Genomic DNA, 57,671 nt, shown 5'->3' on the forward strand with positions numbered 1-57,671 from the left:
GGTGTGGGACTGCTTCGCTTTACGTCCCACACCCCTGCCCCTCCGGCCCGTCCCCTCCCGTGGGGGATGGTGAGGAGGCCGGTGGGGGTTCCCCTGAGTGGTCCAGGTCGGCGTCTGCGAAGTCGTACACGGCCCAGTCGGCGATCAGCCGGTACCCGAGGCGCTGGTAGAGGGCGTTGCTCGTGGCATTGGCCGCGTTCGTGAACAGCACGACCTCCTTGGCGCCCGCGGCCAGTGCGGCGCGGGTCACCTCGACCGTCACGGCGGCCGCGTAACCGCGACCGCGCAGGTGGGCGGGCGTGTAGACGGGGTCCACCTGGATCATGTCGGCGACCATCGGGTTCACACCCGCCATGGAGACGGGCACACCGTCCGGGGCCTCCCAGAACGTATAGCGCTTCTCGGCGAAGCGTGTGCCGCCCCAGGAGCCGGCGTCGATGGACACGGCTTCCCCGACATCGGCCGCGAACTCACGGCACCAGCCCATGAGTTGCTCACGATCTCGCTCGCCGACGACCCGCCCCCGGCCCGCGGGGAACGGTTCCGGTGGGGTGAGCGTGCCGAGGCGGTACAGGCAGAGCCGCGTATCGCGCAGCTTCGGCGTCGCGCCGGCGTGCCGCTGCCAGGCCTCGGCGAAAGCAGTGGCCGTGCTCTGGTCCGCACTGACGTAGGGAAGGCGGTGGCCGAGGCCGGCCAGGTGCCCGGCGAGCGCGTCGGCCTCCTCGGGAGCGAGGGGAGTGAGCCCCAGACCGAGACACGGAAGGCGGTGAAAGGTGGCCTGAACCCTGCCCTCCCGCGCCAGCCAACCGAAGAGCGGAGCCTGGGCACCGTATGCCTCCGCCCCACGCCTTCGCAGCCTCGCCACCCCCGTCAACGGCATGACGTGCAGGGCGGGACGCGAACGCAAGAATCCCCCGGCTCCGGCAAGAAAGTCATCGACGTCTTCGGTGAGAAGCCAGCCATCCGCACACATGAATTCATGATCCCCGCCGAACTCACCCGCAGAGAAGGCGAATACCAGGCACCAAAACACCTGCGCACGACGGCCGCGCCCACCCACCTGGACAACTCCCCCTACGGGTCCGGACACCCTGCCCCGGAGGTCCGTCACCGCACCCACAAACCACCCGCCCGCCGCAGGCGCAACGACGAGTCAGGCGAAAACACAGGGAGCCACAACGCCGCGCAGCGGAGCCCCGCCCGCCGCAGGCGACACGGCGAGGGCACCGCGAAGCGGGCCACAGACGGCGAGCAACCACCACGGCGGGAAAGCCGAAAACGTGGGCAGCTACCTAAGACGCCCCGCCGCCCCCGCTGCCGAGAGCGCGACAAGAGCCATCGTCGCGAAAACGGCGACAAACGCCGCGGGATGACTGGCCGCGCCCGACGCGGCGGGAACCGCGGAGGCGTGGGCCGCGATCGAGCCACCGCCGAACGCGACGAACAGCACACCACCGAGGCCCACAAACGTCACATTGCCGAGCGCATCGGACATCTGCAGGGACGCGGAGTTGCTGCCGGCCTCCTCGGGCCGGGACAGCTTCAGCAGCAGGACGCCGCAGCTGGAGATGTTCAGGCCCATGCCGAAGCCGACGAACGTCCAGGCCACCGCGACGATCCCGGCCGGGACGCCGTCGAGCAGGGCCAGCGGGACCAGTGCGATGGCCGCCGCCACGAGCACCAGGCCGAGGGCCATCAGCCGCTCGCGGTACGGCTCCAGGCGCGGGCGGCTCTGTACGTACGAACCGAACGCCCAGGTCAGGCCGCCGCCGGTGAGGGAGAGGCCGGCGAGGGTGGCGGAGAGTCCGCGCTGGGTGACCAGCATCAGCGGGATGAAGCTCTCGGCCGCGACCATCGAGCCGGCGGCGAGTCCGCGCAGCAGCACCACGGACGGCAGACCGCGCGCGGCGCGGAACGTACCGCGGGGCAGCAGCCGCACGAGGGCGGGCGCGAGGAGGGCCAGGCCGACGGCGGCGGGCAACAGCGCGGGCCAGGACGGGTGCTGGCCCGCGTACTGGAGCAGGCAGGCGCCGAGCGCGACGGCCAGCGCGAGCAGACAGCGGCGGCTGCCCAGCACCTGCCGCAGGCCGCCCCGGGGACCCGGCCCCTCCTGGGGCAGGGTGCGCAGCGCGGGCAGCATCACCAGGAGCGGCAGCAGTATCAGGACGGGGATGGCGAGGAAGACCCACCGCCAGCCGAGGTGTTCGGTGACGGTTCCGGCGACCAGCGGGCCGACGATCACCGGGAGGACCCAGGCCGCCGAGAACGACGCCATGACCGACGCGCGCAGCCGCTCGGGGTAGGCGCGCCCGACGACCACGTAGAGCGCGACGATCACCAGGCCGCCGCCGATGCCCTGCACACCGCGGCCCGCGATGAACATCCCCATGCTCCGGGCGGCGCCCGCGACCACCAGCCCGGCACCGAACGCCGCGATCCCGGTGAACAGCGGCCCGAGCGGCCCGCGCCGGTCGCTCCACTCCCCCGCGAGCGCCATCGCGAACAGACTCGCCGTGAAGAACGCGGAGAAGCCGAAGGCGTACAGCCCGATGCCGTCCAGGGCGCGGGCGGCGGCCGGCATCGCGGTGTTCACGGCGCTCGCCTCGAAGGCGATGAGGGAGACGACGGAGATGATGCCGAGGGTGAGCGCACGGTGGGACCGGCCGAGGATGCCGCCGTCCCGGCCGCCGCCATCGGCGAACCCGGCGGACCCGGTGGCGTCACCGGGGGTGGCGGTGGTCCCCGTACCGGCCACACTGGCTACACCGGCCGCATCTGCCGGGTCGTCGGTGCCGATGCCGGGATCATGGGGGCGGTCAGCGGTCATCGGGCCAGGGTAAGGGCCGTACCGCGGCGGTGCCCCTGGCGGAGGGCTGGATCCGGACGGCCGTGGTCCGGCGCCGTCATCTGCCGCCGCACGTCGGGCAAGCTGTGCGTATGCCGCACTTCCGTACGTACGACGATGCCGAGCTCCACTACCGCGTGCTCGGGCCGGCCGACTCCCCGCTGCCGCCGCTGGTGTGCCTGGCCGGCGGCCCCGGGCGGGACGCCGCGTACCTGGGCGACCTCGGCGGACTGGCCGCGGACCGGCAGCTGATCCTGCCCGACAGCCGCGGCACCGGCGGCTCGCCGGCCGCCGCCGACCCGTCCCGCTACGCCTTCCCGCAGCTCGCCGAGGACCTGGAGGCGCTGCGCGGGCATCTGGGCCTGGAGCGATTCGCACTGCTCGCGCACGACGCGGGCGCCGCGGTCGCGCAGGCGTACGCGGCCGGGTACCCGCAGCGGCTGACCCGGCTGGTGCTGGTCTGCCCCGGCTCCCGGCTGCAGGGCGAACTCCCCGACGACGCACAGGAGATCTTCGAGTCCCGCCGCCACGAGGAGTGGTGGCCGGCGGCCTCGGCGGCGCTGCGGCGGCTGACCGAGGCGACCGACCTGAGCGAGGTGCGGGAGCTGCTGTTCACCGCGGCGCCGCTCGCCTACGGGCGGTGGGACGAGCCGCAGCGGGCCCATGCGGCCACGGAGGGCGCGCAGTTGGGCCCGGTACCGCGGGCCGGCTTCTGGCAGGGCGTGGACGACCAGCTGCGGCTGGCGCTGCTGGCCGGCCTGCGCGAGGCGGCCTGCCAGGTCCTGGTGGTGACCGGCGACCGCGACGGGGTGACCGGAATGCGTGCGGGCGAGCTGGTGGCCACCTCTTTCCCGCATGCCCGGGTCCACCCGCTCCCCGGCGTCGGCCACTACCCGTGGGTGGACGCACCGGAGGTGTTCGCCGGGCTGGTGGAGGATTTCCTGCACGGGGTGTGAGGCCCCGCCACGTCCGCTGCCACGCGCTCTGCATGAACCCCGTATTGCCCCGCGTTTCCCGGTGTTTCCCCGCATTGCGGCCCCATGGCAGCCCGCCGCACACCCTTGCCGGGCACCCCGCCCCGCGGCCTAAAGTCGGGACAGCACCACCCCCCGGCCGTGTGCCCGAGTGGCTCAGGGGCTCGCCTGCAAAGCGAGTTACGCGGGTTCGAATCCCGCCACGGCCTCCCTGCACCGCATGGTCCCGTCCCCCCACACGAGGACCGCGCGCGTTGTCCGGAGGCGGCCCCCACCCTGTGGGGACCGCCTCCGGACATGCCGGCACCGACGGCCCCCGCTCGGCACGGCGGTCGGCTCGTTCCCCGTTCCAGGTGGCCTGCCCTGCCCCCTCCCGCTTCCACGCCTTCCGGCGTCCGCGCCGCCTGAGCCGCCACACGTCACCCCTGCCGGCCGGCGGACAGGGCGGCCACGAAGCGGTATATGTCCCCTGCTTCGCCGGTGTCCGTCGGGCGCCGCAGTTCCACCAGTGCCAGCGGGCGCTCCACCGGCTCGCCGGTGTCCGGGTCGAAGGCTATGTGGCCGCTGATGCCACGGACCCGGGATCTGCCGTTGGTCTGCTCCAGCATGGCCAGGACCATGCGGGCGGTGACCTGGCGGGTGCCGTAGACGCCGACGGCGTTCCGGGCCGCCTTGCCGACGGTGTACGTGGCGTCATGGCCGAGCATCGCCTGGCCGCTGGCGAGGTCGGTGGTGGGTCCGCCGACCTCTTCGCGGTAGGCCCGCTCGAAGGCGGCGAACGGGCCTTTCCCGTCGCCGCCGTAGACCTCCCTGGATATCGCGGGGTGGGTGAAGGCGGTGTAGTAGACGGTCAGTTGGCTGTCCTTCCAGCGCTCGGCGAGGGTGGCGAGCTCGGCGCGGTGCCGGTCGCCTCCGGTGTCGAAGTAGACGCCCAGCGCACTGGAGCCGGAGAGCACCGTCGTGCGGCAGTGCCGGCCGCCCTCGCCGGCCGCCTCGATGAAGCGTCGCAGTTCCCGTCCCCGGCCCGCGAAATACACCAGGTCCGGCGGCTTCGGGTCGCCGCAGACCTTGTCGGCGACCAGGGACAGCGCATTGCCGGCCGTCGCCTGCTCGTCCTCCCCGGAGCGGAACGGGATGACCTCGTCGTCCACGTCGAGGCCCGCGCGCCTCGCCGCCGTCGAGAAGTCCTCGTAGAGCGAGGTGTTGTAGTCGTCCTTCTCGTTGCCGTCCCGGATCACCTGGACGCGGTAGCCGGGGTGCTTGCGCTGCTGCTCCTTGAGGTAGCCGGCCGCGGCCGCGGTCTGGTCGCGGTTGGGGAAGGAGACCCGGTAGAACCCGGCCACCGGGGAACTCAGCCCGTCCGCCGCCACGGTCGCACCGACCATCGGCAGCCCGGCCGCACGCAGCCGCTTCACGGCGCGCATCGTCCGGTCGTTGCTCTGGCCGAAGCCCGCCACCGCGACCAGGTGTTCCTTGTCCTTCATCGCGATGAGCTGGTCGACGACCTGGCGCCAATGGCGGTCGCCGCGGCCGGTGTTGGCGAGCAGCAGCCGGATCTTGGGGAGGGTCGAGCGCTCGGCGTTCAGCGCGCGCTGGGCGAGGTAGGCGCCGCTGACGGCCTGCCGGGTGGCCTCCGGCCCGCGGTCCGCGGAACCGCCCGCCATGGCCTCGAGATAGGCGATGGCGACCGACCGCTCCCCGGACTTGGCGACCTCGGCGTTCTCGTCACGGATCTTCGCGCTCAGCGCCTTCATGTTCCCGAAGGCGTACGAGCCGTCCGTGACGCCGACGCACTCGCCGTCGGCCACCTCGCGGACGCCCTCCCCGCACCGTCCGTTCGTCTCGACGATCTGCACCACGGCGGCGACCACGACCGCCGCCGCCACCAGCACCGAGAGGAGCCACAACCCCCAGCGCCGCGGGGGCCGGGGCGGTTCGAAGACACGGGTGCTCACAGCCACGGCTCCTTTCCGTACTGCTTCGCCTTCCGCAGCAGCGCCGAGGTCCAGGGCACGCTGTCGGCATGCACCGCGAGGGTGTGGAAGCGGGCCTGGATCTCGCCGTACAGCTCGGCCCCGGGGTCACCGAGCGGATCGCGATACGGATCGCCGACCCGGTCCGTACGGGGGTCGTCCGGCGGCTCGGGGCCGATCCAGACCGCCGCGAGCAGCCGGGTGATGGTCCGCAGCCGCTGTTCCACGGCGCCCTCGCCGAGGTGCTCCACCAGCCGCTCGTAGCGCTCCCACAGTGGCTGGTCGAGGGCCGGGCCGGACTCGGTGAGCGGGGCGCGCCGGAGCCGGCACAGCTCCGCGCACCACTCCTCCGGGGCGACCCGGTCGAACGCGGCGTCCAGATAGGCGGCCGCCGCGGCGAGATCGCCGCCCGCCAGCGCGTGATAGGCGGCGGTGGCCTCCTCCCCCGCGGCGAACGCCCGGTCCCGCAGCACGGCATGCACCGCCCGCCGCCCCCGGGCACCGGCCGTCCCCTCGATCTCCCCGGCCGCTCCGCCTGCCCCGTCGGGCTCGGGGACCGCGGCGAGCCGGCGCAGCAACAGCAGACGCAGCAACGGGTGGGGGGTCTCCGCCCGGCCGTCGGACTCCTCGTCGCCGCTGTCGAGATGCATGGTGCGCAGCACGTCCGTACAGAAGTCGTTGAACTCCTCCTGGACACGGGCGCTCGACTCGTCCCACAGCACCCGGCCCGCCTGCGCCTGGGCCAGGTCGACGGCGGCCGCACCACGGGCCAGCGCCTGCATCAGCTCGCCACTGGCGTCGAGGGGCAACAGCCGCTCCAGCAGGGCGTCCACAAGCTCCCCGGAGGGCCGCAGGACCTGCCGCAGCCGCGCGTCCCACCCCTCGTCCGCCGGACGCTCCAGCAGAGCCGCCAGCAGTTGTGCGGTGCCCGCCGGGTGACCACGGGTGAGCTCATGCACCACCCAGCCCAGCCACTGCACACCGTTGTCGGCCGCCGGCACCGGCACCCGGCGGCCGGCCGACCGCAGCGCCTCCTTGGCCTGTTGCTCGACCTCGTGCCGGACCAGATCGCGTAACCGGCCCACCACCAGCCCCTTCACCACCTGCTCCGGAACGAACCTCTCCTCCTGCGCGGGCCACCGGCCGGGCAGCACACCGGGCCGCCGCGGCCCGCCGAACGCAAAGCCCTCCAGCGCCGCCGGATAGCTCCCCGCGGTGGTGAGCACCAGCAGCGGATCGGCCGCCCCGGCCTTGCGCCGGGCATCCAGCAGCGCCTTGAGGAAGTCGTTGCCCAGCGGACTGTCGACGTTGTCCAGCAGCACCAGACACTGCGTCGTACGCCGCTTGTCGCCGCCACGCGAGCCGTACGCCCGCCGCAGATCGTCCAGGAAGGCGTCGAAGAGCACCGCCTCGGCCCGCTGCCGCTCGGCCGCCTCGCGGTCGCCGTAGCGCTGGTTGAGATCGACCAGAAAGCCGTCGACGGAACCGCCGCCACGGCTGCGGCGCTGGATACGCGCCAGCTGCCAGCGCACCCGCAGGCGCACCCAGTGGCGCCGCCACTCCGGCAGCAGCGGCAGCGCGGCAGTCACCGCGGTCGGGGCGCCGAGGACCGTCGCGGCGTAGGTGGCGAGCTGATTGATCACCTCCGAGCGGCTGCCCGGCGGTCCGACCAGCGCCTCTTCCATCTGCCGTACGGCGGCGTCCCGGTCGGCCGCGTCCATCCGCGCCGCGACCGCGATCGTCAGCAGCCCGAACGCCGGGAAGCGCAGCCGGGCGAAGTCCCGCTTCTTCTCGTTGAGCTGGAAGACCAACGCGGCCAGCACATCGATCGGTTTACGGCCCTCCTGGCCCAGCGCCGCCAGATCGAGACGGGCCACCGGCGCCCGCCGGGCCCAGTCCGCCAGATGGCGCAGCACCGTCGTCTTACCGCTGCCACGCGGCCCCAGCAGCAATGTGGCCGGTAACTCGGCCCGACTGCCCGGCCTGCGCACCAGCAACTCCTGGACGTACCGCTCCACGGCCCGGTCCCGCCCGGACTCCCCCGCCCATTCCTGCGGCATCCCGCTCCCCCTCGACCTCGCGAACCCCTGCGATCCCCGCGATCCCCACAGCAGGCCGGCTCTCACTCCGGCCGCCCCAGGATCCTCCAATTCCCACCCCCCGCAAGCACTTTGACCCCACCGGGTCGCTTTCCTCCCCTCGCGCGATGCCATCCCACCCACCGGAAATCACTCTAAGTGACCCCACTGACAATCGCCGTGACGCAGCGTGAAAGTCCAGGTCACCGCCCCACCACAGGAAGAACACGCACGAGGCGCACCCCCAGCGCCCCCGACCCGGCCCGGCCCGGCCCGCAGCCACTCTCACACGCACATCGGCCCGGCCCGCAGCCACTCCCACACGCACATCGGCTCAGCCCCCGCCCGCGCGCGCCACCTGAAACCGACCCACATACACCCGCCCACCCCCCGAAGGGGGGTGGGCGGCGGGGAAAAAACCAAACAGCGGAACAGCAGGCAGACCGCAGGGCAACCAACCAGCAGGCACACGGCCTGCCTACTGCTGCACCACCTGCGCCACCGCCGCCTGCGGGCGGATCGGGAGGCGGCCGATGGGGCGGCCGGTGGCGGCGCGGACCGCGGAGGCGACGGCGGCCGGTGAAGTGACGACCGGGACCGCGCTGGCGGGCTTGGCGCCGAAGGGGGCGACCACGTCGCGCTCCTCGACCAGCTTGACGATGCGGATCTCCGGCGCGTCCAGGGCGGTCGGCAGCGCGTAGCCGGTCAGATCGGGGTGGCGGACCTGGCCGCGGGTGGTGCGCAGGTTCTCCATCAGGGCGGCGCCCATGCCCTGGGTGACGCCGGCCTCGATACGGGCCCGCAGCTGGCGGGGGTTGAGCACCCGGCCCACGTCCTGGGCGACGGTCATCTCCACCACCCGGATGGTGCCGAGTTCGATGTCGACGTCGGCGACACAGCGGATCGCGCAGAAGGCGAGGCCGACGAACGCGTCGCCCTGGCCGCTCTCGTCCAGCGGCTCGGTCGGATGCGGCCGGCACTGGGCGGTGGCCCACAGCTCCTTGCCGTCCAGCGCCTCGGCGACGGTGGTGCTGAGCACCCCGTCGTACGAGGTGATCTTGCCGTCGTTGATCTGGAGGAGTTCGGTGGACATGCCGAACTTGTGGGCCAGCGGCTGGAGAAGCTGGGTCCGGACCATCTTGGCGGCGCGTTCTACGGCGCCGCCGGAGACCCAGGTGTGCCGCCCGTGGCAGGCCGCGCCGGCCGGCGGCTGGTCGGTGTCCACGCCCGCGACGTGCACCTCCTCGACGCCCAGGGTCTCCTGAACGATCTGCCGCGCCAGGGTGGAGAAGCCCGAACCGGTCTCGACGGCGGCGCAGATGACGGTGGCGACCGAGCCGCTGACCTTGACGGTCGCGGTGGAGACCTCGTCGGTCCCCTCCGCGCCGAGCATGTGCACCATGCCCAGCCCGTAGCCGACACCGCGGCGCACCGCGCCCGGCTCGCCGGCCCCCTCGGGACCGCCCGGCAGCAGCCATTCCGTTTCGGGTGCGTCCTTGGGCAGCTCCGGAAGCGGCGCCTCCTTGACGGCGTGCAGCAGTTCGGCGACCGGGGCGGGGCAGGTCACGGTCTGCCCCGTGGGGAGCAGATCGCCGGTGGCCATGACGTTGCGCAGCCGGATCTCGTCGGGCTCCAGGCCCAGCCGGGCCGCCAGCTTGTCCATCTGGCCCTCGTAGGCGGCGCAGACCTGCATCGCGCCCTCGCCGCGCACATGGCCGGACGGCGGGTTGTTGGTGCGGACCGCCCAGCCGTCGACGACGGCGTGCGGGACGACGTACGGGCCGCAGGAGAACGAGACGGCGGCGGCCAGCGCATCGGCCGAGGTGTCGGCGTAGGCCCCGGCGTCCATCAGGATCTGCGCCTCCACCTTGACCAACTTGCCGTCGGCGTCCGCGTGATGGCGGTAGCGCAGCAGCGTGGGGTGGCGGTGGGCGTGCGAGAGGAAGGACTCCTCGCGGGTGGCGGCGAGCTTGACGGGGCAGCCCGTACGCAGCGCCAGCAGGCCCAGCGGGAGCTGGATGCCGGGGTCCTCGCGGTCGGCGGTGGCGCCGGGGATGCCGGTCACCACGACCTTGACCTGCTCCGGCGCCAGCCCGAAGGAGGCGGCGGCCAGATCGCGGTCGGTGTGCGGGTCCGTTGAGGCGGTGTAGATCTCCACGCCGCCATCGGGGCGCGGCACCGCGAGCCCGGCCTCGGCCCCGATGGGCGCCGGGTCCTGCCGGCCGATCCGGTAGAGCCCCTCGACCATCACCTCACCGACGGCCTCGGCGTCGCCGAAGCGGAGCGGGATGTGCCGGATGAGGTTGCCGTCCGGGTGCAGCGGTTCGGCCTCGAAGGCCAGTTGGGGGTCGGTGACCGCGTCGAGGACCTCGTATTCCACGGCGATGGCGGCCGCGGCCAGCCGGGCCGTGTCGGGGTGCTCGGCGGCCACCGCGGCGATCGGCTCACCGTGGTGGCGGACCTCGTCCTTGGCGAACACCGGGCGGTCGGCGGTGCCCCGGCCGTGCCCCGCGTCACCGGGCACGTCCGCGTGCGTGACGACGACACGGACGCCCGGCATCTCCGCCGCGGGGGTGGTGTCGATGGACAGGATGCGCGCGCGGGGGTGCGGCGAACGCAGCACCGCGGCCCACAACAGCCCCTCGGCCCACAGGTCGGCGGCGTACGGGAAGGTGCCCTCCGTCTTCGCCGGTGCGTCGGCGGGCGGCAGCGAGACGCCCAGGCCGTGCGGCGGCTCGGCGGGGATCGGGACGCCCGCCGCGGGGGTCGCGGTGGCGGCGCCTGCGCCCTCGGACGTGCCGGTCATGCGGAGCCTCCCGGGTGCCGGTCCTGGTCGTGCGGGGCGTGGCCCGTTTCGTCGGCGGGGCCCGCCTGGTGGGGAATACGGGCGGTGTCCGAAGACGCCGTCCCGTCGGGTTCGTCCGCGGGCCCGTAGGCCGCCTCGGCGGCGTCCGCGCGGGCCTTGACGACCTGGTCGACGGCGTCCAGCACGCCCCGGTAGCCGGAGCAGCGGCACAGGTTGCCGCACAGCGCCTTGCGGGTCTCCAGCTCGCTGGGGGCGTGGTTGCCCTCCAGGAGGTCATGGACGGTCATCGCCATTCCCGGTACGCAGAAGCCGCACTGCACCGCGCCGGACGCGGCGAGCGCGCGCTGTACGTCGGAGGGCACACCGTTCTCCGCGAGCCCCTCGACGGTACGGACCTCACTGCCCGCGGTGGTGGCCGCGGGCACCAGGCAGGACGCCACCAGCCGGCCGTCCACCTGGACCGAGCAGGCCCCGCACTCACCCTGCGAGCAGCCGTCCTTGGCGCCGGCCAGGCCGAGCCGTTCGCGCAGCACGTAAAGAAGCGACTCCCCGATCCAGGCGTCGGTGACCGGCCGGTCGATGCCGTTGACGCGCAGGACGTAGGAGGAGGCGGGGTGTTCGTCGTGGTCGCCGGCGCCGGGGTCGGCCCCGAGGTCGGACGAACGCGCGGCGGCGGCGAGCCCGTCAACGAGGTTGCTGTGGTCGGCGGGGTCGGCGTGACCGGTGTGGCCCTCGGCGCCTGCCGTGGAGCCGATGCCGGAACCGGTGCCGGTGTCGGTGCCGGTGTCGGTGCCGGTGTCGGTGCCTGCCGCGGCGCCCGTCTCGAAGTCCGCTTCGGCGCCCGCGAGTTCCCCGGTGGCGGCCGGGTCCCCGGCGGGGGCGTGCCCCGCGTCGCCGGGTGCGCCGGCGCCGTCGGCGGCGGTGTCGTGCGGCTCGGGGACCTCGTGCCCGGCCGGGGCGGTGGCCTCAGCCGGCTCGCCGGAACCGGCGTGCACGGAACCGGCGTGCACGGACTCGCCGGGCGCGGTGTGCGGGCCGGGCTCCGCCGTCTCCGTCCCGGGCGCGTCCACCGGCCCGTCGGCCTCCGGGGCGGCAGGTGCGGCGTGCTCGGCAGGTGCGGCGGGCGCGACGGGCTCGGCGGGCGCGGCCGACGCCGGGTGCCCGGCCACGTCGCCGAGCGCGAACTCGCCCGAGTGCTCGGGCCGTTCCCCCTCGGCCACCGGAACGGTCCAGCCGCCCGCGTCCGCCGCCCCGTCGGGCCGGCCGTCCGTCTCGGGCCGGTGCTCCGCATGGCGCTCCGGGTGGTGCTCCTGGTGATGCTCCGTCCGGTGCTCCGCGTGGTGCTCCGGCTGACGCGCCGCGTGGTGTTCCGGCTGGTGCGGTGCCGCGTCGTGCGGCGGCTGCGCCGGCTCAGCGGGCGGAGGCCACTGGGCGAGCGCGTCGGCGGGCAGCGACCAGTGGCCGGTCGCGTCGCCGGCCGCGGCGTGGTGGCCACCCGCGCCCGTGGCGTACGGGTCGCCGGCCGACGGGCCGCCGTCTCCGGGCAGTTCGCCGCCCGGCTCGGTGCCGTGGCCGGGCAGACCGCCCTCGTGCGCGTACGGGGCGCCTGCGGGGCCGCCGAAGCGGTCGTGGCCCGGTCCGCCGTGCGTGGGCTGCTGCGGCTGCGCGGAGTGCGTCTCCGGGGCGCTGGCGGCGTTCATCCCGGCGGTGAAGTTCCAGTGGCCGGTCTGGGCCGCCTCCCCGGTGTCCGCGGCGTTCCCGGCGTCGCCGTACGCGCCGGAGCCCGGGTATCCGCCGTGATGGTCGGCACCGTGCCCGGTAAGGCCCGGATGGCCCGGATGCCCCGGATGGCCGGGCAGGCCCGGATGGGTGCCCGAAAGTCCCGTATGACCCGTCAGACCGTCCTCGCCGACCAGGTACTCGCCGGATTCCTCCAGGCCGTCGTCCGCCGCCGCGGGGACCGACCAGGCTCCGGCGCCCGCCTCCGGGCTGCCCGCCACGGGCCAGGCCACCGAGGCGCCGCCCCATGGCTGGGCCGACTCGGGCGCACCGCCCTGGTAGGCCACGGACGGGTCGTGGTGGGCGGCGTGCTCGGTCCGCGCCGGGTATCCGGCGGTCGGGTCCGCGTAACCGGCCGACGGGTCCGCGAAGGGCATCGTCCACTGGCCGGTGGACGACGGGTCGCCGCCCTGGTCCGTGGCCGGCTGCCCGGCCGGGTGCGAACTGAAGGAGGACGGCGGGGTGTAACCGTGGCCGGGTGCGGCGAGCGGCTCGGGGCCCGGGGTGTTGTACCGGGGCGACCCACCACCGTAGACCCCGGTGGTGAAGCCCTCCGGGAGCTGGACGAAGGCCGTCGCCTCCGACTCGTACTCGCCTCCCTGCGGCAGCGGCTGCCAGCCGTGCTCGGGGTGCGGCTGGTACGGATGGCGGTTGTCTGCGTCGCTCATGCCGAGCCCTCGCTTCGCTCGGCCCCGCTCGTGCGAGGCGCGCACCGTTCGATGATGGTCCCCCGGCCGGAAGCCGGGCGGACGCGCACGCTGCGCTCGCTCATGAGAGCGCCCTCCCCAGTGCGCGGCGGGCCAGGGCTGCCACCGTACGGCGCAGATGCAGGGCGGCCGGCGGCAGGGCGGCCGGTTCCGAACCGTCCTCCGGCGGCTCCGGGTCCGGGATGCAGGCGGCCGCGACGTAGTCGCCGAAGGCCGTCAGCGCCTCGGGCACCAGGCCGCGTTCGCCGTCCCAGTCGATGAGCGAGGCCACCCACTGCTCCGCCTCCAGAGGGCGCAGCGGCATGGCGGCGACCGCGCCCACGGCGCAGCGCACCCCGCGCCGGGCCGGGTCCAGGACCAGCGCCACCGAGGCGGTGGCGCGGCCGGGGCCGGTGCGGCCGGTCGCCTTGAGGAAGGCCTGCGGGGCGTGCAGCAGCGGCACCCGTACGAAGCCGACGAGTTCGCCGGGGCTCAGCATCTCCCGGCCGGCCAGCAGATGGCTGACCGGGATCTCACGGCGGCCGCCCCCGGGACCGGCGATGATCACCGTGGCCTCCAGGGCGGCGAGCACCGGGAGGGTGTCGCCCGTGGGTGCGGAGGTCACGATGTTGCCGCCGAGGGTGCCGGCGTTGCGGACCTGCGGCGGACCGGCCGCGCGCGCGGCGGCGGCCAGTCCGGGGATCAGGGCGGCGAAGTCGGGACGCCCCATACGGGCGAGGGTGAGTCCGGCGCCGAGCAGCGCATGGCCGTCCAGGTACTGCCAGCCGCGGATCTCGCTGATCCTGCCGAGGCCCACCAGTGCCGCGGGTCTGAGGAGTCCGGCGTTGACCGCCGCCATGAGATCGGTGCCGCCCGCGACGGGCACGGCGGCGGGCATGGCCGTCAGCGCCGCCACCGCCTCGTCGAGCGAGGCCGGCAACGTCACCGTGTGCGACGCGTGCGGTGCGTGCGTGGTCAAGCCAGCTGCCCCTTCCCCGGTGTCCCGGCAGTTCCGCTCCGCCGTACGGTACGTGCTCACAGCCCGGACGTGGCAACTCTGGCACATCTTCCCGGGCCCCCGGCGCGAGGGTCCACGAAGCGGCGATCCGTCCCCGAACAGGCTGCTGGTCCGGTTTCGTCCGCCGGCGGCGGTGCGGAACCGCGGTGCGGCGCGGCGGCGGAGGCGTTCCGGCGGGGTCTCCGGCGGGGCGCACACCGTGTTCGCGGCGGCGGGCGGTACGACGGTGCGGGGCAACCGCCGTACCTCACCACGGTCCCAGGGTCCGGGCGTACGGGCGCCTTCCTTGCACCCGGGCTCACACGTTTGGGGGCGCCCCGTCGATCGGGCGTCCGAGCACCCCGGGGCGTTTCTGCCAGGGGAGCGGGCCGCCGGGCGGGCGGTAGCCGACGCCGAGGGCGTCGAGCCGGGTGTAGTGGACCGCCATCCGCCGGGTGAAGTCCCGGTAGTCGCGCCCCTCCGGGGCGGGCAGCCGCGACCAGGCGACCTCGGCGAACGCCGCCAGCCGCGGAAAGACCTGGTAGTCGAGGCGCTGCTGACTGTCCATGACCTCGGTCCAGACGTTGGCCTGGGTGCCCAGCACGTGCGCGGTCTGGTCCGCCGTGAGCTCCGGTGGTACCGGCTCGAAGCGGTAGACGTCCTCCAGGGTCCGCACGAAGCCGATCGGCACCGGTTCGTCCGGGGAGGCGTGCTGACGGTGGTCCAGGTACACCTGCTGTTCGGGGCACATGACGACGTCATGGCCGGATTTCGCGGCTGCGATACCGCCCGCGTAGCCGCGCCAGGAGGAGACGGCGAACGGGGCCGCGGCGGCCGGGGCCGGAGGGGAGCCCCCGGCCGGGCCGCCGTCCAGGATCTCGTCCCAGCCGATCAGCCGCCGGCCGCGCCCGGTCAGCCAGCGGTCGAAGTGCCGGATGAACCAGCTCTGCAGCTCCTCCTCGCCGGCCAGCCCCAGTTCGGCGATCCGCGCCTGGGCGGTGGCGGACGCCCGCCACTGGTCCTTGGGGCACTCGTCGCCGCCGATGTGCACGAACGGCGAGGGGAAGAGGCCGAGAACCTCGTCGAGGACGTGCTCGTAGAACCGCAGGGTGGTGTCGGTGGGCGCCAGTACGTTGGGGTTGACGCCCCAGGTGTCCCAGACCTTCAGGGAGGTGGTGTCGATGACGTCGGCGTTGCCGAGTTCGGGGTACGCGGCGATGGCGGCCTGCGAGTGTCCGGGGATGTCGATCTCGGGGACGACGGTGACGTGCCGCCGGGCGGCGTAGGCGACGATCTCGCGGATGTCGTCCTGGGTGTAGTAGCCGCCGTGCGGGCGCTCGTCCCACAACGGTGAGGCCCGGTGGCCGAGTTTGGTGCGCTCCCGCCAGGCGCCGATTTCGGTCAGTTTCGGGTAGCGCCTGATCTCGATCCGCCAGCCCTGGTCGTCAGTGAGGTGCAGGTGCAGGACGTTGAGCTTGTGGGCGGCGAGCAGGTCGATCCAGCGGAGCACGCCGTCCTTGGGCAGGAAGTGCCGGGCGACATCGAGCAGCATGCCGCGCCAGCCGAAGCGCGGGCCGTCCTCGATGGTCCTCGGCGCCAGGACGGCCGCGCGCCCCGGCGCGAGCGGCGCCCGGCGGAAGGCCTGCGGGCCGAGGAGCTGCCGCAGCGTCTGCGCGCCCCAGAAGGCGCCGGCCGGGCCGCCGCCGGTGATCCGTACGCCCCGGCCGATATCGGCCTCCAGCCGGTAGCCCTCCGGGGGCAGCGCCGGGTCCAGGGCGAGGGCGAGGGTGTCCGCCGCCTGGTCCGAGCCGGGCGCCAGCGGCAGGCCGAAGGCCGCGCCGAGGGTCTCCCGCAGCCAGCGCGCGGTGTCCTCGGTGCCGGGCGCGGCCGCCAACGCGGTGTCCTCGCCCAGGCGGACGAGGCCGCGGCCGGGCCCGTCGATGCTCAGCGGCGCCGGAATCAGGCCACCGCCCGGCGCCGTGGTGGTGAGGTCCGTGTCCGGCATACCGTCCGCCCTTCACCGAGCCGCATGCCCGGCCGGACCGGGAGCGCTCCGGCCGGTGCGTACGCAGCGGAAGCGACCGGCGGGGGCCGGCCGTCACGGGCGATGCTGCCACGCGGCACGGCGCAGGACGCGCAATTCCGGGTCGGTCACGGGCGGTTGCGCACCCGGGCACGCGAACGGGCCCGGTCCACGCGGGACCCGGGCCCGTACCCGAGGCGGGGCGCCGTCACCGCAGGACGACGCGCGGTGTCCTGCGGCTTCGACGGCGGTGTGGAGCGGCCGTGCGCAGATGCGGACGGACGGAGTGGGCCGGCCCGGCGGGGGACGGCCCGTGGCGGCTACTTCTTGCCGCCGTCCTTGCCGCCCTTGTCCTTGTCGCCACCGGCGCCCATGGACTCAAAGATCTCCTTGCACATCGGGCAGACCGGGTACTTCTTCGGGTCACGCCCCGGTACCCAGACCTTGCCGCAGAGCGCCACGACGGGGGTGCCGTCGAGCGCGCTCGCCATGATCTTGTCTTTCTGGACATAGTGGGCGAAGCGCTCGTGGTCGCCGTCGCCGTGCGACACCTGCGGCGTCGGCTCCACGAGGGTCCCCGTACCTGCCCCGCGCTCGGGCTCAACAGTGCTCATAACAGCCAAGGGTACTCACGCGCGCGACAACCCGGGAGCGTCGGCCCACCACCAGGTGAAGCCCCCGCGAACGCTAGGACGCCACCGCCACCCCGTCCCGCTCCCCCGCCTCCCGGTTCCCCGCGGTCAGTCCCAGCTCCGTGGCGAAGGCCAGCGCGGCGTCCGGGCGGACCTCGTACCACGCGTCCGGGCCGCAGACGGTGTCGAGCAGGGTGGCGACGTCCTGGGCGCCGACCGTGCGGGCCTCGGCGGCGGCCAGGAAGGCGCGTACCGCCGCCCTCGCGTCGACCTCGGTCTCCGTACGGGCCACGAGGTCCTCGGCGATCTCCCGGATCGCGTCGTCACCGGGCGCGACCCAGCTCATGGCCATTTCCAGGCCGTCGTCCGGCATCTTCTCGGGATAGGGCGCACGCCCCCAGGCGCCGTCCTGCCACCAGTAGACGAAGCCGAAGAGATTGCCCTCGGCGTCCTCCCGCAGCTCCTCATGGGGCAGCCACGCGGGGCCGCCGGCCAGGAAGTCGATCTGCCGGCCTGCGCTGTGCGTGTGACTGCCGTCGGAGTCCTGCCCGCACAGCAGGGCCCGGCCGCCCTCGAACATCTTCAGCCGCCACCAGTAGCTGCCGCCGACGTTCCAGCACTGCAAACCCCGGTCGCCCCAGGAGAATTCGTCCCCGTCGTCCACGGCGGCCGCCACCACCGCCAGCGTCGCGGCGCGCGCCCACAGGCGCTCCGGATGGTCCAGATCCTCGGGCACGCTCGGCCTGTGCATGGCCTCTCCCCGTGTGTCCAGCGCGGCCCCGCCGACGCGGCCGCGCACCGTCCCCTGTCATGCCGCACCTTAGCGACGGGGACCGACAATTCCCCATGACGGAGCCGTCACAATAATCAAGTCGTCAACAAAATTTGGGCCGCCGTGCACCCAAGCCGCCCTCCGCTCCTGGAGGGACCGCTTTCCGTCACGCGCCAGGGACGGGCGTCAGTTCAGCGACGGGTCATCCGGATACGTGGCCACCATCGCCAGCTCGTTGCGCTGCCGTCGCAGCACCGCGCGCCACAGCTGTTCCGGATCGGGCGAGGAGACGTCCCCGGGCTCGGACTCGACGACGTACCAGGCGCCCTCGACCAGCTCGTCCTCCAGCTGGCCCGGCCCCCAGCCCGCGTACCCGGCGAAGATCCGCAGGCTCCCGAGCGCCGCCGCGAGCAATTCCGGAGGGGCCTCCAGATCGACCAGACCGATCGCTCCGTGCACCCTGCGCCAGCCCAGCGGCTCGTCACCCGACTGCACGCCCGCCCGGTCCGCGGCCGGCGCCCCGGCCGTCTCCGCACCGTCGCCCTGGGGGCGGGCGCCGCTGTCCACCGACGGGATACCGCCCTCCCCGGACAGCCCGCCCGGCACCACGGCCACCCCGAGCGCCGAGTCCAGCGACACCGGCCCGCCCTGGAAGACCACGCCCGGCTCACCGGCCAGTGCGGCCCAGGGGGCGAGGATGTCCGCGACGCCGACCGGGGTGGGACGGTTCAGGACCACGCCGAGGGAGCCCTCCTCGTCGTGGTCGAGGAGCAGCACCACCGCGCGGTCGAAATTCGGATCGGCGAGCGCGGGTGTCGCGACTAGAAGCCGCCCTGTGAGCGAGGACACCTCGGTCATGGCCACATGATCCCGCACTTCTGCCCGGAGCGGGGAGTCAACGCCGGGACCCGTACGAGAGCAGGGCGGGCGTACGGCGGCAGCACCGGCGCACACCCCCGGCGCCGGATCGCTCATTGCCGACAATCCGCAGCAATTCCCCCAAAGGGCGATTACGAATCAAAGGCGGATCGTAGCGGAGCGTGTTGTGACAAAGCCATTACACGAGCAAAGCCCGCACGGGCCTTCGGCCACACCCTCCGCCGCCCTTACCATTTCAGCTTGGCCCTGCCCGTCTCCAGGAACGCGAGATCCATGACCGTCTCTACTGACGACGTACTGCTTGTCCACGGCGGCACCCCGCTCGAGGGCGAGATCCGGGTTCGCGGCGCGAAGAACCTTGTGCCCAAGGCCATGGTCGCCGCCCTCCTCGGGAGCGGCCCCAGCCGACTGCGCAACGTGCCCGACATCCGCGACGTACGCGTGGTGCGCGGGCTGCTCCAGCTGCACGGCGTCACCGTGCGCCCCGGCGACGAACCCGGCGAGCTGATCCTCGACCCGTCGCGCGTGGAAAGCGCCAACGTCGCCGACATCGATGCCCACGCGGGCTCGTCCCGTATTCCGATCCTGTTCTGCGGCCCGCTGCTGCACCGCCTCGGCCACGCCTTCATCCCGGGCCTGGGCGGCTGCGACATCGGCGGCCGGCCCGTGGACTTCCACTTCGACGTGCTGCGCCAGTTCGGCGCGACGATCGAGAAGCGCGCCGACGGGCAGTACCTGGAGGCCCCGCAGCGGCTGCGCGGCACCAAGATCCGGCTGCCGTACCCGTCGGTCGGCTCGACCGAGCAGGTGCTGCTGACGGCCGTCCTGGCCGAGGGCGTCACCGAGCTGTCGAACGCCGCCGTGGAACCGGAGATCGAGGACCTCATCTGCGTACTGCAGAAGATGGGCGCGATCATCTCCATGGACACCGACCGGACGATCCGGATCACCGGTGTCGACAAGCTCGACGGCTACACCCACCGCGCCCTCCCGGACCGCCTGGAGGCGGCCTCCTGGGCGTCCGCGGCGCTGGCCACCGAGGGCAACATCTACGTCCGCGGCGCCCAGCAGCGGTCGATGATGACCTTCCTCAACACCTTCCGCAAGGTCGGCGGTGCCTTCGAGATCGAGGACGAGGGCATCCGTTTCTGGCACCCGGGCGGCCTGCTCAACGCCATCGCCCTGGAGACCGACGTCCACCCCGGCTTCCAGACCGACTGGCAGCAGCCGCTGGTCGTCGCGCTGACCCAGGCGTCCGGCCTGTCGATCGTGCACGAGACGGTCTACGAGTCCCGGCTCGGCTTCACCTCCGCGCTCAACCAGATGGGTGCGCACATCCAGCTCTACCGCGAGTGCCTGGGCGGCTCCGCCTGCCGCTTCGGCCAGCGCAACTTCCTGCACTCCGCGGTCGTCTCCGGCCCCACCAAGCTGCAGGGCTCCGACCTGGTCATCCCCGACCTGCGCGGCGGCTTCTCGTATCTGATCGCGGCACTGGCGGCGCAGGGCACCTCCCGGGTGCACGGCATCGACCTGATCAACCGCGGCTACGAGAACTTCATGGAGAAGCTCGTGGAGCTCGGCGCCGACGTCGAGCTGCCGAACGGCGCGCTGCCCAACTGAGCCCGGGCGGGGCCGTTTTCCCGGCCCCGGCCGGCGCCCGGCGCCCCGATTGACCGAGGAAGGCCTCGTCCTCCGTACGGTCGCGGACCTCCCCTCCGCGCCCGCGTCCGCACGGAGGACGAGGCCTTCCGTGCGTAACGGCGCGGCCGGCAACTCGGCCGGTCCGGTGCGCCGTTCGGGCCGCCACCCTGCCGCAGGGCGGCGTGGCCCGCCAGGGGCCGTGCCGGTTCCTGATCGAGCGTGACAAAGACTGCGGTGCCGCCGAGTTCACGCCGCTCGCGGCGGCCCCCGCCCCTGTCTCCCGCATTCCGCCCCCGTACGGCCGTGACGGCCCCTCTGGAGGGCGGGCACCGGGCGGGCTTGCCCGTTTACCCGGACCGGCCGCTTCCGGGCGGTACGGGCCGTCTGGAGGGCAGCGAAAAGGCGGCCACCCCTGGAAGGGATGGCCGCCCTGTCATGCCGTGCTGAGGGTCTTACTTACCCTTGGCGGCTTCCTTGAGCTTGGAGCCCGCGGAGACCTTCACGCTGTAGCCGGCCGGGATCTGGATCGGGTCGCCGGTCTGCGGGTTGCGCGCGGTGCGAGCGGCACGGTGGGTGCGCTCGAAGGTGAGGAAGCCGGGGATGGTGACCTTCTCGTCGCCCTTGGCGACGATCTCGCCGGTCACCTCGGCGAGGGCGGCCAGAACGGCGTCGGCGTCCTTGCGGGTCACCTCGGCGCGATCGGCCAGAGCGGCCACCAGCTCACTGCGGTTCATGTTTGTACTCCCGTGTTCTTCTTGCCAATGAGGCGTGAGATCGAAGCCGATGCTGCCAGGGTCCTCGGACAGTCCCCGGACCCGGGTCTGCTGCCAGACCCTCGCGCCCGATTACGCATCCTGCCCCCACCTGCGGCGGTAAAGCCAATCCGGCACCCAGGAGGGTCACACGAAAAGCGCCACTGCCTCGTCCGTGGTGACGCTCCGTATCAATCCCGCTCCGGGCCGGCCCCACAGGGCGGCGGTCGCTTGCTGCCCGCCTACCCTATGGGGGCCCCAACGACGGCGTGTCCAGCGACGCGCCGTATCAGACCGCCGTGGCGGCCGTCACAGCGGCGTCGCCGCTCTTCGCGGCCTCCCGGACGGCACCCGCCACCGCGCCCGCGACCTTCTCGTTGAAGACGCTGGGGATGATGTAGTTCGGGTTGACCTCGTCCTCCAGGACGACGTCCGCCAGCGCGCCGGCCGCGGCCAGCATCATCTCGGTGTTCACCGTGCGGGAGTGGGCGTCCAGGAGTCCGCGGAAGACGCCGGGGAAGACCAGGACGTTGTTGATCTGGTTGGGGAAGTCGGAGCGGCCGGTGGCCACCACGGCGGCGGTCTGCCGGGCGATCGCCGGGTCGACCTCGGGGTCGGGGTTGGCGAGCGCGAACACGATCGCGCCCTCGGCCATCCTGGCGACGTCCTCGCCGTCCAGGACGTTGGGCGCGGAGACACCGATGAAGACGTCCGCGCCGACCACGGCCTCCTTGAGGGTGCCGGTGACGCCCTCCGGGTTGGTGTTGTCGGCGATCCAGCGCAGCGGGGAGTCCGGGTCGGCGTCGACCAGGTCCGTACGGCCGGCGTGCACCACACCGTGGATGTCGGCGACGACGGCGTGCCGGACACCGGCCGCGATCAGCAGCTTGAGGATGGCGGTACCGGCCGCGCCTGCGCCGGACATCACGACCCGGACGTCCTCGGTCTTCTTGCCGACGACGCGCAGCGCGTTGGTGAGCGCGGCGAGCACCACGATGGCGGTGCCGTGCTGGTCGTCGTGGAAGACCGGGATGTCGAGGGCCTCGCGCAGCCGGGCCTCGATCTCGAAGCAGCGGGGGGCGGAGATGTCCTCCAGGTTGATGCCCGCGAAGCCGGGGGCGATGGCCTTGACGATCTCCACGATGGCGTCGGTGTCCTGGGTGTCCAGGCAGAGCGGCCAGGCGTCGATGCCGGCGAAGCGCTTGAAGAGGGCCGCCTTGCCCTCCATGACGGGCAGGGCGGCCTTGGGGCCGATGTTGCCGAGGCCGAGGACGGCGGAGCCGTCGGTGACCACGGCGACGCTGTTGCGCTTGATGGTCAGGCGGCGGGCGTCCTCGGGGTTGTCGGCGATGGCCTGGCAGACGCGGGCGACACCGGGGGTGTAGATCATCGAGAGGTCGTCGCGGTTGCGGATGGGGTGTTTCGACGACATCTCGATCTTGCCGCCGAGGTGCATCAGGAACGTACGGTCGGAGACCTTGCCCAGCGAGACGCCCTCGATGGTGCGCAGCTGCTGGACGATCTCGTCGGCGTGGGCCGTGGAGGTCGCCGCGATCGTGACGTCGATGCGGAGCTTCTCGTGTCCGGACGCGGTGACGTCGAGGCCGGTCACCGAGCCTCCGTGGGACTCGACGGCCGTGGTGAGCTGGGAGACCGCGGTTCCGCTCGCGGGCACCTCCAGCCGGACCGTCATCGAGTAGGAGACGCTGGGCGCCGTTGCCATGGCCGACTTCCTCTGCTTTCACCGTGTCGCTGAATTTCCGTCCGATCGTCGCACCTACCGCGGAGTACGCGGTAGCCGCCCGGGATTGCGAACTTTTTGTTCGCGGGCGGCGGGCAACACCGGAAAGTGACTTCCACCATACAGAATCGGCCGACACAGAAAAGAGGTCCACGCCACCGGGGTGGCGTGGACCTCTGTCACGTTTGGCGGCACCGACCCGCCATGCTCGCCTCGCGGCAAGTGGTCGCTCGTAGCGACGATGGTTGGGCCCGGGGGCTTGGATCGAGCCGGTGCCGTCACCCAGGCTAACAAACCATCCCCGGAAGCGAATCCCGTCCCGCGGGCCCGATTTCAAGACCCCTCGGACGGCGGCGCGCACGCCCGGCGCGGGCCGCCGTCCGGGGGCCGGCCGGGCGGTTCAGTCCCGCAACAGGTCGGGGACCCCGGCCGTGTCCGGCTCGTCCCGTGCGCCCGACAGCACGGTCAGCTGCCGGGTGGCCCGGGTCAGCGCCACGTACAGCACCCGCAGTCCGGCCGGGGACTCGTCGGCGATCTCGGCCGGGGACACCACCAGCGTCGCGTCGTACTCCAGCCCCTTGGCCTCCAGGGAGCCCAGCGCCACCACCCGGTCGCCGAGCGGGGCCAGCCAACGGCGGGCCTGCGCACGGCGGTTCATGGCCACCACGACGCCGACCGTGCCGTCCACCTCGCCCAGCAGCCGCCCGGCCTCGGCGACCGTGGCCCGCTCCAGGACGGTGTCGTCGGCGGACGCCGTTCCGCCGTCCCCGGCCCCGTCCGCGGCGAGCGCGAAGCGGGGCTCCAGGCCCGTGGAACGGACCGCCTTCGGGGACTCCATACCGGGCATCGCCAGCGCCAGGACCCGGGCGGCCAGTTCGGCGATCTCCGCGGGGTTGCGGTAGTTCACGGTGAGCGTGAAGCGGCGGCGCGGGCGGGTGCCGAGCGCCTCGTCGCGGGCGACGGCGGCCTCGTCGGGGTCGGACCAGGAGGACTGCGCGGGGTCGCCGACCACGGTCCAGGTCGCGTGCCGGCCGCGGCGGCCGACCATCCGCCACTGCATCGGCGTCAGGTCCTGCGCCTCGTCGACGATGACGTGGGCGTAGTCGGTGCGCTCCTCGTCGAGCCGTTCGCGCCGGCTGCGGCCGCCGCCGTTGCGGTCGGTGTAGGTCGTCAGCTCTTCCAGGCCGGTCAGGTGGTCCAGCGGGTCGGCCTCGCGCGGACGGGCCGGGCGCAGCGGGGCGCCGAGGACCGTCTGCAGCTCGTCCAGCAGCGCCACGTCGTGCACCGACAGCGGGCCGTGGCCGGTGTGGTCCAACCGCTGGAGGGAGCGGGCCAGTTGGCGGACCTCGCGGGGGTTGAGGAGCCGGCGCGCCCAGCGGCCGAGCAGGCGCTCGTCGGCCATCGCGGCCAGCACCCCGCGCGGGGTCAGCTCGGGCCACCAGGCGTCCAGGAACTCCTGGAAGTCGGTCTCGGTGGTGAGGTCCTCGTCGAAGCCCTCACGGGCCTCGGCGGCGAGTTCCGGATCCGGGTAGCGGCGGGCGGCGCCCGACTTGGCCCACAGGGCGTCCAGGATCAGCCGGCGGGCCCGCGGGCGCAGCAGGTTGACCGGCGCGGTGCCGCCGAGCGCGGACTGCCGGATGGCACGCAGCTCGTCGGCGTCCAGCTCGATCCGGCCGCCGAACGCGACGACCTTCAGGCGGGTGGGCGGACCGGCGGCGGAACCGGCCGCGGGGGACGGGGCCCGGGGGGTGCGTCTGCGGCGGCGGCCGGTGGTGGACGCGTCCCGGTCGGCGCCGTTCCCGGCAGAGTTCCCGTTCCCGGCGGCGTTCCCGTTGGCGCCCCCGGCGCCGACGAGGTCGTCCAGGGACAGCTGGGCGTCGCCGCCCCCGCCCCCGGCCCCGTTCGCCGTGGCCGCGGGCGGGGCCGTGGCGGCGGCGCCGGTGCGCTCCGCGCCCGGCGCCGCCCGGTCCAGCGCCCCGCGGGCCGCCTTGCGCAGCAGCTTCTGCATCCGCGACGAGCCCTTGATCCGGGCCACCGCGGGCGCGTCGTACGCGGTCGTCTCGGCGCCGTCCACGAGCGAGCCGAGCGCCCGGATGGCGACCTGGCCCTCCTCGCCCAGCGACGGCAGCACGCCCTCGGTGTACGCGACCAGCAGCGGCGTCGGGGAGACGATCAGGATGCCGCCCGCGTAGCGGCGGCGGTCCTGGTAGAGGAGGTAGGCGGCGCGGTGCAGGGCGACCGCGGTCTTGCCCGTACCGGGCCCGCCCTCGACCTCGGTGACGGAGGCGGCGGGCGCCCGGATCACCTTGTCCTGCTCGGCCTGGATGGAGGCGACGATGTCCCGCATGGTGTGGCTGCGGGCCCGGCCCAGCGCCGCCATCAGCGCGCCGTCACCGATCGCCGGCAGCTCGGCGCCGTCCAGGGTCGCGGTGACCTCCGGGCGCATCAGATCGTCCTCGACGCCGAGGACCTTGCGGCCCTTGGAGCGGATCACCCGGCGGCGGACGACCCGGCCGGGGGCGACCGGGGTGGCCCGGTAGAAGGGGGCGGCGGCCGGTGCCCGCCAGTCGATGACCAGCGGGGAGTAGTCCGCGTCGAGGACCCCGAGACGGCCGATGTGCAGCGTCTCGGCGATCGCGGCGCGGTTGTTCTCGATGGCGCCGTCGGCGGGTTCGACGGAGGTGTAGGCGCCGTCCGGGCCCTTCTTGCCGTCCTTGCCGAGGAGCAGGTCGATCCGGCCGAAGAGGAAGTCCTCGTACTCGGAATTCAGGCGGTGGAGATGGACCCCGGCCTGGAAGACCTGGGCGTCGCGCTCGGCGAGCGCGCCGGGCGTGCCGACCTGGCCGCGCCTGGCGGCGTCGTCCATCAGGAACTCCGCCTCGTGGATCTTCTCCTCGAGGCGCCGGTAGACACGGTCCAGATGTGTCTGCTCGGCTTCGATCTCACGGTCGCGAACGGAATCCGGGGCGTGATCCGGTGCGTGCGTGGCGTTGTGCGCGGCCACCCAGGCCCCCTTCTGCTGTGCGTAGGGCAGCCGTCAACCGTACGCGAACCGGGCACCGTGCGCACCTGGTGAAAGGGACAAAGAAGGGCGAGTTTGGTCGGATGTTGACTCGGGCGGCTACGTCGGGTGAGGCCGGCCGGTGCCGGGGCGCCGGGACCGGCGCCCCGGATGCTCAGGCCTTGACCGTGGCCAGCCGCTTGCCGTCCAGCGTGTTGATCTCGAAGTGGTCGATGTCGCCGCGGTTGAGGGCCGCGCCGCCCGCCGCGTAGAGGGGCTCGCGGTTCCACTTCGCGGCGCTGCCCGGGATGCCGTAGCCGCCCTTGGGAACCGCCCAGGTGGTGATGGTCTGCCGCTTGCCGTCCTTGCCCACGGCGACCAGGTCGCAGCTCTGCGGCCCCTTGACGTTGGCGAGTTGCAGCACGACCTGGGTGCCCCAGGGCCGGGCGGCCATCGAGACGCCCGCCGAGACCTTGGTGTCCGGGTCGGTGGAGGTCACCTTCTCGCCCGCGGCGTACTGGGCCCGGACGGCGTTCGCCAGCGGCGGCGCCGGCGCCTTGTCCCCCTCCCCCTTGAAGGAGAAGACGGCCAGCGGCCCGCCGACGATCAGCACGACCGCCGCGGCCACCAGGAACAGCCGCCGCCGGTTGCGGCCCCGGCGGGTGGCGTGGACCTCGTCGAGCAGCCCGTCCAGCATCCGGGGGCCGGGGACGGCCGTGATCGTCTGCGGGGTGGGGGCGGACTGCTTGAACTCGGCGAGCGCCGGCGTCATCGCCATCAGCTCCTCGAGTTCGGCAGCGCACCGGTCACAGCCGACGAGATGCCGCTCGAACCGGTCCGCGTCGGCGGCGTCCAGGACGCCCAGCACATAGGCGCCGACGTCGCTGTGCCGGTCCGGCTGCGTGGGCGGGATCACTCCGTCACTCCTCGTTCCTCGAGCGAGAGCTTCAGGGAGCGCAGCGCGTAGAACACCCGGGACCGCACGGTCCCGGCCGGCACGCGCAGCACCTCCGCTGCCTCGTTGACCGTACGCTCCTTGAAGTACGTCTCGACGAGGGCCTCTCGGTGGGCCTGGCTCAGGTCGCTCAGCGCCTCCGAGATCGTCATCAGGCGCAGCGCCCGGTCGATCACATCGGCGGCGGGCATGGTCTCCAGCGGGGTCGCGTCGACCTCTTGGGGCCGGGCCTTGCGGCTGCGGTGTCCGTCGATCACGATCCGCCGGGCGACGGTCACCAGCCAGGGGCGGATCGAGCCGGTCGCCCGCTGGAGCTGGTCGGCGTTGCGCCAGGCGCGCACCAGCGTCTCCTGCACCACGTCCTCGGCGCGATGCCGGTCGCCCGCCACCAGCCGCAGGACGAAGGCGAGAAGCGGGCCCGCATGATCGTCATAGAGGGCTCGCATGAGCTCCTCTTCAGGTGTCGTCCTGTCTGCCACGACGGCATCCTTACGCACTCCAACTCCCGGGTCGATAGCCCGGATCGCCCAAGATCGACCGGGGACCCTGCCATGAATCGGACTTGCGGTGAGGAGTACGGACGGGCCGGGCGGGGCGTTCAGCGTCCGGCGGAAAATTTTTCCGCGGGTGTGACGGGGCCCGCGGCGGCGCCCCCGGACTGCTCCCGGCGCACCATCGTCCGCCGCCGGTGCCGCGCCACCCGCTCCCGGTTGCCGCACACTTCGCTGGAGCACCAACGGCGGCGCCGGCCCCGCGAGGTGTCCAGATAGACCAGGGTGCAGCTCTCGCCCTCGCACTGCCGCAGCCGCCCGCGCGCCACCGCGTCCGTGAGCAGCCCGATCGCGTCCCGGGCCACCGCGGCCAGCAGTCCGGCGCACTCGGGCGGGCCGGGGAGGGCGCGGGCCAGGGTGCCGTCGGCGGCGCGTACCACGCAGGGGGCGGGCGGCTGCCCGGCGGCGGCCGCGGAGTTGAGCAGCTCAAGATCGGCGTCGGCGGCCCGGCCCCGCAGTTCGTCGTGCACCACCCGGACCAGCACGTCCCGCAGCGCGCGGAAGCGGCCGAGCCAGCGGGCGTCGACGCCGTCCAGCGGGGTGCCGTGCGGGACCAGGCCGGTGCCGGTCAGCCAGGCGCGCAACTGGTCGGGACCGGTGAGGCGTTCGGCGACGGCGCCGTCGGCGGTGAGCCCGTCGGCGGTGGCCGCCAGGTCCAGGCAGATCCGGCCGCAGTCGAACCGCAGGTCGCAAGGCGCCGCCATGTGCCTGTCACTCCTTAGGGACCGGACGTGTGTGCTCCCAGAGTGCCCGGCCCGCGGTCCGGCCGGAACCCTCCGGAGGCGCCCGCTCCGCGCACTCACGCCACGTATGCACTACGACTAGACGCCGAGTGTATACACATGACGTATAGTTGGCGGCGGCACGGCGCTCGGCGGGACCCGCCCACAGGGGACGCAGGCCCGTACGCCACGGTCGCCAGGCCGTACGCCGCGGTCGCCAGGCCGTACGCCACGGTCGCCAGGCCGTACGCCGCGGTCCGCCGCATGCTGGGGGCAGGCCCTGGGCCCGACGGCCCGGCTCCGGCCCCTCAGCCCCTCAGCCCATCAGGACGGAGGTCTTCATGTCGCGCACGTCCCTGCACACCAACCGCGCCCGCCTCGCCCACAAGATCGGTTACGCGCTCCGCCACCCGGACCGGATCGCCCCGTACGTCCGGCGCGGCGCCCGCGACACCTGGCTGCGCCTCAAACACCCCGGCCATGTCGCCTACTACCGGGCGGTGATGGCCTCCGACACCGGGCGCGACCCGGAGGCCGCGGTCGGCAGCCGCAGCCATGAACGCTGGCTGGCGCTGGGCGAGATGCAGTTCGAGTACCTGACCGGGCACGGGCTGCGGCCCGGCCACCGGATGCTGGACATCGGCTGCGGCAATCTGCGCGCCGGCCGCCGCTTCATCGCCTACCTGGACACCGGCCACTACTACGGCATCGACATCTCGCCGGACATCCTGATCTCCGCGAAGCAGACCCTGACCACCTACGAACTCCAGGACAAGCTGCCCCACTTGACCCTCACGCAGGACCTGAAGCTGGACTTCCTGCCGCCCGCGCACTTCGACGTCGTCCACGCGCACAGCGTCTTCTCGCACTCACCGCTCGACGTGATCGACGAATGCCTCGCCCATGTCGGCCGGATCCTGGCCCCCGGCGGCTTCTTCGACTTCACCTTCGACCGCACCGAGGGCGCCGAACACCAGGTACTGCGCGAGGACTTCTACTACCGGACCGAGACGCTGCTGCGGCTGGCCCGTACGCACGGCCTGGAGGCGCGCTTCATGGACGACTGGGAGAAGCGCCCGCACGGGCAGTCGAAGATCCGGGTCAACAGCCGGGGGTAGGACGGGAGTTCATGGCACGGGCGGCGTGCCGCGGGCCGCGGGCTGCGGAGCGCCGGTCCGCCCCGGCTCGCGGGCCACGGCCCCCTCCGGTCCGGCCCGTCCCCGCCCGGAGCCCCTACTCCCCGCCGTACTTGTCCGTCTCCGCATGCGGGTCCAACGACAGCCGGTAGCCGCGCTTGACGACCGTCTGGATCAGCTTGGGGGCACCCAGTGCCACCCGGAGCCGGGCCATCGCGGTCTCCACCGCGTGCTCGTCCCGGCCCGCGCCGGGCAGCGCGCGCAGCAGGTCCGCGCGGGAGACCACCCAGCCGGGGCGGCGGGCCAGCGCGCGCAGCAGCGCCATCCCGGCCGGCGGCACCGGCCGCAGCACCCCGTCCAGCACGACCGCGTGCCCACGGATCTCCAGCCGCCGCCCGGCCACCGGCAACGCCCGCACCCGGCCCGGGAGTTCCCGGCACAGCAGCTGCACCAGCGGTCCGAGCCGGAAGCGCTCCGGCTGGAACGTGGGCACGTCCTCCGCCTCCAGGGGCAGCGCGGTCACCGGCCCCACGCACACCGGCAGCACGTCCTGCCGCAGGGCCGTCAGCACCTCGCCGCGCATCCCGCGCTCCTCGGCCCGCCGCAGCAGCGACGCGGCGGCGGGCGCGCTGGTGAAGGTCACCGCGTCCAGCCCGCGCCCGGTCACCGCGTCCAGCAGCCGGTCGACCGGCCCGATGTCCTCCGGCGGCATCCAGCGGTACACCGGGACGCCGACGACCTCCGCGCCGTCCGCCCGCAGCGCCTCGACGAACCCCGGCAGCGGCTCCCCGTGCAGCTGGAGGGCCACCCGGCGCCCGGCGACACCCTCCGCCAGCAGCCGGTCCAGCACCTCGGCCATCGACTCGGAGGCCGGTGACCACTTCTCGGTCAGCCCCGCGGCCCGGATCGCGCCCCGTACCTTGGGCCCGCGCGCCAGCAGCTCCACCCCGGTCAGCCGGTCCAGCAGCGCCTCGCCCAGACCCCAGCCCTCGGCGGCCTCGATCCAGCCGCGGAAGCCGATCGCGGTGGTGGCGACGACGATGTCCGGTGCGTGCTCGATCAGATCCCGGGTCACCGCCAGCAGCTCGGTGTCATCGGGCAGCGGGACGATCCGCAGGGCGGGCGCGTGCAGCACCTGGGCGCCGCGGCGTTCCAGCAGTGCGCCCAGCTCCTCCGCCCGCCGGGCCGCGGTCACCCCGACGGTGAACCCCTCCAGCGGCCGGACGGCCGGTCCGGTACCCGATCCCGGCGTCGTCCGCGCCGGCTCACTGTGCTCCTGCTGCTGCTCGTACATGGTCGTCCCGCTCCGCCCAGAGAGGTGTGGTGCCTCGTGCTTCCCGTCCCGCCGCGGCTCGGGCGGCACGGAGTGCCAAGACGCCAGCGTGCCAACAGCACGTGACAGCCCCGGTCCTCCCATATTTCCCCGGGGTTACGACGCTCCGCACGCCCGGCCCGTAAGACCGGGCGGATACGGGGGCGAATACGGGACGGGCGCGGGGCGGGCGCGACGCCCCCCGGAGCCCGCCTCGCCCGCCCCTCCCCCGCCGGCTCACACCTCCGCGTACACCGCGGGCCGCCCCTCGTCCGCCGGTGCCGCCTCCGCCGCGCCCGCCGCCCGCGCCGTACGCCGCGCACGGGCCGCAGGGCGCAGGTATACGGTCCAGGTCACCGCGCCGCACACCACATAGCAGCCGAGGAACGACACGAACGCCGGGGTGCCCGACCCCGCCACCAGGAACGACTGGCGAAAGGCGAGGTTGATGGCCAGCCCGCCGAGCGCGCCCACCGCCCCGATCAGCCCCATCGCCGCCCCCGACAGCCGCCGCCCGTACGCCGCGGCCTCCTCCCCCACCAGCCCGCGCCGCAGCGCCTGGGCCTGGAAGATCCCCGGGATCATCTTGTACGTGGAGCCGTTGCCGAGCCCCGTCAGCACGAACAGCGCGATGAACCCGACGAGGAACACCGGCAGCGACCGCACCGACGACGCATAGATGACGACGCCGGTGGCCAGCCCCATCGCCGCGAAGTTGCCCAGCGTGATCCGGGCGCCGCCGAACCGGTCCGCCAGCCGCCCGCCGACCGGCCGGATCAGCGACCCCAGCAGCGGCCCGATGAAGGTCAGCGACGCCGCCTGGAGGGGCGTACGCGCGAACTGGTTCTGCAGCACCAGGCCGAAGGCGAAGCTGTAGCCGATGAACGATCCGAAGGTGCCGAGGTACAGCAGCGACATCACCCAGGTGTGCGGCTCCCGGGCGGCGTCGAGGGCCGCCCCGGTGTCGTTTGTGACCGGCGCCAGGTTGTCCATGAACAGTGCCGCGCACACGGCCGCGACCACGATCAGCGGCACATAAACGGCCAGCACGATCCGCGGATGGGCGGCCCCCGCGGTGCCGATCACCAGCAGCCCCAGCAGCTGGATCACCGGCACCCCGATGTTCCCGCCCCCGGCGTTCATCCCCAGCGCCCACCCCTTCTTCCGCAGCGGATAGAAGGAGTTGATGTTGGTCATCGACGAGGCGAAGTTCCCGCCGCCGACCCCCGCCAGCGCCGCGACCAGCAGGAACGTCGTGTACGACGTGCCCGGCTCCAACACGAACGCCGCCGCCGAGGTCGGCACCAGCAGCAGCACGGCGCTGATCACCGTCCAGTTGCGCCCGCCGAACCGTGCCACCGCGAAGGTGTACGGCACCCGCAGCACCCCGCCCACCACCGTCGGCATCGCCACCAGGAAGAACTTCTCAGCCGGCGCGATCCCGTACTCGGGCCCCATGAACAGCACCATCACCGACCACAGGCTCCAGATCGAGAACCCGATGTGCTCGGACAGCACGGAGAACACCAGATTCCGCCGCGCGATCCGCTCCCCCGTCTCCCGCCAGAAGCCCTCGTCCTCCGGGTCCCAGCGCTCGATCCACCGGCCACCCCGCCTCTGCCGAACCGCGCCACCACCGCCGTCAGGGCTCTCGTTACGGGTCTCTGCTGCCGCGGCCGTCATCGCGCCTCCCAGGGGTCGGGTCCTGCAACCGACGCTAGGGAGGCCGGGTTTCCGTGCCGTGCCGCCCGGTGACACGTACGAAACCTTGCGCTCACCGGGTGTGGCGGGGGCGGGTGAGGCCGCGCGGCCGCTCGTGCGGGGGCGATCCGCGCATTCCCCCGGCGGCAGTCGCGCTGCGTAACTATGCTGCCGCGCCATGTGGACCCGTACTCCTGGTGAGTACGGGCGCACACACGGTCACCGGGGCCCGACCAGGGGGAGTGGAAGGCCATGCAGACGCGAAAGAAGCCGAAGAACCGGCACTCCGCAGCCATGGAAGTCATCGGCGCGCAACTGGCGATGTTCCGCGTCAAGGCCGGACTCACCCAGCGCGCCCTCGGCGAACGGACCTCCGTCGCCGAGGAAACCATCGCCTCCATCGAACAGGGCAGGCGGGCCCTGATGCCTCACCTGGCGCGGGAGCTCGATCAACTCCTGGGAACGGGAGGGGCGTTGGCCACGGGGGTGGAGAACCTTCCGCCGAAGGAGAAGTATCCGATCTGGGCGGAGGAGTTCATCGCGTATGAGAAGCAGGCCATCGCGCTCAATGGCTACGAACACGGGGTCCTGCCCGGCCTGCTCCAGACCGAGGGCTACGCCCGTGCCACCTTCCGCAGCAACATCCCGTACCTCGACGAGGAGACGGTCGAACGGCGGGTCGCAGCACGACTGGAACGCCACCAGATCCTGCACAAGGCCAATCCTGTCATCGCCAGCTTCGTCTTCTCCGAGGCTCTCGTGACGAGCAATCTCGGCGGGCGGTCGGTCATGCGGCACCAGCTTTCCCACCTGCGCACCTGCGCCGAACTCGACGGCGTCTCGATGCAGATCCTGCCGCAGAGCCGCGAGCATCACGCCGGTCTCAACGGTCCGTTCGTGGTACTGGAAACCCCCGATCATCAACACATGGCCTATACCGAGGCGCAGCGCAGCAGTGTGCTGATTTCCGACGCGGAGGAGGTCAGCATCCTCGCTCAGAAGTATGGAATGCTGCGAATGCAGGCCCTCGACGCCGAAGAGACCATGGGTCTGCTGGACCGGCTGCTAGGAGAGCGATGACCCACCTGACATGGTTCAAATCGAGCTACAGCGGCGATGAGGGCGGCAACTGCCTCGAAGTGGCCTACCAATGGCGCAAGTCCAGCTACAGCAGCGATGAAGGCGGCAACTGCCTGGAAGTCGCTTACGACTGGCACAAGTCCACTCACAGCGGCAGCGAGGGCGGCGCCTGCCTAGAAGTCGCCTACGACTGGCAAAAGTCCACCCACAGCGGCGACGAAGGCGGCGCCTGCCTAGAGGTAGCCGCCCACCCCGCCACCGTCCACGTCCGCGACTCCAAGGACCCCGAGGGCCCGCACCTCGACTTCGCGCCGGGCGTCTGGGCGGCGTTCACCTCCTTCGCGGCACGTACCGCCACTGCCACCGCCGCCGCCCCAACGACCCCGTAAACAGCCCTACTCGGCCGCTTCCCGGGGCGCGCTCATCCAGATCGTGTCGGCGCAGATATTCATCCGCAGCCGCTTGCCCTTCTCGTCGCGGGCCACGACCGCCTGGCCGTCCGCCTTGTCGTACGGCGCGGACACCACGGCGGTGTCATTGGTGACGGCCACGGGCTCGTTCAGCAGCGAGCCCTTGGGGCAGTCCCGGTAGCGCAGACCGGCCGTGACCTTGGCGCCGCGCCGCAGGTCTATCGGCAGGGCCCGGCCGTGCCCGCGCGCGTCGGACTGGGGCCCCTTGCCGAGGTGGACCGCGAAGCCCGGGAAGCCGCGGAACACGCACGGGTCGGTGCCCTTGTTGACGACGGACAGCCGGGCCTCACGCTGCGCGGCGTGCGGCTTCTTCTTGAGGACGGTGACCTTCCAGCCGAGGCCCTTCGTCGTGCAGTTGGCGTGCAGTGCCGCCATCCGCGGGGAGCCGCAGCCGGTCAGGGCCAGGCCCGCCATGACGGTTAAGGTCAGCGCGGCCGCGGCCGCCGCGAGAAGTGAACGCCGTCGCACGGCCGCTCCTCCTGTTCGTTCCACGGACGATTCCCTGCCGTTAAGGAAAGGTTTTCCCGCCCCTGCGGTTGCCTGTGCGTGGCTACTTTCTGCCGTACGTGGCACAGCGCCGGTCGTCACCCGTCTACCCCCATCGCCCGCGCGTCCGCCTCCGGGAGCCACCATGTGGCCCCGGGCGGCGCCAGCCAGGCATGCCGGCCGGCCAGTTCCCGGGCGGCCGTCCGCAGCGCGTCCAGCCCCGGATGCCGCAGCCCGCGCCGCCACACCATCGACACCGGCGAGAGCGGTACGGGGTCGACGAGCGGCCGCAGCACCATCCCCGGCACGTCCATGAACTCCACACTCGCCAGCACGGACCACCCCCGCTTGCGCACCACCCGGACGAACTCCTGCGAGCCCTCGATCTCCGGGAACGGCTCGGCGGTCGCGATCCCGCGCCCCGCGAAGAGCCGCTCGGCCAAGTCAGTCCACTCCACGGTCTGCGGATTTCCGGCGGCCGCGTAGAGCGTCTCGCCGGCCAGTTCCGCGAGCGGGACGGCGGGCCGGGCGGCCAGCGGATGGTCGTCGCGCAGCAGGACCGCCATCGGCTCCAGCCGGACCGGCTGATGATCGAGACCGGCGCGTATGTCGGCGGGCAGCGCCGCGTACCGGCCGAAGGAGACATCGAGCCGCCCGGCCGCCATCTCGGCCGCCGCCCCCGTCAGCCCGCTGTGGAAGCGGGCGACCAGCTCACAGTCGTCCGGCAGCCGGCCCCTGGCCGCCTCCAGCACCGCGTGGGCGGTACCGATCGGCACGCTCACATCGACCAGCAGCGGCCGCTCGGGCGCGGAGCGGAACGCGGCGGCCAGCTCGTCCTGCGCCGTCAACACCCGCCGCGCGTACGGCAGCAGCCGCTCCCCGTCCGCCGTCAGCGCGACCCGGCGGGTGCTCCGTACGAACAGCGTGGCGCCCAACTCCCGCTCCAGGCGCCGGATATCGCGGCTCAGCGCCTGCTGGGCGACGTACAGCCGGGCGGCGGCCCGGGTGAAGTGCAGCTCCTCGGCGACGGCGGTGAACGCGCGCAGCAGTCGCGGATCGATGTCGTACGGCATCGGGCCATCCTGGCAGGATCACTGCCCGGCATCCCCCGGCACCCCATTCACAACCCAGTCGCGTAAATGGGCGCTGACCAGGTGTTGGACGGGCAAGGGCCGCGGCGGCGACCGTAGACGGCATGATCCTCTTCCTCGCCGCCCGGCCCGTGACCGCCCCTCCTGTACGCCCGGCCTCGCCCGTACGCCCCACCTCGCCCGTACGCCCGGCCCCGCGCCGCCGCCGCGCACGCTTCCGCCCGCTCGCCCGCTTCCGCCCGTTCGCGCCCTATCGGCGGATCTTCGCCGTCCCCGGCACCCGCGCCTTCACGGCCGCCAACCTGCTGGCCCGGCTGCCCATGGGGATGCTCAGCATCAGCGCGGTCCTGATGATCGCCGGCTCGCGCGGCTCCTATGCGCTGGCCGGGGCGGTCACCGCGACCGGTCTGGCGGCCACGGCGCTGGCCGGCCCGTGGACCGCCCGGCTGATCGACCGCTACGGCCAGTCCCGTATCGCGGTCCCGGCCACCGCACTCGCCACCCTCGGCTCGCTCTCCCTCCTCCTCTGCGTCCACTACGGCGCGCCCGGCTGGACCCTCTTCGCCTCGTACGCCGCCACCGCGACCACCCCCAACACCGGCGGCATGTCCCGCGCCCGCTGGGCGCACCTCTTCCGCGACGACCCGGCCGCCCGGCACACCGCCAACTCCTTCGAACAGGCCGCGGACGAGCTGTGCTTCCTGCTCGGGCCGGTGCTCGCCACGCTGCTGTGCACCACCCTCTTCCCGGAGGCGGGGACCGCGGTGGGCGCGGCGCTGCTGCTCACCGGGGTGCTGCTCTTCGCGGCCCAGCGCCGCACCGAACCCCCGGTCGCCACCCGCACCGCGGGCCACACCCCCGCCCGCTCCCCGCTGCGCCTGCCCGGCCTCCCGCCCCTCCTGCTCACCTTCCTCTGCACCGGCGCGATCTTCGGCTCCCTGGAGGTGGTCACCCTCGCCTACGCCGACGCCCACGGCATCCGCTCCGCCGGGGGCGCCCTGCTGGCCCTCCAGGCGGCCGGCTCCGGCGCGGCCGGGCTGCTCTACGGGCTGCTGCGACCGGCAGCCCGTCCCGGCCTCCGCTTCCTGGGCTGCACCGCGGCAATGGCGGCCCTGATGCTGCTCCCGCTGCTCGCGGCGGCGACCGGAAGCCCGGCGGCACTGGCCGCCGGGCTCCTCCTGGCCGGTATGGCCACCGCGCCGACCATGGTCACCGGCATGGGCCTGGTCCAGTCGCGGACGCCGCCGGGGCAGCTGAACGAGGGCATGACCCTCGCCGTGACCGCACTGCTCGGCGGTATCGCGGCCGGCTCGGCGGGCGGCGGCTGGGCGGTCGAGCACCTGGGCGGTGCGGGCGCGGCCTACGGGGTGCCCGCCGCGGCGGCCGCCCTCGCGCTGACCATCACCCTGCTCACGGGCCGCCGGCCCCGGCCCCGCCCGTGAAACGACGCAGGCCCCGCTGTCCTCACGGACAGACGGGGCCTGGGCCTACATGGGATGACGGGGTCCGGGGGGCATACCCCCCGGCTCTCCGTGTGGTGGAGATGGCGGGAATCGAACCCGCGTCCAACGGTGCGGAATCAGGGCTTCTCCGAGTGCAGTTCGCTGCGATTTTCTCGGCCCCGGAGATCACGCGAACAAGTCTCCGACGGGCCCAGTCACTGTTTAATTTCCTTCTGCACCCCGTGACCGGGTCCAGAAGTTTAGTTCCCTAGCTGATGCCAGGATCCGGGTCGGGAACATCCCCGGGCTGACACTTCGCAAGTCGCTACTTAGGCAGCGAGGGCGAAGGAATCGCGCTTGGTGTTGGCGATTATTGGTTGCGACATATGGTTAACGAGATCATTGCCGCTTCCTCGACTCGCTTCCCCTGCTTCGACATCCGCTGTCGAAACCGATCATCCCCATGTTGATTTATCAAGGTGGTGCCTGCGCCCCTCGTGGGGTGCGGAGCCATCGTACGGGAACAACGCCCGCGGTTGCCAGCGTATTCCCGGGAGCCCGGCCGGACCGGGCCCCGTCGGGGCAGATCAGGCCCGCTGCCGCCGCCGGGCCGCCGAGATCGCCCGGTCCGTCTCGCGGCGGTCCTGCTGCTCGCGGAGCGTCTGCCGCTTGTCGTACTCCTTCTTGCCCTTGGCCAGCGCGATCTCGACCTTGGCCCGGCCGTCCTTGAAATAGAGGGCGAGCGGCACGATCGTGTGGCCCGACTCCTGGCTCTTGGACGCCAGCTTGTCGATCTCGGCGCGGTGCATCAGCAGCTTCCGCTTGCGCCGCGCACTGTGATTCGTCCAGGTGCCCTGGGCGTATTCCGGGATATGTACGTTGTGCAGCCAGGCCTCGTTGTCGTCGATCTGGACGAAACCGTCCACCAGCGACGCCCGGCCCTGCCGCAGCGACTTCACCTCGGTGCCGGTCAGCACCAGACCACACTCATAGGTGTCCAGAATGTGGTAGTCGTGCCGCGCCTTCTTGTGCTGCGCGACGAGCTTGCGCCCCGGGTCCTTGCCCTTGCCTTTGTCCTTAGCCATAGTGCGGCCATTTTCGCACTAAGACCCGCCCCCGAGGCCACTCAATACCGTGCGGGCCCGCTTCTCGGCGCCGCTGCCCACGACCAGGTCGGGGGCGAGGCCGGAATCGTCGACGGTCCGGCCGGACGGAGTGCGGTAGTGGCCGACGGTCAGCTCCGCGACCGAGCCGTCCGGCAGCTCGCTGGGCATCTGCACCGCGCCCTTGCCGAAGGTCGGGGAGCCCACCACGACCGCCCGGCCGCGGTCCTGGAGCGCGCCGGCCAGCAGCTCGGCGGCGCTCATCGTGCCCCCGTCGACGAGGACCACCAGCGGCACCCGCGTGTTCCCGCCGCGCTCCGCGTACAGGGCACGCTGGCTGCCGTGGACGTCGTACGTCGCGACCAGGCCGCCGTCCAGGAACGCGGAGGCGGCGCTGACGGCCTCGGTGACCAGGCCGCCGGTGTTGCCCCGCAGGTCGAGCAGCATGCCGCGGTCCGGGGAGGCCTCGCGCACCGCACGGCGGACCGCGTCGCCGGTGCCCTTGGTGAACGCGGCGATCCGGACGCGGGCCGGGCCGTGGGCACCGCCCGGCCGGTCGACGACGACATTGCGGGTGCTGAGCCGGGTGCGGTGCAGGGTCTCCTGCCAGCGGCGGTCGCCGCGCCGGAGGTCCAGGGTCACCGGACTGCCGGCCGCGGCGGCGGCACCGCGGGAGCTGCCGGGGACCGCGCCGCGCAGCCGGGCGACGACATCGGTGACCGGCACGTCCCGGGTGGTGTGGCCGTCGATGGCGCGCAGCCGGTCACCCGCCGCGAGGCCGGCCCGTGCGGCGGGCCCGCCGGGCTGCACCCGGGACACCTCGGTCCGGCCGCCGGCCACCTGCCGCACCCAGATCCCGACGCCGACATAGCCGCCGCCCAACTGCTCCTGGAAGTCCTCGTACTGGCCCGGCGTGTAGATCGTGGACCAGCGGTCGCCGCTGCGGCTGACGACGTCGGCAGCGGCCTGCGCACCGGACTTGCCGTCCGCGACGGCTTCGGAAGCGGCCCGCTCGACGGCGGCGCGGTCCGCGAAGGCGGACTTGCGGGCCTGCGTTCCGGAAAGGGAACGGTCCGGGGCGGTGTGCCCCGCGGCACCCTCCGCCTCATCGCTCCAGGTGCCGGTCACCACGCCGGCGGCGAGCACGCTCGCGAGGAACAACGTCAGGGCCGCCCCGCGGCGAATGCGGCGGGGCCGGTCGTACGAACACGGGCCCGACATGCCGGTGAGTCTAGGGGACAAAAGGGCGCCGTACGGCAAGTTGACCGTACGGCGCCCCTTGGCAAAGCTCACACCTTGAGGTACTTGCGCAACGCGAAGAACGCGGCGAGCGCGGGCATCAGCAGCCCGATGAGGAGGACCAGCGGGAGGACCGTCACCACCGAGTCCCAGCCGATGAAGTTGATCACCTGGATCTTCTTCGCCAGCCAGTTGTTGACGAGGATGTACTTGCCGCCGACGATCAGCACACAGGCGAACGCGGCGCCGAGCAGGCCCGCGATGGCGGCCTCCAGGATGAACGGCATCTGGATGTAGAAGCTGGACGCTCCCACCAGCCGCATGATCCCGGTCTCCCGCCGCCTGCTGAACGCCGACACCCGCACGGTGTTGACGATCAGCATCAGCGCAACGACCAGCATCAGCCCCATCACGACCAGCGCGGCGATGTTCATGCCGTTGAGGAGGTTGAACAGCGGCTCAACGGTGTCCCGTTGGTCCTGCACCTCCATCACGCCGGGCCGCTCGGAGAACGCCGACTTGATCACCGTGAACTTCGTCGGGTCCTTGAGCTTGACGCGGTAGGACTCCGGCAGCTGGTCCGGCGTCACCAGCCCGGCGACGGGGGTGTCACCGAACTGCTCCTTGTAGTGCTTGTAGGCCTGGTCGCTGGACTCGTACGTCACCTTCTGCACGATCGGCAGCCGGTCCAGCTCCGCCTTGATGTCGTTCTTCTGCTGCTGGGTGGCCGCGCCCTTGGCGCAGTTGGCGCCGGTCTCGGCGTCGTTCTTGTTGCAGAAGAAGATGGAGACGTTGACCTTGTCGTACCAGTAGCCCTTCATGGTGCTGACCTGGTCGCGCATCAGCAGCGAGGCGCCGAACAGACCGAGCGAGAGGGCCACGGAGACGATGACGGCAAAGGTCATCGTGAGGTTTCTGCGGAGACCGACTCCGATCTCCGACAGGACGAACTGGGCGCGCATGGCGTCCTTTCAGTGCTGGTAGCCGTACACGCCGCGCGACTGGTCGCGTACGAGCCGGCCCTTCTCGAGTTCCATGACCCGCTTGCGCATCTGGTCGACGATCTGCTGGTCGTGGGTGGCCATGACCACCGTCGTACCGGTCCGGTTGATCCGGTCCAGCAGCTTCATGATGCCGACCGAGGTCTGCGGGTCGAGATTGCCGGTGGGTTCGTCCGCGATGAGCAGCATCGGGCGGTTGACGAAGGCCCGCGCGATGGCGACGCGCTGCTGCTCACCACCGGAGAGCTCACCCGGCATCCGGTCCTCCTTGCCGCCGAGGCCGACGAGTTCGAGGACCTCGGGAACCGTCTTGCGGATCTGGCCCCGCGGTTTGCCGATCACCTCCAGGGCGAAGGCGACGTTCTCCCCCACGGTCTTGTTGGGAAGCAGCCGGAAGTCCTGGAAGACCGTCCCCACCTGGCGCCGCATCTGCGGGACCTTCCAGTTGGAGAGCTTGCCGAGGTCCTTGCCCAGAACGTGCACGTGGCCATGGCTCGCCCGCTCCTCGCGCAGCAGCAGCCGCAGGAAGGTGGACTTGCCGGAGCCCGAGGAGCCCACCAGGAAGACGAACTCGCCGCGCTCGATCTCGAGCGAGACATCCCTGAGCGCAGGGCGGTTCTGCTTCGGGTAGGTCTTGGAGACGTTGTCGAATCGGATCACAGATGCACCACGGTCGACCTGGATAGGGGCACGGGTTGCCGAGTTGCGGCGCCCGTCGGTGTGCGTGACCATACGCGAACCTCGCGGGACGGCGCAGTCGCCGTGGGCGGTTGGTGCGTTTATTCACGGCAGCTACGGGACAAAAGGGCGCACAATCCCGCGGGGCGCGCCGTTCCGGCGAGGAGCTGGCACAGTGGAGGAGGGAACCAATGTGCCTTCCGGTGCGTTGGTGCAGTGGAGAAGGAGGTCGCATGACGTACGACCGACTGGTGTGCGCCAACTGCGCGGCCCCTGTGAGCGAGGGCCGCTGCCCCGTGTGCCGGGCCAGCAGAGAACGGCTTCAGCAGCAGGCGGGCGGGATATTCGCCCAGCTCAGCCCGGCCGTGCTGGTGGCACTGATGATCCTGCTGATCGCGGTGGGTGCGCTGCTCCACCAGCTCGTCTGAGACCGGTCAGAGCTTCCCCGGCGGGCCGTGGGAGCGCGGACGCCGAGGGGCCCGGGACGCTTTCGCGCCCCGGGCCCCTCACAGCTGTACCGCCAGGCGTCAGGCCGCCGCGGCGCCGCCGTTCTTGTTGATCAGGCGGGGCAGCATACGGAAGCCCACACCGCCCGCGATCATCGTCGCCGCACCGATGAGCAGGAAGGTGGTACCGGAGGAACCGGTCTCCGCCAGCTCGCCACCCTTGGCCTGCTGCTTGGCCTGGCCGGGGGTGTCAGCGATCTGCTCCTTGCCCTGACCGGGCTGCTCGACCGGCTTGGAGCCCTCGTTGTCGGGGCCGGTGCCGTCGGTGTCACCGATGGAGCTGCCACCGTCGCTGGTGCCACCGTTGCCGGTGCCACCGGAGTTGTGGCCACCGGTGCCGTTGCCACCGGAGGTCTCCTCGCCGCCGGTGGTGCTGCCCGTGCCGCCGGTGGTCTCGTCACCACCGGTCGTGCTGCCGGTACCGCCGGTGGTCTCGTCGCCGCCGGTGGTGCTGCCCGTGCCGCCGGTGGTCTCGTCGCCGCCGGTGGTGCTGCCCGTGCCGCCGGTGGTCTCGTCACCACCGGTCGTGCTGCCGGTACCGCCGGTGGAGTCGTCGCCACCGATGCCGCCGGTGGAGTCGTCACCGCCGATACCGCCGGTGGAGTCGTCACCGCCGATACCGCCGGTGCCGTCGTCACCGCCGATCTCACCGCCGGTGGTGTCACCGCCGACCTGACCGGTGGTCTCGCCGCCGTCGGTGGCACCGGTGGACTCGCCACCCGAGTCGCCGCCGCCGATGATCCCGCCGATAATGCCGCCGATGATGCCGCCGTCCTGGCCCGCGGTCTCACCCGGGCTGGCCGCGGAAGCCGCGCCGGCCGCGGTGAGCGACGCACCGGCCGCAATCACCGCACCGGCCGCAATGCGCGCCACGCGCAGCCGCGTCTTCTTCGTCATGTACTGCTACCCCCAGTAGCCGAACTGTCAATGGAGCACCGTTGCACGGGGCGGCGGGCCGATGGGGGTGCGCGAGCCTCGGCGCCGCACTGCGGGCCGGCCGCTCAATCCCCCGTTGATGCACGCGCCCCAGACATACGCATGCCGCGCTCAGCCTTCCCAGTTCAGCCACCATCGTCAAGGTCGATTAAAGTCCCGATGCCCGAATTACCGAGAGTTGGGCGGTACATGGACATACGACTGTGACCAAACCCCCACAGCAAAAACAACTGCCTCCACGAGGGAGGCAGTTGTTTCCGCTTCGGACGGGCGGGCCCGTTACTTCTCCTGCTGCTTGCGCCAGCGGATTCCGGCCTCCAGGAAGCCGTCGATGTCGCCGTCCAGAACAGCGGTGGGGTTACCGACCTCGAACTCGGTCCGCAGGTCCTTGACCATCTGGTAGGGGTGCAGGACGTACGAACGCATCTGGTTGCCCCAGGAATTGCCGCCGTCGCCCTTGAGCGCGTCCATCTTGGCCTGCTCCTCCTGGCGGCGGCGCTCAAGGAGCTTGGCCTGGAGGACGTTCATCGCGGTCGCCTTGTTCTGGATCTGCGAGCGCTCGTTCTGGCAGGAGACGACGATGCCGGTGGGGAGGTGCGTCAGCCGGACCGCGGAGTCGGTGGTGTTGACGCCCTGGCCGCCGGGGCCGGACGAACGGTAGACGTCCACCCGCAGCTCGGACTCGTCGATGTCGATGTGGTCGGTCTGCTCGACCACGGGCAGCACCTCGACACCGGCGAACGACGTCTGGCGGCGGCCCTGGTTGTCGAACGGCGAGATCCGCACCAGGCGGTGCGTACCCTGCTCGACGGAGAGGGTGCCGTACGCGTACGGGACGTTGACCGCGAACGTGGTCGACTTGATGCCGGCCTCTTCCGCGTACGAGGTCTCGTAGAGCTCGGTCTTGTAGCCGTGCCGCTCGGCCCAGCGCAGATACATCCGCTGGAGCTTCTCGGCGAAGTCGGCGGCGTCGACACCACCGGCCTCGGCGCGGATGTTGACGACCGCCTCACGGGAGTCGTACTCGCCGGACAGGAGGGTGCGGACCTCCAGCTCGTCGACCGCCTTGCGGACGGCGGCCAGCTCCTCCTCGGCCTCCGACCTGGCGTCCTCGTCGCCCTCGGCCTCGGCGAGCTCGAAGAGCACCTCGAGGTCGTCGACCCTGCCCCGCAGGTCCTCGGCCTTGCGCAGCTGGCCCTGGAGGTAGGACAGCCGGCTGGTGATCTTCTGTGCGTTCTCCGGGTCGTCCCACAGGGACGGGGCCGCGGCCTGCTCCTCGAGCACGGCGACATCGGCCCTCATCGTGTCGAGGTCCAGGACGGCCTCGATCGACCCCATGGTCGAGGAGAGGGACTTCAGCTCTTCGGATACATCGACGACTGCCACGCACCCAGCCTAACGGCTGCCACCGTCAGCGTGACCCGGCCCCGGCGGCCCGGACCCGCCGGAAGCCGCCCGCACCGGGTCCGCGGCGGCCCGTACACCGGTCGGCGGGCCGGCGCGGCCCCTGCCCGCCCGGGGATTGTCACGGGGTGTCCGGCTCCGACTGATGGACGCCCGGGGTGCCGTCGCCCGGCTCGTCGTCGCCGGAGGCCAGCCAGCCGCCCAGACCGGCCGCCACGAGCGCCGCGGCGGCGGCCGCGCCCAGCTTGACCCGGCGGCGGCGCACCGTCTCGGCGGACGCGCGGTGCCGGGCCGAGCCCGCCCGGCGCTCACCGGCGGCGCGCGGGGCGCGGGCGGTGCCATGGGCGCCGCCCGCCAGCTCGTCCGGGCCCGGAACGCGCATGCTGGTGTGCGTCTCCCGGTTGGAGTCCGGGACCGCGCCCTGCACCAACGGGACCGCGCCGCGCGGCGGGGTGGCCTCGGCCGGTGCCGCCGACGGGTAATACGGCTCGTCGCGGCCCCCCGCGGCTTCCTGCTCGCCCTCCGGCTCCTCGTCGTCCGGCTCGTCGATGTCCAGCGGCGGCATGCCCGCCAGGCCGGGCAGCAGCTCCCGCAGCCGGGCGGCGAGCTCCGGGGCGCGCAGCCGGGAGGCCGGGGCCTTGGCCAGGCACTGGAGCAGCAGCTGCCACAGCTCGTCGGGGATGCCGGGCAGCGGCGCCACGCTCTCGGTCACATGGCGGCGCAGCACCGCCCCGGGGTGCCCGCCCCCGAAGGGCGTGAACCCGGCGAGCAGCTCGTACAGGACGGTCGCCAGCGCGTAGACGTCCACCGAGGCGCGCGGCGGCAGCCCCTCGATGATCTCCGGGGCGAGGTAGTCGGGGGTCCCGATGACCTTTGCCGAGCGGAGCGGGACGGTGCTGCCCCCGGCCGGCGGCTGGGAGAGGGCGCGGCGCGGGATGTCGACGAGCCGGGCGATGCCGAAGTCGGTGAGCAGCGCGGGGTGCGCGCCACCGGGGCCGAGCGGGCCCTGCATGTCCAGCAGGACGTTCTCGGGCTTGACGTCGCGGTGCACGATCCGGGCGGCGTGCGCGGCGGCGAGCCCGTCGGCCACATCGGCGACGATGGCGACGGCGGCCTCCGGGGCCAGCCGGCGTTCGCGCTCCAGACGGGTACGCAGGTCGGTGCCGCGCACCAGCTCCATGACGAGCGCCAGGTCGTTGCCGTCGACGACGAGGTCGCGGACGCCGACCACATGGGGATGGTCCAGGCCCAGCAGGGCCGCCCGCTCCTGTACGAAGCGGCCGACGAGCTCCTGGTCGGACGCGAGCTCCTCACGCAACAGCTTGATGGCCACGGCCCCTTCGGGACCCTCGCCCAGCCATACCGTGCCGGCACTGCCCCGTCCCAGGATCTGGTGGGCGGTGTACCGGCTGCCGATCTTCCGTGCCAAAACTGCTCCGACGTGTCGGGCCCCCGAGCGTCCTGCAGGGGCTGAGGTTGGCGTCAAAGCTACGCGGGTGCCAGGGGGTTCAATGCCCCGGACGGTGGCAACCTTCACTTCTGTGAGCGAAATTCTCCGCCGGAAGTCGACAAATCCACCGGGTGAGCCGTAGAGCAGGCGCGAGGGGTGACGGCCCGGCAGAAACGGCGGCCGCCCGCGGCCGGGGAGCGCGCGGGCGGCGGGCGTCAGCGGCCGAGACTCCGCACAAAGCTCTCCACGCCGCGGTAGATCTCCCCGAGCTGCGCGAAGAAGCCCCTCGTCGTACCGATCCACTCCTGGAGCGGGGTCAGCTCCCAGATCAGCCAGGCCGCCACGAACAGCAGTATCAGCGTGAACAGACAGCCCTTGAGACAGCCCAGGCCGGGGATCTTCATCGGGTTGGCGCTGCGCTGCCGCGGCTCGCGCCGGGGCCGGGGTTCCGGGGCGGGCGGCCGCTGCGGCTCGTAGCGCTGCGGCGGCGGCTCCCGGCGCCGCTGGGGCGCCTGCGGCTGCTGCTGGGCGTACGGAGCGGGCTGCTGACGGTACTGGGGCTGCTGCGGGCGCTGCGGCGGCTGCTGGGGCGCGGCCTGGCGCTGCGGACGGCGGCGCAGCGGATCCTCGCTGGGGTCCAGGTACTGCACCTGGGTCTGCTCGTTGCGGTCGCGGGCGGCCCGCAGCTGGGACTCCCACGGGTGCGGCCCGTCGGGCCCCTGCGGACCGCCGGCCGGTGTGCCCATCGGCATCGGCGGCATGGCCCGCGTCGGATCTCCCTGCCCACCGGGGGCGCCCGGTCCGGCCGGGCCGCCCGTGGACGGCAGCACGCTGGTCGCCGCCGCCGGGTCGTACGAACCGGCGCCCGAGGGGAGCACCTGGGTGGGGTCGGCGTCGCCTCCGCCGGCCTGGCCGCCGTCGGCACCGGTCCCGGGGACCGTTGCGGGCGCGGGGTCGGAGACGAGCAGCGCGGCGACGCCGAGCGCGGCCTCGGCCTCCTCGGGGCGGGCGTGCACCCCGATACCGGCCGCGACGGTGCGCAGCGCACGGGCGAGGCTCTCGGCGCTGGGCCGCTCCTCGGGCCGCTTGCGCAGACAGCGCTCTATCACCGTCCACAGCGGCTCGGGCAGCGTGGCGGGACGCTGCGGCTCCTCGCTGAGGTGCCGGTGCAGCACCTCCAGCGCGGTCGAGCCGGCGAACGGCGGACGGCCGGTGACCAGCTCGTACAGCAGGATGCCGGCGCCGTAGATGTCCACCGCGGAGGTCTGCGGGCGGCCCTCGGCGGACTCCGGGGCCACGTAGGCGGGGGTACCGACGAACTCATGGGTGCGGGTCAGGCCCGGGGAGTCGGCGAGACGGGCGATGCCGAAGTCGGTCAGCATCGGGTGCATCTCGCTGCTGCCGTCCGAGCCGGCCAGCAGGACGTTGGCGGGCTTCAGGTCGCGGTGGACCACCCCGTCGGCGTGGCTGGCGGCCAGCGCGTCGGCGATCTGGGCGGTCAGCAGCGCGGCGGCCACCGGGCTGAAAGGCCCGTTGTCCCGCAGGTAGCGGTGCAGGTCGGGGCCGTCGACCAGGTCCATGACCAGGGCGAGCAGATCGCCCTCGACGACGAGGTCGCGGGTCCGGACGATGTTCGGGTGGGTGAGCCGCAGCAGGACGGAGCGCTCCCGCAGGAAGCGCATCACCACGTCCGCGTCGTGCGCCAGCTCCTCCTTGAGGACCTTGATCGCGACCGTCTCACCGGGCTCTCCTGCCACGGCGGCCTCGGCGCCCGCCGTCTCCCGCTGGCGGGCACGCCAGACGGTGCCCGTGGCACCGCGTCCCAGCGGCTCCTCGAGCAGGTACTTGCTGCCTACCGGCCGCACGTCATGCGCTCCCTGGTCGTGGTGGTTCCCTTGCCCGGCCCGCCCGGTCAGCTGATCGACTCGGCGCGGCCCGTCCGACCCACTGTAGTGCCGTCGCACAAGCTTTTCGGTCCGGCGGCCCAGGGCGGGCTCGTGGGAAAGACGCGGGTTCGGGACGGATGGTTGCGTGCCCCGGCCGGACGGCGCGGACCGTGCCCCGCGCCGTCCGGCCGGGCGCCGTCCGAGCTGACCACGGCGGTCGAAATCCGGCCGGGCACGGCGCGCAAGCAGGCACTTTTTCGCCCTTAGAAGACCAATCAAGATCACGAAACGGCGGTCGACGGGCGCACTGTCAGTGGCAGGTGCGAGGATGCACCCTGCACGATGTGGTGGGGGCGGCGCGGTCCTTGTCGCGTGGTGCGCCTGGGACTTGTACGTGCCGACGTGCTCGGGTGTGGTGGGGGGACGAGCGGGCCCCCGGCCGGATCCCGGCAGAAGGGACCGTTGACGGCGATGCAGATCCGGCTGACCGTCCTCGGGCCGCGCAGCGGCCACACCACACGGGCCTGCGATGTGCTGGTGACGGCCCCTTCCGGGACCGCGCTGGCGGCGGTGGCCGGCTCGCTCGCCGCCTCCGTGGCGGGCTCGGGTGCGGATGTCGGCGGCACGGGCGGCAGCGGCCCCGTCGTCCTGTATGCCGGGACCGAACGGCTCGACCCCCAGCGCGCCGCGATCGGCGAGCCCCCGCTGATCGACGGCGCGGTGCTCTCCCTCCAGACCCCCGGGCCCGCGCCGGCCCACGGCCTGCCGCACGGCTCCGCCCGGCTCCGCGTCATCTCCGGCCCGGACGCCGGCGGCGTGCATCTGCTGCACGGCGGCCAGATCCGCATCGGCCGCTCCGCCGACGCCGACGTCCCCCTCGACGACCCCGATGTCTCACGGCTGCACTGCGCCGTCACCGTCCAACCGGACGGCTCGGTCTCCGTCGCCGACCTGCGCTCCACGAACGGCACCGTCGTGGACGGCACCGACCTCGGCGAACAGCCCGCGCCGCTACGCCCCGGCACGCTCCTGCGCCTCGGCGAATCCGCCCTGCGCCTCCAGTCCGCGCCCGGCACCCCGGACCCCGCCCTGCCCACCACCCCCGACGGCGAGGGCAATCTGCGGATCACCCCGGGGGCGGCCGGCTCCGCCGCGGCCCCGGCGGGACGGTCGGCGGAGCACGGCGCGGACGGGACGGCGGGCCCGCACGGCGCCACGGCCGCCATGGGTGGCGCCTATACGGGGGCCGGGGCGGATACCGGAGCGGGGGCGTACGACCGGGTGACCGACGGCGCGGGCGCGCCTGCGGCGGCTGCGCCGTCCGCCCGGGAAGCGACCGTGTCCGGGGCCGCGTCGGTGTCCGCCCGGGAAGCGACCGCGCCGGGCCGCCGGGACACGCCGCTGCGCGGCACCCCGGCCGGATACGGGGCGACGGCTCCCGGTCCCGACGGGTCCCCCGGCCCGGCCGGGGCACCGTTCCCCGATACCTCCCCCCGTACGGCCGGCGCCCCCTTCCCCGACACCTCCACCGGCCACGTCTACGACCGCACCACCGACGGCCGCTCCCCGTCAGCCGGCTGGGGACCCGGTGTCCGCGAACCCGCCGACGGCTTCCCGGACACCGCGCAGCACCGGACGCACGGCGGACAGCAGGCACTGGCACCGGCCGACGAGGCCCCCCGTAAGGGCGGGCGGCGGGGCGGCATCGGGGCCTGGGCTCGACGGCTGGCCGGCGGACGGCCCGCCGTGGAACGGCCGGACGAGGGCCCCGCGGCGGAGTACGTGGCCGTCGGCGACCCCGCGACAGCCCGTGCGGACGTCCCGGACGGCGCCCGCGGCGCGGAGCCGCTCGCCGGGCCCGCCGCCGAGGAACGCTGGCCGGACGCCGCCGCGATCCTGCTCACCGCACTCGGCCCCGGACCGCGGCTCTGGGAGCGCGGACCGGACCACCCCGACGCACTGACCGTCCGGCTGGGCACCGCCGCCCGCGGCGGCGGCCGGACCGCACAGCCGGTCACCGTCGAGCTGCGCCGGGCCGGCTCCCTCGGCCTCGCCGGGCCGCGGGCACGGCTGACCGGACTGGCCCGCAGCGCCCTCGCCCAGCTCGCCGCCCTGCACTCCCCCGCCACCCTCGACATCGTGCTGATCAGCGCGGACCGGGCCCGCCCGGCCGAGGAGCGGGTGGCGGACTGGTCCTGGCTCGGCTGGCTGCCGCAGGTCCGCCCGGAGCGCGGCCAGGACTGCCGGCTGCTGCTCGCCTACGACCAGGACCAGGCCGAGGCCCGTACGTCCGAGCTGGTGCGGCGGCTCGACGACAGCCCGCTCGGCCCCGGCTGGGCGGACGCCGAGCGCGCCGAGATCGCCGCCGCCGCGGCCCGCCACCGGGGCCCGTACACCGTCGTGATCGTGGACGGCGACCCCGGCGGCTCCGCGCTGCGCGAGACCACCGCCAGGCTGGCCACGGCCGGTGCGGCGGCCGGTATCCATCTGCTGTGCCTGGCCGAGACCCCGGCCGCCTCGCCCACCTTTCCGCTGGCCGCGACGTACGAAGCGGCCCGGGCCGCGTCGCCCGCCTTCGGGGAGTGCGGGGCGGTGGCGGTGCTCAGCGGCGACGTCGCCACGGCGCTGCGCGTCGTCCAGCCGGGCTCGGGGCCCAACGGCACGGTCGCGACGGTGGACGCGGTCTCCGGCGCCTGGGCCGAACGGTTCGCGCGGGCGCTGGCGCCGCTGCGCGAGACCGAGGCGACGGCCGCGGCGGGCGGCGCGGCGCGGGTGGCCGTCCCGCTGCCCGAATCGTCGCGGCTGCTGGACGAGTTGGGGCTGGCCCGCGCCACCCCGGCGTCCCTGATGGCCCGTTGGGCCGCCGCCCTGGACACCGACCGGTCCGGCGCCGCCGCGGTGCTCGGCGCCGGACCGCACGGCCCGCTGTGCGCCGACCTCGCCGCCGACGGCTCGCACCTCCTCCTGGAGGGCGCCGCGGCCACCGGCAAGACCGAGCTGCTGCGTTCACTGGCCGCCTCACTGGCCGCCGCCGACCGCCCGGACCTGCTGTCGCTGGTGCTGGTGGACGGCGGCGGCGGCAGCGAACGCGGCGAGGGGCTGCGGGTGTGCACGGACCTGCCGCACGTCACGACGTATCTCGCCGCCTCGGACCCGGTGCGGATGCGGGAGTTCGCCCAGGCGCTGTCCTCGGAACTGAAGCGCCGCGCGGAGATACTCGCCGGCACCCCCTTCGCCGAATGGCGCAGCAAGCACCTTCCGGCCCCGCGGATCGCCGCCCCACGTCGCTCCACCGAGGGTTACGGAGAGCAGGAACCAATCACTCTCCGTAATCGTTGCCGTAACAAGGAGGAGGACAGCGGCACACCGGCGGACCCCTCAACGACCGGCACCCTCCGCCTCCGCGCCCGCAGCGGAGCCCCCGCCGAGGACACCGCCCAGGAGCCCGCGGCGCCGATGCCCCGCCTGTTCGTCCTGGTCGACGACTTCGACGCACTGGTCGCCCCGGCCCTGGGCAGCACGGGCCGCCCCGCCGCCGGCTCCGTGGTGCGCGCCCTGGAGTCGGTGGCCCGCGACGGGGTGGCGCTCGGCGTGCACCTGATAGCCACGACCGGCCATCCGGACCGTACGGCGGAGACCGCGGCCAGCGAACAGTCCGGTCTGCGCGTCCAGTTGGGCGCCACCGCCGACCCGTCCGAGCCGGTCCCCACGGGCCGCGGCCGGCTGTACCGCGCGGCGGACGGCTCCTCGACACCGTTCCAGGCGAGCCGGGTCACGGGCCGGATACCCCGTACGTCCACCCTCCGGCCCACGGTCGTCCCGCTGGAGTGGCAGCGCATGGGCGACCCTCCGGCCCGCCGTCCGCTCCGCGAACTGGGCAACGGCCCGACGGACCTGGCACTCCTGGCCAGCGCACTGCAGCGGGCCGCCAAGTCGTAGGGGGCGGCGGGGCACCCGGGGCGCCGGAGGTGCCAGGGGTGCCCCGCCGCTGATGAGGCCCGTCCGCCCATAACAGGCCCGTCACGAAAGCCCGGCTGGCGCGGGAGGCGGTATTGCGGACCCCGGGCCCAGGGCGTAGGACTGTCGCACACCGAATGGCCGCACATCTACATGGCGCTGTACGGCGCCGGGCATGACGCCGCACAGGGCATCGCACTAGGCACGGCGCCGCACGCACGCAGTTCACCGGGCACGTCGCAGATCACCGGGCACGTCGCTGTACTCCGGGCACGTCGCTGTACGTCGGTATGCAGCTGTATGCCGCGGCGTACGGAGCGCCGCATCGCCTCGCAGCGCGGCGTGCGAAGCATCGGATCGCATGACGCGCTGCCGCACAGCGCCACGGCGGCGGCACCGCCCGGCGCGCACAAACGGCACGGCACGCATGGCGCGACACCGCACCGCAGGACGACACCGCACACACCGCGTACACCGCACGTACCGCGCCGACCGCACGGCACGGTACGGCGCCGACGGCATAGCGAAGGCGTCGCCGCCCGTCCCGGGTGCCGGGGCAGGGCACGGCCGGTGGGGCTTGCGGTCCGATGTGGCAGGCGTAGGGATTGGGGGCTATGGGGATGGGTGGAGGACGTGAGCGTGGGGTTGGGCGGGCCGGGGCCGCGGTGGTGGCAGCGGCGCTCGCCGTGAGCCTCGCGGCCTGCGGCAGCAGTGGTGGGGCGAAGGGGGGAGGCGGCGGCAGCAAGGGGGGCGGAACGGCTCCTACTGTGCGGCTGCCCTCGCTCAAGGGGGAGAAGCTTCAGGTCACGGCCGTGTGGACGGGGCCGGAGCGGGAGAACTTCAGCAAGGTGCTGGACGAGTTCGAGAAGCGGACCGGTGCCGCGGTCGACTTCGTGCCCAGCGGTGACGACATGGCGGGGTTCGTCGGCTCCAAGATCGCCGGGGGCGGTCCGCCGGATGTCGCGATGCTTCAACAGGTGGGTGTGCTGAACGAGTTCGCGGAGAAGGGGTGGCTCACGCCGCTCGGGGCGGGGGCCAAGGCGCAGCTCGCCAAGAATTACGCGAAGGGGTGGCGGGATCTCGGCGCCCACAAGGGCACCGCGTACGGCGTCTACTTCAAGGCCGGCAACAAGTCGCTGGTCTGGTACAACGCCCAGGCGTTCGACAACGCCGGGGTCAAGGAGCCGAAGAGCTGGCGGGAGTTCGTCACGGTGGCGCAGACGCTCGCCGAGTCGGGTGTGGAGCCGGTGTCGGTGGGCGGTGCGGACGGCTGGACGCTGACCGACTGGTTCGAGAACGTGTACCTGTCGCAGGCGGGCCCGGAGAAGTACGACCAGCTGGCGCAGCACAGGATCAAGTGGACCGACCCGACGGTCAAGCGGGCGCTGACCACGCTCGGGCAGCTCTTCGGACGCAAGGATCTGCTGGCGGGCGGCAACTCCGGTGCGCTGCAGACGGATTTCCCGACGTCGGTGACCCAGACGTTCACCGGCGGTGACACCCCGAAGGCGGCGATGGTCTCGTCGGCCGACTTCGCCGCCGCCAACATCGCCCAGACCAAGGCGAAGGTGGGGACGGATGCCAAGGTCTTCCCGTTCCCGGCGGTGGGTGCCAGGCCGCCGGTGGTGACCGGCGGGGATGTGGCGGTGGCGCTCAAGGACTCCAAGGCCGCGCAGGCGTTGCTGACGTTCCTGGCGTCGACGGACGCCGCGAAGATCTGGGCGCAGGCGGGCGGGTTCATCTCGCCCAACAAGGAGCTCGATCAGGCGGCGTATGCGGACGGGGTGCTGCGGGAGATCGCCAAGGCGCTGGTCGCGGCGGGCGATGACTTCCGTTTCGACATGTCCGATCAGGCGCCCGCCTCGTTCGGCGGCAAGCCGGGCCAGGGCGAGTGGAAGGACCTGCAGGACTTCCTGAAGCAGCCGAAGGATGTGGCGGGTACGCAGGCGCAGTTGGAGAAGGACGCCGCCGCGTCGTTCAAGCACTGACCGTCGCTCAGGCACCGACGGCGCCGACCAGGCACCGACCAGGCACCGACCAGGCACTGACCAGGCACTGACGCCGACCGCCTCGACCGGGACCGGGGGTTCGTCACCATGAGCGAGGTAGGGGGCAGCGGGGCCGGCGGCCGGCGCCGCGGAGGGAGTGGCGGGAGCGGCCACGTACGGGCACCGGCCACCGGCCGCCGGCAGCCACCGGCCGCAAGCCGCCGACAGCCACCACCCACCGGCCGCGGACGTTCATCAGGCCCCGCCCGTCGCCGCGCGCCCGGCGCCCGCCCCTGGTTGGCCGCGGTGTTCCTCCTGCCGGCGTTGCTGCTGCTCGGTGCGCTGGTGGGCTATCCGATCGTGTTCTCCGTGGGCCGCAGTCTGTTCGACGCGTCCGGTGACGGGTTCGTGGGGCTGGACAACTACGGGGCGCTGTTCTCGGACGAGGGCATCCGTACGGCGCTGCGGAACAACGTGGTGTGGGTCGTGGTGGCGCCGACGGTTTCGACGGCGCTGGGGCTGGTCTTCGCGGTGCTGACCGAGCGGGTGCGGTGGGGCACCGCATTCAAGCTGATCGTGTTCATGCCGATGGCGATCTCGATGCTGGCGGCCGGGATCATCTTCCGGCTGGTCTACGACCAGGCGCCGGAGCGCGGGGTGGCGAACGCGGCGTGGGTCGGTGTGCATGACACCTTCGCCGAGCCGGCGCCGTTCCCCGGTGCCAAGCCGCGGCCGCGGGCCGTGCTGCGGCCGTCCGGGGGCGGTGCGTTCACCACCACTTCGGTGGTCCGGGCGGGGTCGCCGGTGCTGCTGCCGCTGGTAGCCGTGCAGCCGGACGACGTGCGCGGGGCGCGGCCGGCCGCCGCCGCCCGGCCGCGGCCGGGTCTGGTCACCGGCACCGTGTGGCTGGACTTCACCCGGGGTGGCGGGGGCCGGCCGGAGGTGATCGACGGCAACGAGAAGGCGCTGGCCGGTCTGCGGGTGGAGGCGGTCCGGGGCGGCCGGGTGGTGGCCTCGGCCACGACGGCGGCGGACGGCGGTTTCGCGCTGCCGGCCGGGGTGGCGGACGGTGCCCGGCTGCGGCTGCCGGCGGCGAACTTCGCCGAGGCCTATCGCGGGGTCGACTGGCTCGGTCCGGCGCTGGTGACCCCGGCGATCATCGGCTGCTACGTGTGGATGTGGGCGGGTTTCGCGATGGTGCTGATCGCGGCGGGGCTGGCGGGGGTGCCGCGGGAGCTGCTGGAGGCCGCGCGGGTGGACGGCGCGGGTGAGTGGCAGGTCTTCCGCCGGATCACGGTGCCGCTGCTGGCGCCGGTGCTGGTCGTGGTGCTGGTCACCCTCATGATCAATGTGCTGAAGATCTTCGACCTGGTGTACATCATCGCGCCGGGCTCCAGCCTCCGGTCGGCGAATGTGCTGGCGTTGCAGCTCTTCCAGTCGTCGTTCGGCACGGATGTCGACGAGGGGCTGGGCAGCGCGATCGCCGTGTTCCTGCTGTTGCTCGTGCTGCCGGTGATGTACGTGAATCTCCGGCGTCTGCGGAAGGAGCGTCGCCGATGACGACCGTGGACGGTGCCGTGGCGGACGGTGGCGGGGCGGCCCGGCGCGGCGCCACCGGTGGTGTACGGGCCCGGCGGCCGCTGCCCGGGCGGATCGTGGCGCGGGCGGGCGGCGGCGCGGTGCGGGTCTTTCTGGTGCTGGTGGCGCTGTTCTGGCTGATGCCGTCGGTGGGGCTGCTGTTGTCGTCGCTGCGCGGTCCGCGGCAGAGCGCGGAGTCCGGCTGGTGGCGGGTGTTCGCCGAGCCGGCGCAGCTGACGTTCGACAACTACAGCCGGCTGCTGGCGAACGGCAAGGTGATGGGGTCGCTGCTGACCACGGCGGAGATCACGGTGCCGGCGACGGTGCTGGTGGTGGTCATCGGGTCGCTGGCCGGTTACGCGTTCGCCTGTATGGACTTTCCCGGCCGGGACGGCTGGTTCCTGGTCGTGGTGGGGCTGCTGGTGGTGCCCGTGCAGGTGGCGCTGATCCCGGTGGCGAAGCTGTTCGGCGCGGTGGGGCTGTTCGAGACGACGGCCGGGGTGGTGCTGTTCCACACGGCGTTCGGGCTGCCGTTCGCGGTCTTCCTGCTGCGGAATTTCTTCGCGGAGATCCCTCGTGAGCTGCTGGAGGCTGGACGGCTGGACGGGGCGGGTGAGCTGCGGCTGTTCGCCCGGGTGGTGCTGCCGCTGGGCGGGCCGGCGATCGCCTCGCTGGCGATCTTCCAGTTCCTGTGGGTGTGGAACGACATGCTGGTCGCGCTGATCTTCGCGGACAGCGGCCATCCGCCGGTGACGGTCGCCCTGCAGCAGGAGGTGCGCCAGTTCGGCAACAACATCGATGTGCTGGCGCCCGGCGCGTTTCTGTCGATGGTGGTGCCGCTGATCGTCTTCTTCGCCTTCCAGCGCCAGTTCGTCTCGGGTGTGATGGCCGGCGCGGTGAAGTGATCCGCCCGGGGGCGGTGCCGCCGGGCGGCACGCCATCTCCCGTTCACTTTGCTGCGCCTACGATGCCGTCGCCGCCGTGCGGTGCATGGTGCGACCGGGCTTCGTCATGCCGACGGCCCGGGCGGCGCCCGTGTGTCCCGTGGGCCGGGGCACGGCGCGCCGGCCCCACAGGGGCGCGCCGCCGCGCGGTGGTCGCGGCGCCGGGCGCGCCCACAACTGCAGAGATGCACCACAGCAGAGATGCACCACAGCAGACACGGAGACGCACCACGGCGGGCGGCGGAGCCGTCCCCGTTTTCCGTACATCCACGGCAACAGCGCCGGCACATACCGCAGCTCCCCCCACGCACGTGTCGTCTTACGCCCCATGCTCCCGACCGTCTGGAGACGGACCGCACATGACTGCCCCCATCGCAGACCAGAGTGCCGAACAACTCCCGCGCCCCACCCGGCTGTCCGAGGTGAAGGGCTGGTTCTTCACCGCGGACCAGCTGCTCTTCGACTGGTTCCTCAGGCACCAGCAGGACCGTGCGGAGCCGGGTGATCTGCTCGAACTGGGCGCGTACATGGGCAAGAGCGCCATCTTCCTCGGTGCGCGGCAGCGGACCGGCGAGCGCTTCACGGTCTGCGATCTCTTCGATTCGCCCGCCGAGGACGCCTCCAACTCGCAGGAGATGAAGAAGTCCTACGCGACGCTGACGCGCCGGGCGTTCGAGGCGAACTACCTGGCGTTCCAAGAGGAGTTGCCGGACATCCTGCAGGGGCTGAGCTCGATCGTCGGTGACCATGTCGAGGAGGGTTCGGTGCGCTTCGCGCACATCGACGCCTCGCATCTGTACGAGCATGTGCACGGCGACATCCGGGCGGTGCGCAAACTGCTGACGGATCACGGCGTCGTGGTGATGGACGACTACCGCGCGGAGCACTGTCCGGGAGTGGCCGCCGCGACCTGGCAGGCCGTCACCAACGAGGGGCTGCGCCCCATCTGCATCACCGGCACCAAGTTCTACGGGACCTGGGGCGATCCCGAGCCGCTCCAGCAGGCGCTGGTGGAGTGGATCGAGGCCCGCGGCGACATCTGGCACGAGGTGCAGTACGTCAATGACGCCCCGCTGGTCCGGCTGAGCGCGAAGGGCGCCAAGGAGCCGGCCCATCCGGTCTCCCGGTACCGGTCCACGGGTGTCCGTTCCCCGCAGCGGCCCGCGGCCCGTGCGCCGCAGGCGTCCCGTCCGGGCCCGCGCCCGGCCCGCGGCACGCTGCGCCGGGTCGCCCTGGACGTGCTGCCGCCGGTCGTCACCCGGGCCGTCCGGAACGCCCGGAAGCGGGCCCGTACGCGCTGACCGCCCGCGCGGGCCGGGAGCTTGGGACCGCCGCGTCCGCCCCGGCCCGCGCACCGGCGGCCCCGCGGACCCGGCCTACCGCGGCACCTGCCCCAGCAGGACGAACACATTGCGGCGCAGCAGCATCCCGGCCGGGCGGGGCAGCGGGTGGGAGTACGTCCGCCGGACCGCGAGTCCAGCGGATTCGGCGAAGGCGCGCAGCAGCGGGAAATCGGTGAAGCGCACCGGGGTGGGGCCGGCCCGGTGTCCGGCTTCCTGGGCGGTGATCAGCAGCACCCCGCCGCCAGGCCGTACGTACGGCACATAGGCCCGCAGCAGCCCTTCGACCTGTTCGTCGTCGAGGTGCTCCAGCACGTGTGCGGTCAGCAGCGCGTCGAAGGCGCCGGGGCGGGCGTGCGGGCTCGCGAGGAAGGCGTCGGCCGTGTAGGCGGTCAGTCCGCGTTCCCGGCAGCGGGCCACGGACCGCGGGTCGTGGTCCACGCCGACGCTGCCGGGCGCGCAGCCGGCGAGGGTGTCGCCGGTTCCGCAGCCGACCTCCAGGACGCGTCCGCGGCCGATCCGCCGGAGCTGGCTGCGGAACGGGGTCCGGGCGGGCAGCAGCCGGGCCGGGCCGCCGCGCGCCGGCTCGGCCGGCAGCCGCGCGGTGGAGGCGGACGGGGCGGTGCCCGCGGAGGGCGCGGGGCGGGCGGCCCGGGGGGCGCTGCCGGGGGGCCCGGCGTCGGGGCTGTCGGTGGCGGCGGAGCTGTCGGTTCGGCCGGGCATCGGGACGCGGTCACCTTCCCTGGGGAGACACGGCGCGGGGCGTCGTGAAGCTGTGCAACGGGTCTACGGCATCGGGCGCGGCCCGGCGCTACGGCGCGCCGACTTCGCACACCGAGCGTAATGACGCGGACACGCACTGTCGACGATGTGTCTCACCCTTTCAGCGCAGATCCGGTGACCGTGCCGCCGTGGGCGAGTTGAACGGACCGGTCTTGTGCATCGCCAGTCCGGAAAGGCTTGGTCCGCGTATGAAGCCACGGCTCACCGTCGTCGTCCCGGTCCATCGCAGCGAGGGGTCCGAGCGGAATGTGGAGGAGTGCCTGGAGTCGGTCGCGGCCCAGACGCTGACCGAGCTGGATGTGGTGCTGGTGGACGGCCCGCCCGCGGCGGGGCGCGGTGACGCCTCCGCCGCG

43 protein-coding genes, 1 tRNA gene and 1 other RNA gene (1 of these 45 running past the window's edge) are annotated in these 57,671 nt (G+C 73.2%); 14 read left to right on the forward strand and 31 right to left on the reverse strand.

Annotated features, from left to right (window positions below; all coding sequences use genetic code 11):
* Positions 1 to 19: 19 nt before the first annotated feature.
* Positions 20 to 973, reverse strand: coding sequence for a GNAT family N-acetyltransferase (locus ACFW5B_RS26925; RefSeq protein ID WP_386444682.1), 954 nt, complete (start codon positions 971 to 973; stop codon positions 20 to 22).
* A gap of 315 nt (positions 974 to 1,288) precedes the next feature.
* Positions 1,289 to 2,827, reverse strand: coding sequence for an MFS transporter (locus ACFW5B_RS26930; RefSeq protein ID WP_386444684.1), 1,539 nt, complete (start codon positions 2,825 to 2,827; stop codon positions 1,289 to 1,291).
* Between the two features lie 110 nt (positions 2,828 to 2,937).
* Here ACFW5B_RS26930 and ACFW5B_RS26935 point away from each other — a divergent pair, with 110 nt between their 5' ends.
* Positions 2,938 to 3,801 carry an alpha/beta fold hydrolase gene (locus ACFW5B_RS26935; protein WP_386444687.1) on the forward strand — a complete coding sequence of 288 codons (864 nt, stop codon included), beginning with the start codon at positions 2,938 to 2,940 and terminating at the stop codon, positions 3,799 to 3,801.
* 155 nt (positions 3,802 to 3,956) lie between these two features.
* A tRNA-Cys gene (locus ACFW5B_RS26940) sits at positions 3,957 to 4,028 on the forward strand.
* Between the two features lie 210 nt (positions 4,029 to 4,238).
* Here ACFW5B_RS26940 and ACFW5B_RS26945 read toward each other — a convergent pair.
* The 9 genes from ACFW5B_RS26945 to ACFW5B_RS26985 all read right to left on the reverse strand — a co-directional run bounded on the left by ACFW5B_RS26945 (position 4,239) and on the right by ACFW5B_RS26985 (position 18,423).
* Positions 4,239 to 5,774, reverse strand: coding sequence for an ABC transporter substrate-binding protein (locus tag ACFW5B_RS26945; RefSeq protein WP_386444689.1), 1,536 nt, complete (start codon positions 5,772 to 5,774; stop codon positions 4,239 to 4,241).
* Positions 5,771 to 7,852 (reverse strand): ATP-binding protein, encoded by a 2,082-nt coding sequence (locus tag ACFW5B_RS26950; protein WP_386444692.1) that lies wholly within the window; start codon positions 7,850 to 7,852, stop codon positions 5,771 to 5,773. The genes ACFW5B_RS26945 and ACFW5B_RS26950 overlap by 4 nt, the downstream gene beginning before the upstream one ends.
* 496 nt (positions 7,853 to 8,348) lie before the next feature.
* Positions 8,349 to 10,676, reverse strand: a complete 2,328-nt coding sequence (locus ACFW5B_RS26955; RefSeq protein ID WP_386444694.1) for a xanthine dehydrogenase family protein molybdopterin-binding subunit — start codon at positions 10,674 to 10,676, stop codon at positions 8,349 to 8,351.
* Positions 10,673 to 13,123, reverse strand: coding sequence for a 2Fe-2S iron-sulfur cluster-binding protein (locus tag ACFW5B_RS26960; RefSeq protein ID WP_386444697.1), 2,451 nt, complete (start codon positions 13,121 to 13,123; stop codon positions 10,673 to 10,675). Before ACFW5B_RS26960 ends, ACFW5B_RS26955 begins: the two co-directional genes overlap by 4 nt.
* A gap of 100 nt (positions 13,124 to 13,223) precedes the next feature.
* Positions 13,224 to 14,120: an FAD binding domain-containing protein gene (locus ACFW5B_RS26965; protein WP_386444700.1), complete on the reverse strand. Its 897-nt coding sequence runs from the start codon at positions 14,118 to 14,120 to the stop codon at positions 13,224 to 13,226.
* Between the two features lie 337 nt (positions 14,121 to 14,457).
* Entirely contained in the window at positions 14,458 to 16,143 is a 1,686-nt protein-coding gene (locus ACFW5B_RS26970; RefSeq protein WP_386444703.1) for a beta-N-acetylhexosaminidase, read from the reverse strand.
* A gap of 338 nt (positions 16,144 to 16,481) precedes the next feature.
* A complete protein-coding gene (locus ACFW5B_RS26975) occupies positions 16,482 to 16,775 on the reverse strand; it encodes a DUF3039 domain-containing protein (protein ID WP_078568732.1) in 294 nt (97 codons plus the stop codon).
* A gap of 73 nt (positions 16,776 to 16,848) precedes the next feature.
* Entirely contained in the window at positions 16,849 to 17,544 is a 696-nt protein-coding gene (locus ACFW5B_RS26980) for a hypothetical protein (protein ID WP_386444706.1), read from the reverse strand.
* Between the two features lie 207 nt (positions 17,545 to 17,751).
* On the reverse strand, positions 17,752 to 18,423 hold the full coding sequence (locus tag ACFW5B_RS26985; RefSeq protein ID WP_386444709.1) for a YqgE/AlgH family protein: 672 nt from the start codon (positions 18,421 to 18,423) through the stop codon (positions 17,752 to 17,754).
* Positions 18,424 to 18,717: 294 nt separating this feature from the next.
* Here ACFW5B_RS26985 and murA point away from each other — a divergent pair, with 294 nt between their 5' ends.
* A complete protein-coding gene (gene murA / locus ACFW5B_RS26990) occupies positions 18,718 to 20,064 on the forward strand; it encodes a UDP-N-acetylglucosamine 1-carboxyvinyltransferase (protein ID WP_386444712.1) in 1,347 nt (448 codons plus the stop codon).
* 473 nt (positions 20,065 to 20,537) lie between these two features.
* Here the strand turns inward: murA and ACFW5B_RS26995 are convergent, their stop codons facing one another.
* The 6 genes from ACFW5B_RS26995 to ACFW5B_RS27020 all read right to left on the reverse strand — a co-directional run bounded on the left by ACFW5B_RS26995 (position 20,538) and on the right by ACFW5B_RS27020 (position 27,789).
* A complete protein-coding gene (locus ACFW5B_RS26995) occupies positions 20,538 to 20,819 on the reverse strand; it encodes an HU family DNA-binding protein (protein WP_030069353.1) in 282 nt (93 codons plus the stop codon).
* A gap of 307 nt (positions 20,820 to 21,126) precedes the next feature.
* Complete coding sequence (locus ACFW5B_RS27000; protein WP_386444715.1) at positions 21,127 to 22,560, reverse strand: NAD-dependent malic enzyme; 1,434 nt, start codon at positions 22,558 to 22,560, stop codon at positions 21,127 to 21,129.
* Positions 22,561 to 22,978: 418 nt separating this feature from the next.
* Positions 22,979 to 25,582, reverse strand: a complete 2,604-nt coding sequence (locus ACFW5B_RS27005; RefSeq protein WP_386444718.1) for a HelD family protein — start codon at positions 25,580 to 25,582, stop codon at positions 22,979 to 22,981.
* Between the two features lie 172 nt (positions 25,583 to 25,754).
* The gene (locus ACFW5B_RS27010) at positions 25,755 to 26,495 is read right to left on the reverse strand and encodes an anti-sigma factor family protein (RefSeq protein ID WP_386444721.1); all 741 of its coding nucleotides are present in this window, start codon (positions 26,493 to 26,495) and stop codon (positions 25,755 to 25,757) included.
* Positions 26,492 to 27,031 (reverse strand): sigma-70 family RNA polymerase sigma factor, encoded by a 540-nt coding sequence (locus ACFW5B_RS27015; protein ID WP_107070693.1) that lies wholly within the window; start codon positions 27,029 to 27,031, stop codon positions 26,492 to 26,494. Before ACFW5B_RS27015 ends, ACFW5B_RS27010 begins: the two co-directional genes overlap by 4 nt.
* Positions 27,032 to 27,132: 101 nt before the next feature.
* Complete coding sequence (locus tag ACFW5B_RS27020; RefSeq protein WP_386444724.1) at positions 27,133 to 27,789, reverse strand: CGNR zinc finger domain-containing protein; 657 nt, start codon at positions 27,787 to 27,789, stop codon at positions 27,133 to 27,135.
* 359 nt (positions 27,790 to 28,148) lie between these two features.
* On the opposite strand from ACFW5B_RS27020, the gene ACFW5B_RS27025 reads away from it, so the two are divergent.
* Complete coding sequence (locus ACFW5B_RS27025; RefSeq protein WP_386444727.1) at positions 28,149 to 28,925, forward strand: class I SAM-dependent methyltransferase; 777 nt, start codon at positions 28,149 to 28,151, stop codon at positions 28,923 to 28,925.
* Between the two features lie 115 nt (positions 28,926 to 29,040).
* Here the strand turns inward: ACFW5B_RS27025 and ACFW5B_RS27030 are convergent, their stop codons facing one another.
* A complete protein-coding gene (locus ACFW5B_RS27030) occupies positions 29,041 to 30,237 on the reverse strand; it encodes a uroporphyrinogen-III synthase (protein WP_386444730.1) in 1,197 nt (398 codons plus the stop codon).
* Between the two features lie 255 nt (positions 30,238 to 30,492).
* Positions 30,493 to 31,938, reverse strand: a complete 1,446-nt coding sequence (locus ACFW5B_RS27035) for a nitrate/nitrite transporter (RefSeq protein WP_386444733.1) — start codon at positions 31,936 to 31,938, stop codon at positions 30,493 to 30,495.
* A gap of 270 nt (positions 31,939 to 32,208) precedes the next feature.
* On the opposite strand from ACFW5B_RS27035, the gene ACFW5B_RS27040 reads away from it, so the two are divergent.
* Positions 32,209 to 33,036, forward strand: a complete 828-nt coding sequence (locus ACFW5B_RS27040) for a helix-turn-helix domain-containing protein (protein WP_386444736.1) — start codon at positions 32,209 to 32,211, stop codon at positions 33,034 to 33,036.
* Entirely contained in the window at positions 33,033 to 33,425 is a 393-nt protein-coding gene (locus tag ACFW5B_RS27045) for a DUF397 domain-containing protein (RefSeq protein WP_386444739.1), read from the forward strand. The genes ACFW5B_RS27040 and ACFW5B_RS27045 overlap by 4 nt, the downstream gene beginning before the upstream one ends.
* A 6-nt stretch (positions 33,426 to 33,431) precedes the next feature.
* On the opposite strand, the gene ACFW5B_RS27050 is transcribed toward ACFW5B_RS27045, so the two are convergent.
* Both ACFW5B_RS27050 and ACFW5B_RS27055 read right to left on the reverse strand, forming a co-directional pair.
* Complete coding sequence (locus ACFW5B_RS27050; RefSeq protein WP_386444742.1) at positions 33,432 to 33,920, reverse strand: DUF4232 domain-containing protein; 489 nt, start codon at positions 33,918 to 33,920, stop codon at positions 33,432 to 33,434.
* A 170-nt stretch (positions 33,921 to 34,090) separates the two neighbouring features.
* Positions 34,091 to 35,065, reverse strand: a complete 975-nt coding sequence (locus ACFW5B_RS27055; RefSeq protein WP_386444745.1) for a LysR family transcriptional regulator — start codon at positions 35,063 to 35,065, stop codon at positions 34,091 to 34,093.
* 122 nt (positions 35,066 to 35,187) lie between these two features.
* Here ACFW5B_RS27055 and ACFW5B_RS27060 point away from each other — a divergent pair, with 122 nt between their 5' ends.
* Positions 35,188 to 36,525 (forward strand): MFS transporter, encoded by a 1,338-nt coding sequence (locus tag ACFW5B_RS27060; RefSeq protein ID WP_386444748.1) that lies wholly within the window; start codon positions 35,188 to 35,190, stop codon positions 36,523 to 36,525.
* A 93-nt stretch (positions 36,526 to 36,618) separates the two neighbouring features.
* Here ACFW5B_RS27060 and ssrA read toward each other — a convergent pair.
* The 5 genes from ssrA to ftsE form a co-directional block, all read right to left on the reverse strand.
* Positions 36,619 to 36,988: a transfer-messenger RNA gene (gene ssrA, locus ACFW5B_RS27065) on the reverse strand.
* A gap of 124 nt (positions 36,989 to 37,112) precedes the next feature.
* Positions 37,113 to 37,610 (reverse strand): SsrA-binding protein SmpB, encoded by a 498-nt coding sequence (gene smpB, locus ACFW5B_RS27070; RefSeq protein ID WP_386444751.1) that lies wholly within the window; start codon positions 37,608 to 37,610, stop codon positions 37,113 to 37,115.
* 18 nt (positions 37,611 to 37,628) lie between these two features.
* Positions 37,629 to 38,849, reverse strand: a complete 1,221-nt coding sequence (locus tag ACFW5B_RS27075) for a S41 family peptidase (protein ID WP_386444754.1) — start codon at positions 38,847 to 38,849, stop codon at positions 37,629 to 37,631.
* A 68-nt stretch (positions 38,850 to 38,917) separates the two neighbouring features.
* Positions 38,918 to 39,829: a permease-like cell division protein FtsX gene (ftsX, locus tag ACFW5B_RS27080; RefSeq protein ID WP_386444757.1), complete on the reverse strand. Its 912-nt coding sequence runs from the start codon at positions 39,827 to 39,829 to the stop codon at positions 38,918 to 38,920.
* A gap of 9 nt (positions 39,830 to 39,838) precedes the next feature.
* Positions 39,839 to 40,528, reverse strand: a complete 690-nt coding sequence (ftsE, locus tag ACFW5B_RS27085) for a cell division ATP-binding protein FtsE (RefSeq protein ID WP_018091242.1) — start codon at positions 40,526 to 40,528, stop codon at positions 39,839 to 39,841.
* 251 nt (positions 40,529 to 40,779) lie between these two features.
* Here ftsE and ACFW5B_RS27090 point away from each other — a divergent pair, with 251 nt between their 5' ends.
* Positions 40,780 to 40,974: a hypothetical protein gene (locus ACFW5B_RS27090; protein WP_386444760.1), complete on the forward strand. Its 195-nt coding sequence runs from the start codon at positions 40,780 to 40,782 to the stop codon at positions 40,972 to 40,974.
* A 99-nt stretch (positions 40,975 to 41,073) separates the two neighbouring features.
* On the opposite strand, the gene ACFW5B_RS27095 is transcribed toward ACFW5B_RS27090, so the two are convergent.
* The 4 genes from ACFW5B_RS27095 to ACFW5B_RS27110 form a co-directional block, all read right to left on the reverse strand.
* Positions 41,074 to 41,949, reverse strand: coding sequence for a hypothetical protein (locus tag ACFW5B_RS27095; RefSeq protein ID WP_386444762.1), 876 nt, complete (start codon positions 41,947 to 41,949; stop codon positions 41,074 to 41,076).
* Between the two features lie 318 nt (positions 41,950 to 42,267).
* Positions 42,268 to 43,374, reverse strand: a complete 1,107-nt coding sequence (gene prfB, locus ACFW5B_RS27100; RefSeq protein ID WP_386444764.1) for a peptide chain release factor 2 — start codon at positions 43,372 to 43,374, stop codon at positions 42,268 to 42,270.
* A gap of 139 nt (positions 43,375 to 43,513) precedes the next feature.
* Positions 43,514 to 44,821, reverse strand: a complete 1,308-nt coding sequence (locus ACFW5B_RS27105; protein ID WP_386444770.1) for a serine/threonine-protein kinase — start codon at positions 44,819 to 44,821, stop codon at positions 43,514 to 43,516.
* Between the two features lie 236 nt (positions 44,822 to 45,057).
* Positions 45,058 to 46,707 carry a serine/threonine-protein kinase gene (locus tag ACFW5B_RS27110; RefSeq protein ID WP_386444773.1) on the reverse strand — a complete coding sequence of 550 codons (1,650 nt, stop codon included), beginning with the start codon at positions 46,705 to 46,707 and terminating at the stop codon, positions 45,058 to 45,060.
* A 492-nt stretch (positions 46,708 to 47,199) separates the two neighbouring features.
* On the opposite strand from ACFW5B_RS27110, the gene ACFW5B_RS27115 reads away from it, so the two are divergent.
* From ACFW5B_RS27115 to ACFW5B_RS27135, 5 genes are all read left to right on the forward strand, one after another.
* Positions 47,200 to 50,667 carry an FHA domain-containing protein gene (locus ACFW5B_RS27115; protein WP_386444812.1) on the forward strand — a complete coding sequence of 1,156 codons (3,468 nt, stop codon included), beginning with the start codon at positions 47,200 to 47,202 and terminating at the stop codon, positions 50,665 to 50,667.
* A 638-nt stretch (positions 50,668 to 51,305) separates the two neighbouring features.
* The gene (locus tag ACFW5B_RS27120; protein ID WP_386444815.1) at positions 51,306 to 52,673 is read left to right on the forward strand and encodes an ABC transporter substrate-binding protein; all 1,368 of its coding nucleotides are present in this window, start codon (positions 51,306 to 51,308) and stop codon (positions 52,671 to 52,673) included.
* A gap of 306 nt (positions 52,674 to 52,979) precedes the next feature.
* Entirely contained in the window at positions 52,980 to 54,233 is a 1,254-nt protein-coding gene (locus ACFW5B_RS27125; RefSeq protein ID WP_386444776.1) for a carbohydrate ABC transporter permease, read from the forward strand.
* The gene (locus ACFW5B_RS27130) at positions 54,230 to 55,156 is read left to right on the forward strand and encodes a carbohydrate ABC transporter permease (protein ID WP_386444779.1); all 927 of its coding nucleotides are present in this window, start codon (positions 54,230 to 54,232) and stop codon (positions 55,154 to 55,156) included. Before ACFW5B_RS27125 ends, ACFW5B_RS27130 begins: the two co-directional genes overlap by 4 nt.
* 398 nt (positions 55,157 to 55,554) lie before the next feature.
* Positions 55,555 to 56,496, forward strand: a complete 942-nt coding sequence (locus ACFW5B_RS27135) for a class I SAM-dependent methyltransferase (protein WP_386444782.1) — start codon at positions 55,555 to 55,557, stop codon at positions 56,494 to 56,496.
* Positions 56,497 to 56,571: 75 nt separating this feature from the next.
* On the opposite strand, the gene ACFW5B_RS27140 is transcribed toward ACFW5B_RS27135, so the two are convergent.
* Positions 56,572 to 57,258: a class I SAM-dependent methyltransferase gene (locus ACFW5B_RS27140; RefSeq protein ID WP_386444785.1), complete on the reverse strand. Its 687-nt coding sequence runs from the start codon at positions 57,256 to 57,258 to the stop codon at positions 56,572 to 56,574.
* Between the two features lie 248 nt (positions 57,259 to 57,506).
* Between ACFW5B_RS27140 and ACFW5B_RS27145 the strand changes: the two genes are divergently transcribed.
* Positions 57,507 to 57,671, forward strand: the 5' end (the start) of a protein-coding gene (locus ACFW5B_RS27145) for a CDP-glycerol glycerophosphotransferase family protein (protein WP_386444788.1). The gene runs 3,480 nt beyond the window's last position; only the first 165 of its 3,645 coding nucleotides appear in the window; it begins with the start codon at positions 57,507 to 57,509; its stop codon lies beyond the right edge, outside the window.

It is taken from the genome of Streptomyces sp. NPDC058773 (genome assembly GCF_042746015.1).
Classification (GTDB): domain Bacteria; phylum Actinomycetota; class Actinomycetes; order Streptomycetales; family Streptomycetaceae; genus Streptomyces.

What these genes read in the sequence shown, in the direction of transcription:
- ACFW5B_RS27075 (WP_386444754.1), bottom strand. Translation starts at nt 38,849, where the DNA reads ATGTCGGGCCCGTGTTCGTACGACCGGCCCCGCCGCATTCGCCGCGGG.
- ACFW5B_RS26950 (WP_386444692.1), bottom strand. Translation starts at nt 7,852, where the DNA reads ATGCCGCAGGAATGGGCGGGGGAGTCCGGGCGGGACCGGGCCGTGGAG.
- ACFW5B_RS26935 (WP_386444687.1), top strand. Translation starts at nt 2,938, where the DNA reads ATGCCGCACTTCCGTACGTACGACGATGCCGAGCTCCACTACCGCGTG.
- ACFW5B_RS26975 (WP_078568732.1), bottom strand. Translation starts at nt 16,775, where the DNA reads ATGAGCACTGTTGAGCCCGAGCGCGGGGCAGGTACGGGGACCCTCGTG.
- ACFW5B_RS27035 (WP_386444733.1), bottom strand. Translation starts at nt 31,938, where the DNA reads ATGACGGCCGCGGCAGCAGAGACCCGTAACGAGAGCCCTGACGGCGGT.
- ACFW5B_RS26970 (WP_386444703.1), bottom strand. Translation starts at nt 16,143, where the DNA reads ATGCCGGACACGGACCTCACCACCACGGCGCCGGGCGGTGGCCTGATT.
- ACFW5B_RS27040 (WP_386444736.1), top strand. Translation starts at nt 32,209, where the DNA reads ATGCAGACGCGAAAGAAGCCGAAGAACCGGCACTCCGCAGCCATGGAA.
- ACFW5B_RS27140 (WP_386444785.1), bottom strand. Translation starts at nt 57,258, where the DNA reads ATGCCCGGCCGAACCGACAGCTCCGCCGCCACCGACAGCCCCGACGCC.
- ACFW5B_RS26955 (WP_386444694.1), bottom strand. Translation starts at nt 10,676, where the DNA reads ATGACCGGCACGTCCGAGGGCGCAGGCGCCGCCACCGCGACCCCCGCG.
- ACFW5B_RS26995 (WP_030069353.1), bottom strand. Translation starts at nt 20,819, where the DNA reads ATGAACCGCAGTGAGCTGGTGGCCGCTCTGGCCGATCGCGCCGAGGTG.
- ACFW5B_RS27020 (WP_386444724.1), bottom strand. Translation starts at nt 27,789, where the DNA reads ATGGCGGCGCCTTGCGACCTGCGGTTCGACTGCGGCCGGATCTGCCTG.
- ACFW5B_RS27115 (WP_386444812.1), top strand. Translation starts at nt 47,200, where the DNA reads ATGCAGATCCGGCTGACCGTCCTCGGGCCGCGCAGCGGCCACACCACA.
- murA (WP_386444712.1), top strand. Translation starts at nt 18,718, where the DNA reads ATGACCGTCTCTACTGACGACGTACTGCTTGTCCACGGCGGCACCCCG.
- ACFW5B_RS27135 (WP_386444782.1), top strand. Translation starts at nt 55,555, where the DNA reads ATGACTGCCCCCATCGCAGACCAGAGTGCCGAACAACTCCCGCGCCCC.
- ACFW5B_RS26930 (WP_386444684.1), bottom strand. Translation starts at nt 2,827, where the DNA reads ATGACCGCTGACCGCCCCCATGATCCCGGCATCGGCACCGACGACCCG.
- ACFW5B_RS27050 (WP_386444742.1), bottom strand. Translation starts at nt 33,920, where the DNA reads ATGGCGGGCCTGGCCCTGACCGGCTGCGGCTCCCCGCGGATGGCGGCA.
- ftsX (WP_386444757.1), bottom strand. Translation starts at nt 39,829, where the DNA reads ATGCGCGCCCAGTTCGTCCTGTCGGAGATCGGAGTCGGTCTCCGCAGA.
- ACFW5B_RS27120 (WP_386444815.1), top strand. Translation starts at nt 51,306, where the DNA reads ATGGGTGGAGGACGTGAGCGTGGGGTTGGGCGGGCCGGGGCCGCGGTG.
- ACFW5B_RS26985 (WP_386444709.1), bottom strand. Translation starts at nt 18,423, where the DNA reads ATGACCGAGGTGTCCTCGCTCACAGGGCGGCTTCTAGTCGCGACACCC.
- ACFW5B_RS26925 (WP_386444682.1), bottom strand. Translation starts at nt 973, where the DNA reads ATGTGTGCGGATGGCTGGCTTCTCACCGAAGACGTCGATGACTTTCTT.
- ACFW5B_RS27090 (WP_386444760.1), top strand. Translation starts at nt 40,780, where the DNA reads ATGACGTACGACCGACTGGTGTGCGCCAACTGCGCGGCCCCTGTGAGC.
- ACFW5B_RS27000 (WP_386444715.1), bottom strand. Translation starts at nt 22,560, where the DNA reads ATGGCAACGGCGCCCAGCGTCTCCTACTCGATGACGGTCCGGCTGGAG.
- ACFW5B_RS27030 (WP_386444730.1), bottom strand. Translation starts at nt 30,237, where the DNA reads ATGTACGAGCAGCAGCAGGAGCACAGTGAGCCGGCGCGGACGACGCCG.
- ACFW5B_RS26980 (WP_386444706.1), bottom strand. Translation starts at nt 17,544, where the DNA reads ATGCACAGGCCGAGCGTGCCCGAGGATCTGGACCATCCGGAGCGCCTG.
- ACFW5B_RS27045 (WP_386444739.1), top strand. Translation starts at nt 33,033, where the DNA reads ATGACCCACCTGACATGGTTCAAATCGAGCTACAGCGGCGATGAGGGC.
- smpB (WP_386444751.1), bottom strand. Translation starts at nt 37,610, where the DNA reads ATGGCTAAGGACAAAGGCAAGGGCAAGGACCCGGGGCGCAAGCTCGTC.
- ACFW5B_RS27130 (WP_386444779.1), top strand. Translation starts at nt 54,230, where the DNA reads ATGACGACCGTGGACGGTGCCGTGGCGGACGGTGGCGGGGCGGCCCGG.
- ACFW5B_RS27025 (WP_386444727.1), top strand. Translation starts at nt 28,149, where the DNA reads ATGTCGCGCACGTCCCTGCACACCAACCGCGCCCGCCTCGCCCACAAG.
- ACFW5B_RS26960 (WP_386444697.1), bottom strand. Translation starts at nt 13,123, where the DNA reads ATGAGCGACGCAGACAACCGCCATCCGTACCAGCCGCACCCCGAGCAC.
- ACFW5B_RS27095 (WP_386444762.1), bottom strand. Translation starts at nt 41,949, where the DNA reads ATGACGAAGAAGACGCGGCTGCGCGTGGCGCGCATTGCGGCCGGTGCG.
- ACFW5B_RS27055 (WP_386444745.1), bottom strand. Translation starts at nt 35,065, where the DNA reads ATGCCGTACGACATCGATCCGCGACTGCTGCGCGCGTTCACCGCCGTC.
- ACFW5B_RS27060 (WP_386444748.1), top strand. Translation starts at nt 35,188, where the DNA reads ATGATCCTCTTCCTCGCCGCCCGGCCCGTGACCGCCCCTCCTGTACGC.